A 50,801-nucleotide genomic window follows, 5' to 3' on the forward strand; every position below is an offset into this window, starting at 1 on the left:
TCACCGCCGTTCCCATTGGACGGCATGAGGCTCGACCCGCGGCAGGGAAGTTCGCGACAATGGTGTCCCGACCGGATCCAGGAAGGACCCGCCATGGCGCCGCTGCCCCCGTCCTCGCACCCGAGCCCGCTCTCACGCCTGCGCACCCGGACGCGGACCGTGCGCCTGACCGCGCTCGGGGCCGCCGTCGGCCTCGCCCTCAGCGCCTGCACCGCAGGGGACGACCCGAGCTCGGCGCCGGGCAGCTCGGCGTTCTCCCCGTCGCAGGCACCGAGTACTGAGACGGGGTCTCCCCCGCCGCTCACCGCCCCCGAGGTCGTCGCCGAGAACCTCGACGCACCGTGGTCGATCGCCTTCGCCGGCAGCTCCCCGCTCGTGTCCGAACGCGATACGGGGCGGATCCTCGAACTCTCCGGCGACCGTCCCGCGCAGGTCCGGGAGGTCGGCACCGTGCCCGACGTCGCCGCCGCCGGCGAGGGCGGCCTGCTCGGCCTCGCCGTCGCCGACGACGTCCTCTACTCCTACTTCACGGCCGCCGACGGCAACCGCATCGTCCGCTTCCCGCTCACCGGCGACCCCGGGGGCCTCGGCCTCGGGGAGCCCGAGGTGCTCCTCGACGGCATCCCGGCAGGGACCACCCACAACGGCGGCCGACTCGCCTTCGGACCCGACGGCATGCTCTACGCCACGGCCGGCGATGCCGGCAACAGCGCCTCGGCGCAGGACCGGGACGCCCTGTCGGGCAAGATCCTGCGGCTGACCCCTGACGGCGCGGTGCCCGAGGACAACCCGTTCGACGGGTCGTACGTCTACTCCTACGGTCACCGCAATCCGCAGGGTCTGAGCTGGGACGAGGACGGGACGATGTACGCCAGCGAATTCGGGCAGAACGCGTGGGACGAGCTCAACGTCATCGAACCCGGGGCGAACTACGGCTGGCCCGAGGTCGAGGGCATGTCCGATCCCGGGGAGGGCGGGGACTTCGTCGATCCGGTCCAGCAGTGGGCTCCGGCGGAGGCGAGTCCGAGCGGGATGACGATCACCGGCGACTCGATCCTCATCGCCAATCTCCGCGGTGCGACGCTGCGCGAGGTCCCGGTCACCGACCTCTCGCAGTCGCGGACGTCCTACGACGGCGAGTACGGTCGCCTCCGCGACGTCGTCACGACCCCGACCGGGGAGATCTGGATGCTGACGAACAACACCGACGGTCGCGGCGATCCGGGGCCCGGCGACGACCGGATCATCCGCATCCCGGCACCGGAGTGAGCGGCCGCCCCGCGGCACGGGGCGTGCCTCAGCGCTCGAAGTCGATGACCTGGCGGATGACGGTGCCGGCGGCCAGCGCGTCGAACGCTGCGTTGATGTCGTCCAGGGCGACGGTCTCGGAGATGAGCTCCTCGACGGGCAATCGGCCCTCGCGCCACAGCTGCGCGTAGATCGGGATGTCGCGGGCCGGCACGGCCGACCCGAGGTAGGACCCGATGACGGTGCGCGCCTCGGCGGTCAGCGTCACCGGGGTGATGCGGGCCTCGGCATCCGGGGCGGGCAGGCCGACGGTCACGGTGGTTCCGCCGACGGCGGTCGCGGTGAACGCGGTTTCGAAGGCGCGGGGATGGCCGACGCATTCGATGACGATCGGCGCCGTCCGGTCTCCGAGCTCCTCGGGGGTGTAGACCTCGACCGCCCCGAGCCTCCGCGCATGCTCGAGCTTGTCCGGGTTCGCGTCGACGCCGATGACCCCGGCGGTCTCGATCGACAGCGCCGTGATGAGCGCGGCCATCCCGACCCCGCCGAGGCCGACGATCATCACCTCGTCGTCAGGGCCCGGGGCGCCGGCGTTGAGGACCGCTCCCCCGCCGGTGAGCACCGCGCACCCGAGCACCGCGGCGATCGGGGCCGGCACATCGTGGCCGACGGGCACGACGGAGGCGCGGTTGACCACGGCGTGCGTGGCGAAGACCGACGCGCCGAGGTGGTGGAGCACCTCAGTACCGGAGACGTCGTGGAGCCGCACCCGGTGACCGTCGAAGGGCAGGGTGCCCGCGGCGTTCGTCGCGCTCCCGGGCAGACACGGCAGCTTCCCGTCGGTGAGGCAGTTGCGGCAGACCCCGCAGCGCGGCAGGAACACGGTGACGACCTGGTCGCCGATCTCGAGGTCGTCGACGCCGTCGCCGAGGGCCTCGACGATGCCCGCGCCCTCATGGCCGAGCAGCATCGGCAGCGGCCGGGGCCGGTTCCCGTCGACGACGGAGAGGTCGGAGTGGCACACTCCGGCCGCGGTCAGCCGGATGAGGATCTCCCCGGGGCCCGGCGCGTCGAGGTCGAGCTCCTCGACCGTGAGCGGGGACGACTCCGCATACGGCCGGGCATGCTCCATCTCGCGCAGCACCGCGCCCCGGATCCTCACAGTCCGGCCTGTCCCTCGGTCTCGTAGGCGGCCATGATCCCGATCCGGCGGGAATGGCGTTCATCACCGGAGAAGGGGGTGGTGAGGAACGCGTCGACGATGGCGATCGCATCGGCTTCGGAATGCTGGCGGGCGCCGACGGCGACGATCTGCGCATCGTTGTGCTCGCGGGCGAGCTGCGCGATCTCCGGGTTCCAGGCCAGAGCGGCCCTGGCGCCGGTGACGAGGTTGGCCGCCATCTGCTCCCCGTTGCCCGACCCGCCGATGACGACGCCGAGCGAGTCGAGGCCCGCGGCCCGGTCGTCGACGACGGCCTGAGCCGCGGCGATGCAGAACGCCGGATAGTCGTCGAGCGCGTCGTACTCGAGCGCGCCGTGGTCGACGACCTCGTAGCCCTCCTCGCCGAGGTGGTCCTTGAGGACCTCTTTGAACTCGTACCCGGCGTGGTCGGTGCCGAGGTGAACCTTCATCATGTGCCTTTCGTCAGGGTTGGTCAGCTCGTCGGTCTTGTAACGAGCGTCAGTCGAAGATCGGGCCCTGGTCGCGGGTGCGCTTGAGTTCGAAGAAGCCCGGCGTCGAGGCGACGGCGACGACGCCGTCGAAGAGGCGCCCGGCGTCCTCGCCCTTCGGGGCCGGGGTGACGACGGGACCGAAGAACGCGGTGCCGGCGACCCGGCAGATCGGGGTGCCGACGTCGTCGCCGACGAGGGCCATCGCCTCGTCGTGGGAGGCCTGCAGCGCCGCGTCGTAGTCGTCGCGCTCGGCGTAGTCGAGGAGTTCGGCGGGCAGGTCGAGCTCAGCGAGCGCCTCGGCGACGGCCTTGTCGAAGTCCTGCTCCCCACCGGGGTGGATGCGGGTGCCGATCGCGGTGTAGAGCGGTTCGGCGATCTCCTCGCCGTGCTCGGCGATCGCGGCGGTGACGACGCGCATCGGACCCAGGGTGCGGTCGATGAGCTCCCGGTAGTCCTCGGGCAGGTCCTTGTCGCGGTTGAGGATGTTGAGGCTCATCGGATGGAAGCGGACGTCGACGTCGCGGACTTTCGCGACCTCGAGTCCCCACCGGGACGTCATCCACGCCCACGGGCATGCCGTGTCGAACCACAGGTCAAGGGTCTCTCTGCTCATTCTCGCTCCTCATCGGCAGGGGGCGCGCAGCAGCGCCCCGGTCACTGTGCCAATCTACCAACTCCGCGCGCTCCCGGCCCACCGCGTCCTCGTCGCCTGGATCGCGCGGCGTCCATGACAGAATGACGACAGTACACATGACTTGATGCGGAGGTCGCCAGACAGTGCCCCAATACAACCTCACCCGCGACGAAGCACGTTCGCGGTCGTCTCACATTGACGTCACGAGCTACGAGCACACGCTCATCCTCACCGGTCGCGGGGACTCGTTCCGGGTGCGGTCCCGGATCCGCTTCACCGCCGATCCGGATGCGACGACCTTCATCGACGCGATCACCGCGAGCGTCGAGAGGATCGTGCTCAACGGCCTCGACCTCGAACTCGCCGAGGTCGTCGCCCCCTCCCGCATCACCCTGCCGCGACTCGCGGCGGAGAACGAGCTCGTCATCGACGCTCATTTCTCCTATATGAACACGGGTGAGGGCCTCCACCGCTTCGTCGACCCGATCGATGACGAGGTCTACCTCTACTCGCAGTTCGAGGTGCCCGACGCCCGCCGCGTCTTCCCCGTCTTCGAGCAGCCCGACCTCAAGGCCCCGTTCTCCTTCACCGTCGTCGCCCCCGAGCACTGGACCGTCGTCTCGAACTCCCCGACTCCGACCCCTGGCGATCCGGCGGAGACATTCGCCGACCTCGGCGAGGAGGCCGCCGAGGGCATGGCCGTGTGGCAGTTCGCCCCGACGACGCCGATCTCCTCCTACATCACCGCGATCATCGCCGGCCCCTACCGCAGCGTCCACTCCGAGCTCGTCTCCTCCGACGGCCAGCCGGTGCCGCTGGGCCTCTACTGCCGCGAGTCGCTCTTCGAGCACCTCGACTCCGACACCCTCTTCAGGATCACCCGCGCCGGCTTCGAGTTCTTCGAACGCGAGTTCGGGGTGCCCTACCCGTTCGAGAAGTACGATCAGCTCTTCGTCCCCGAGTTCAACGCCGGGGCGATGGAGAACGCCGGGGCCGTGACGATCCTCGAGAACTACATCTTCCGCTCCCGTCCCACCGAGGCCCTCGTCGAGCGCCGCACCGTCACCGTCCTCCACGAGCTCGCGCACATGTGGTTCGGCGATCTCGTGACGATGAAGTGGTGGAACGACCTGTGGCTCAACGAGTCCTTCGCCGAGTTCATGTCGACGCTCGCGACCGCCGAGGCGACGAAGTACACCGAGGCGTGGACGACGTTCGCGACGATCGAGAAGTCGTGGGCCTACCGGCAGGATCAGCTGCCGAGCACGCACCCGATCGTCGCCCCCATCGAGGACCTCGCCGACGTCGAGGTCAACTTCGACGGCATCACGTACGCCAAGGGCGCCTCCGTGCTCAAGCAGCTCGTCGCCTGGGTCGGCCGGGCCGAGTTCTTCGCCGGCCTCGCCCAGTACTTCGAGAAGCATGCGTGGGCGAACACGGAACTGTCCGACCTGCTGCGCGAGCTCGAGGCGACGAGCGGACGCGACCTCGCGACGTGGTCGAAGCTGTGGCTCGAGGAATCCGGCGTCAACCTCATCGAGGCGAGCGTCGAGACCGCGCCGGCCGACACCGCCCAGGAATCGGACTCCTCCCCCGCCGAGGTGGTCACGCGGCTGCGGGTGACGCAGAAGCCGTGGATCATCGAAGGGCAGCCGGTGCCGTCCCTGCGTCCCCATCGCCTGGCGATCGGGTTCTACTCCGAGAACGCGGAGGGTCGGCTCGTGCGCACACACGCCCTCCCGCTCGATCTCGACTCCGCCGAGGCGGACGTGCCCGAAGCCGTGGGACTGCCCAAGCCCGACGTCATCGTCGTCAACGACGCCGACCTCACCTATGCGAAGGTCCGCTTCGATCCCGAGAGCATGCGGGTCGCGGCGGCACGGCTGAGCGATTTCGACGATTCCCTCACCCAGCTGCTCGTGCTCAGCACCCTGTGGGACTCCGTGCGCGACGGCGAGCTGCCGGCCGGCGTCTACATCGAGACCCTGCTCGACCACCTCGGGGCGATCACCCACTCCTCCGGTCTGCTCACGCAGATGCGCCAGCTCGAGACGGCCGTCGGAGCCTACCTGCCCCCGGCCGAGCGGGCGGAGGCACACACCCGGGTCGCCGACCGCCTCGGCGAGCTCTTCGCATCGGCCCCGGCCGGATCGGATCAGGCGTTCCAGTTCCTCCGCGGAGTCATCCGGCATGCCGAATCACCGGCGCAGATCGACCAGCTGCGGCAGTGGCTCGACGCCGCCGAGGTCGGCGGCATCACGATCGACACGGACCTCAAATGGGAGCTGCTCATCGCCCTGTCGAACCACGATGCGATCGCCGAGTCCGCGATCGCGGACATGTCCGCCGAGGATCCCAGCGCCACCGGACAGCGGCAGGCCGCGACCGCACGGGCCGCCAGGGCGACCTCGGCGGCGAAGTCGCAGGCCTTCACCCGGATGATCGACGAGGTCGACCTGCCGAACTCGGAGCTCGGGGCCCTGGCCACCGGGTTCGCGATGGGACTGCAGACCGACACCGGTGAGCTCATCGCCGCCGAACCGCCCCTCCTCGACTTCGCCACCGAGTACTTCCAGCGGGTCTCGGGCTGGTGGGAGACCCGGACGCTCGAGATGGCGCAGACGATGACGCTCAAGCTCTTCCCGCCGGCCACCGCCCACACCGTGGCCCAGGCGGCGACGTGGCTGACCGATCATCCGGCGGCGCCGAAGGGACTGCTGCGGCTGATGCGGGAGAACCTCGCCGACGCGCAGCGGGCCCTGACGGCTCAGGAGACGTCCAGCATGGTTGAGGACCCGTCCAAGATCGCTCGCTAGGCTCGAGGGCATCATGACTTCTGATTCTCTCGAGACCACTCTGCTCGCCGCCTCGCAGATCGATTGGGCGTTCCTCCTCGACGTCCCGCTGCGGGTCACCATCATCATCGTCGGTGCGCTCATCATCAACTTCCTCATGCGCATCGTCATCCGCCGCTTCGCCGCAGGCGTGGCGAAGGGCACCGTCGGCAGCTCGAAGGCGACGTCGCGGTTCTCCACCTCGGCGATGGAGTCGCAGTTCACCGGTATCGACCAGGCGACGATCAGGGAGCGCCGCGCCCAGCGCGCACAGACCGTGGGACGGATGCTCTCCTCGGTGACCTCGATCGTCATCGCGGTCGTCGCGAGCCTCATCGTCCTCTCCGAGCTCAACTTCAACGTCGGCCCGATCCTCGCCTCGGCGGGTATCGCGGGTGTCGCGATCGGCTTCGGGGCGCAGGCGCTCGTCAAGGACTACCTGTCGGGCTTCTTCATGGTCATCGAGGACCAGTACGGGATCGGCGACTCCGTCGACCTCGGCGAGGCGATCGGCACCGTCGAGGACGTCGGCCTGCGCACCACCCAGGTCCGCGGACTCGACGGGACGCTGTGGCATGTGCGCAACGGCGAGATCCTCCGCGTCGGCAACCAGTCGCAGGGCTGGGCCCGCGCCGTCCTCGACATCCCCGTCGCCTACAACACCTCGGTGGCGACGTATTCGAAGGTCATCGCCGACACGACGAAGGTCATCGAGGAGGACCCGGAGATCGCCGATGCGATCCTCGAGCAGCCCGAGATCTGGGGTGTCGAGTCCCTGTCGGCGCAGTCGCAGGTCATCCGCACGGTGCTCAAGACGAAGCCGAACCAGCAGTGGAAGGTCGCGCGCGCCTTCCGTGCCGAGCTCAAGCGCCAGATGGACAAATACGGCATCCACATCCCGATCACGCAGGAGACGGTCTTCCGCACGCTGCCCGACCCCACCGAGGCGGCGAAGATCAAGTCGACGAACGAAGCCGAGGACGACTCCGAGGACCACGACCGCGAGTCCGCGTCGACCGGCGGCTCGGGCAAGTCCCCGGCGACCGGTCGGACCTCCGGCGGTCGCGCGCCGGGCGGTCGCTCGACGGGCAGCCGCGCAGGCGCCGGACACAAGGGCAGCGGGAATCCCGAGGGAAGGAAGCGATGAGCTCAGAGACGATCTTCGACGCGGTCGGCGGCCATCCGACGTTCACCCGGCTCGTCGACGCGTTCTACGCCAATGTCGCCGCCGACGAGCCGCTCATCAGCATGTACCCGGAGGGCCACGACCTCATCGGAGCCAAGCACCGGCTCCAGATGTTCCTCGAGCAGTACTTCGGCGGACCGACGACGTATCAGGAGGAGAGGGGCCACCCCCGTCTGCGGATGCGCCACTTCCCGTTCCCCGTCGACTTCGACGCTCGGGATCGGTGGCTGCGGGCGATGCGCGGGGCGCTTGACGAGGTCGACCTGCCGCCCCTCTACGACGAGGTGTTCTGGGACTACTTCCAGCGCGCCGCCACCGCGATGGTGAATACGAACAGCACCGGAGCCTGAGGCTGCCGCTCACCTCGGTATGCGTGATGCGTGCCGTGCACGCGGCTCGCGTCAGGTCTGCGTGCACCGCGCGCGACGCAGGTCAGGTGCGCGCTCTGTTCTGCGCATACCGGTGTCTGCGGCTCACCGTGGTATCCAGGGCTCAGGTCAGGACCAGAGCCGTGCGAAGCAGGGTGAGCCCTGGCGGGCTCGCGCCCCCTGCCGTCTGCCTCAGGCGGTCTTCCGGGTGAGGAGGTGGCCGCCGGGGGTGACGACGCGCAGCCAGCCGGCGGATTCCATGATCGGGCAGGCGGCGTTCGCCGATGGCGGGAGGAAGCGGAGGCCGGCGGCGGCGAAGGCGAGGCCCGCCGTCAGCGTCGTCCCGTGGTCGCCCGTCAGCGGGGCCGCCCACACCCGTGCCCGGAGCGCTTTGACCGCGTGCGAGCCCGCCCCGTCGGGAGTGCCGTCGGCGACCTCGGCGATCCCCGCCTCGGCGCCGGCGATAAGGGCGGACGGGGCGATCGTGTCCGTCTGCTCCCACGGTCCCCGAGGTGGGGCGATGCCGGCCCAGGAGACGAGCATCGACGTCGGCGGCAGCGGGAGGCTCGTGCCGTTCTCCGCGCGGGCGAAGCGGTCGGTCAGCGCGGCGAGCGGGACGACCTCGTCGAGGCCGTCGAGTTCGGGGGAATCGAGCCGCTGCATCCGCATCGCGAGCACGAGCGGGGTCGAATCGCCGATCCCGTGCGGGAAGAGCGGAGCGACGGTGAGGACGAGGACCTCCGAGGCGACCTGCAGGCGCATCGCCCCGTCGGGATCGAGTCGGTGCGCCAGCGAGGTGAACGCGGCAAGGTCGGACAGGGCCTTCTCATCGGCGATCTCGAGGGTCGTCATCGGCGCAGGCTCCGCATCCGCGCGGGGGCGCGCACGACCGACTCGAGGGCGACGATCTCCTCCTCGCTCAGGCGCCGCGGACGACCGCTGGCCTGGTCGACGAAGGCGATGACGGTCTCGGAGACCGTGTAGACGAGGGAGCCGTCGGGCTCGACGATGACGTAGCTGATCGTCACCGAGGCGGGCCGCACCTCGCTGATGACGAGATCGACGGCGATCGGTCCGGGACGGTAGCTGATCGGGGCGCGGTATTCGATGGCGTGCGAGGCGACGAGGAGTTCGGTCGTCGCCGAGGCGGCCCCGAAGACCTCGGGCATCGGAAGACCGGAGACCACCTCGGCGGCGCCGTACTCCCCCGGCCCGACGGCGGCGTCGCGGCTCTGCGTCGGGGATCCCAGCGCCCGGACGCGGGCCTCTTCGAGGAGCCGGAGCTGGACGACGTTGTTGACGTGTCCGTAGGCGTCCATGTCACCCCATCTCAGTTCGAGGAGGACTCGGGTGAATTCGTCGAGAAGGGGGTTCGTGGCGCCTGAGTGCATGATCCCATGATGCCATCCCGCAGACCCCGGCCTGTGCCCGGGCGACTCATCCCGCCGCAGGTGGCTCACCGGACCGGATCACCCGCGTGCCCGCTCGAACTGCCCTGTTGCCGGCGGTCGTGCGATGCGTCTCCTCGCAGGTCGCACGGTGCCCGGGTAGGATCGAGACGATGTCCGACCCTGTCCTTCCGGAGGCCCATGTGAGCGAAACCGAACCGACCCTCGCCGAGGCGAATGTCGCCCGTCTGCACGAACTCCTCGAGTTGAGGAAGGTCGCCGTGGACGAGTCGAGGCGGGAGTCGGATCATTTCGTCGGGCCGAGCCAGTACAAGCCCGACGGCCGCGTCTTCGGCGGTCAGGTGCTCGCGCAGTGCATCGTCGCGGCCGCCGCGACCCTGCCCGCCGACCGCCTCATCCACTCGCTGCACGGCTATTTCCTGCGGGCCGGCGACGTCGCCGAACCCATCGAGTTCGGGGTCGAACGCCTCCGCGACGGCCGGTCCTTCTCCGCTCGACGCGTCCACGCCTATCAGAAGGACGTGCCGATCCTCTCGCTCATCGCCTCGTTCCAGGACGAGCAGCCGGGATTCGAGCACTCCGAGCCGATGCCCACGGGAATCCCGGGCCCCGAGGACAGCCCCGATCTGCGGGAGCTGCTCGCCGCCGACGATTCCCTGCGCGTCACCGAATGGTTCAATCGGCGCCCCTTCGACATCCGTCCCGTCGAGCCCTTCGGGGTTCCCGGTGCCGGGGACATCGACACGGAGCTGCCCGAGCAGCACGTGTGGTTCCGCGCGAGCGCGCACTTCGGCGACGACCCCGTGCTCAATGCGGCGGCGCTGGCCTATGCCAGCGACTTCAACCTCCTCGAACCGGTGCTGCGCAAGCACGACCTCACTTGGGCCACCCCCGGCCTGCGGGTCGCGAGCCTCGACCATGCGATGTGGTGGCATCGGCGCGTCCACGTCGACGACTGGATGCTCTACGTCCAGGAATCGCCGGCGGCCCGCGGCGGTCGCGGTCTCGGCTACGGGCGGATCTTCTCCCGCGACGGCGAGCTCCTCGCCACCGTCGCGCAGGAGGGCATGGTCCGCGTCAAGGACATGCCGTGAGCGATGACAAGACCGCGATGATCGAGATCCTCGCCTCGATCCTCAGTCGCCTCGTCAACGTCGCCCTGTGCCTCGTGCTCACGTCGATCGCGCTGCTCATCCTCCGGGATCGCACGGATCTCCACATCGGACTCGTCGCGATCATCGCGCTCGTCCTCGGCATCCTCGCCACGTTCGTCGTCCGCTGGCTGCTCACGCTCTTCCACCGCCTGTGGCGGAAGCTCTTCGACCGCTTCGAACCCGGAGCCGGCCCGCGCTCATAGACCGCCGCCCGCGCACGAGGGCCCCGGCATGATGCCGGGGCCCTCGTGTTCTGAGTCCGTCAGTCGCGGGTGAGGCGACGATGGGTGACGCGGTGCGGGCGGGCCGCATCCTCGCCGAGGCGCTCGACCTTGTTCTTCTCGTACGCTTCGAAGTTGCCCTCGAACCAGTACCACTGAGCCGGGTCCTCGTCGTTGCCCTCCCACGCGAGGATGTGCGTGGCGACGCGGTCGAGGAACCAGCGGTCGTGGGAGACGACGACGGCGCAGCCGGGGAACTCGAGCAGGGCGTTCTCGAGCGATCCCAGGGTCTCGACGTCGAGGTCGTTCGTCGGCTCGTCGAGGAGGAGCAGGTTGCCGCCCTGCTTGAGCGTGAGCGCGAGGTTGAGGCGGTTGCGCTCACCACCGGAGAGCACTCCGGCCTTCTTCTGCTGGTCGGGGCCCTTGAAGCCGAACGCGGAGACGTAGGCGCGCGAGGGCATCTCGACGGCGCCGACCTGGATGAAGTCGAGTCCGTCGGAGACGACCTCCCACAGCGACTTCTCCGGATCGATGCCCCCGCGGGACTGGTCGACGTAGGAGATCTTCACGGTCTCGCCGACCTTGAGGTTGCCGTTGTCGAGCTCTTCGAGGCCGACGATCGTCTTGAACAGCGTCGACTTGCCGACGCCGTTGGGGCCGATGACGCCGACGATGCCGTTGCGCGGCAGCGAGAAGCTCAGTCCGTCGATGAGCAGGCGGCCGTCGAAGCCCTTCTCAAGATCCTTCGCTTCGATGACGATGTCGCCGAGGCGGGGGCCGGCCGGGATCTGGATCTCTTCGAAGTCGAGCTTCCGCGTCTTCTCGGCCTCAGCGGCCATCTCCTCGTAGCGGGCGAGGCGGGCCTTCGACTTCGTCTGCTTGGCCTTCGGGTTCGACCGCACCCATTCGAGTTCGTCCTTGAGGCGCTTGGCGAGCTTCGCGTCCTTCTTGCCCTGGACCTGCAGGCGCTCGCGCTTCTTCTCGAGGTAGGTCGAGTAGTTGCCCTCGTAGGGGTAGAGGTGACCGCGGTCGACCTCGGCGATCCATTCGGCGACGTGATCGAGGAAGTACCGGTCGTGGGTGATGGCGATGACGGCACCGGGGTAGGACTTGAGGTGCTGCTCGAGCCAGAGCACGGATTCGGCGTCGAGGTGGTTCGTCGGCTCGTCGAGGAGGAGCAGGTCGGGCTTCTCCAGCAGGAGCTTGCACAGCGCCACGCGGCGGCGCTCGCCGCCGGAGAGGACGCTGACGTCGGCGTCGGGCGGCGGGCAGCGCAACGCGTCCATGGCCTGTTCGAGCTGCGAGTCGAGGTCCCACGCATCGGCGGCGTCGATGGCCTCCTGCAGCTTGCCCATCTCCTCCATGAGGGCGTCGAAGTCCGCGTCGGGATTCGCCATCTCCTCGGAGATCTCGTTGTAGCGGTCGAGCTTCGCCTTGATCTCGGCGACGCCCTCTTCGACGTTGCCGAGCACGGTCTTGTTCTCGTTGAGCGGGGGCTCCTGCATGAGGATGCCCACCGTGTAGCCGGGGCTGAGCCGGGCTTCGCCGTTCGACGGCTGTTCGAGGCCGGCCATGATCTTGAGGATCGTCGACTTGCCGGCGCCGTTGGGGCCGACCATGCCGATCTTCGCCCCCGGGTAGAAGGACATCGACACGTCGTCGAGAATGACTTTGTCACCGTGCGCCTTGCGCGCCTTGTGCATGGTGTAAATGAATTCGGCCATAGTGGCCCCAGATTATCGGTTGGCGCGCCTCCGCGCCAAACGCATCAGCCTCCGCCCAGCGACGGTCCGTCCGAGCTCGACGAGCCCTCCGAACCGCTGCCGGAGCCCGACGACGACCCGCTCGAATCCGACGAGCCGCTCGAGGACGAACCGCTCGACGACGAGCCTCCGGAACCCGACGAACCCGAGGAGTCGCTCGAGCCCGACGAGCTGTCCGGGCTCGGGGTCTCCGCGTCGTCACCGGTGATGTTCTCACCCGGGAGGTGACCGGCACCGTTGTCGTCGCCGTCCTCATCGCGCATCTCCCCCTTGGGCGCCTCGACGCCTTCGGGTCGGTCGACCTCGCCGAGCAGGCACGCTCCGGTCGACTCCGAGGGGGGCATGAGCTCAGCGGTGGCCTTGCCGGCGCGGATCTCCCCGACGACGCAGCCCTTCTCCGTCTTCACCCCGAAGACCTTCGAGGGCACTTCGTTGCCCAACGGCGATTCGTCGAGGGTGGCCTCGAGCTGCTCGGGCTTGTATCCGGCGTCGATCATCGTGTCGAAGAACTTCTTCGTCGACGGCACGGTTTCGGAATCACCGGTCAGCGGTTCGACCGCCTTGATGACCTTGTCGACTTCGGCCTCGGGCTTCGCCGACGTCGTCGCCGGCGCCGGTTCCGCATTGTCGTCGAGTCCGAGCAGGGAGCAGCCGGACAGGGCGATGGTCAGGGCTGCGACACCCAGGAGGGGAACGACACGCATGGATCACCTTGGGGAGGACGACGACGAACGTTCTCACTCTAGCCGATGACGCTGTCAGACCGCGCAGACGACGCCAGCCCTGCTCTCCAGCCGGCCCCGGACGGTCAGAACGGTGCCGCGGCGGCCGCCGTCGCCTCGGCGATCGCGGGATCCCTCCCCTGCCCGTCGCCTGCGCCGGTGTCGGTGTCCTCGCCGGTCTCATTGGATGCGGTCTCATCGGGGTCGGTCTCATCGGGTTCGGTGTCCTCGCTTCCCGCGTACCCGTCGGTCTCCGCGGCCTGTCCGTGCGCCGTGTCGGACGGCACCGCGGCAGGCGACCAGCCGCCGGCCCCGGCGGGCAGCCCCGCGAAGTCGGGTCCCTCCCCCTCGGCGTCGGGTCCGGATCCCTCCCCGCCGGCACCGGGGCCGGACGGGTCGGCCGTCGCAGTGCGCGGGGCCTCGCCGGGTTCCGGGAGTCCACCCCATCCGGAAGTCGCCTGCGCGTCACCGGCCGGCTCGGCCGGCCGCGGTCGCGTCGTCGCCGACTTTCGATAGTGCGCCGTGCCGAAGCGCAGGTCGGGGCCGATGTGATCGGCGATGACCGTCGGTGCGATCCCGGACCGCTCTCCGCTGGCCCACTCGCGATTGCGCAGGTGTCCTTGGACGAGCACCGTCGTGCCCTGCTCCACCGACGTGCCGACGTTGCTGGCCAGGGTGCCGTAGCAGTCGACGCCGAACCAGGAGGTGCCGTCCTCGGCGAATTCGCCGGTCGACTTGTCGAGCTTCCAGTGGTTGACGGCGAGCCGGAACGACGCACAGGGGCGTCCGGTGGGCAGAGTCCTCAGATTCGGGACGGTCGCGACGGTGCCGCAGACGTTGATGGGGATGGTCGACATTGCTTCCTCGCTTCTCTTCGCACGGTCGGCGAGACGCGATCGGGGGTCTGCTGCCTCGTCGGCGCAGACACGCTCGATTCCCGCCGTGGGTGTTCCAGCGAAGCGCGCGCTGCCCCGTTCTGTCGAGAGTGCGACGATGCCCTGTGGACAGCGCGTGGCCGTCCACAGGGCATCTGCACGCGAGTCGTGCCGCCTGTGAGCTCGAGTCTCAGGCGAGTCTCTCGTACGCGTCGCGGTGCTCGGCGATGACCGCGTTCACCGGCTGCAGGTAGGAGCTCTGCGCGGCCTGGGCGACGGCGGTGCGCAGGTCCCGATCGACCGCTTCGGCGGCTTCGTCCGCCCCCTTGTTCCGCGCGTTGCGGGCGATCACCGAGGTGATGACCGAGCCGAGGATCCCGACGACGAGGAGACCGATGACGACGGCCCACGTCCACCCGGGAAGGGCTCCGGGAACGGCGAACGTCAGGGCCGCGACGACGATGAGGCCGAGGAGACCGATGACGGTGGCGACGAAGAAGACGATCTGGAGGAAGCCGGCGAACGACCACCAGCCGGGGGTGCGACGCTCGATGTCCACAGCCGTGACGGCCGAGTCGAGGGTGTCGGCGAGCTGGTTCGTGCTCTGCTTCTCCGCCTCGGCGGCGGCAGTCTGCCACGGACGCGGCAGCGTCGAGACGGATTCGGTGATGAGGTCGTGGGCCATGAGCCGGACCTGCGAGCTCTGCGTCTTGCTCGTCGCCGGCACCGAGGCGCGGATGAGCTCATCGCGGGTCAGCCCGTGCTTGGCCCCGAGCGGGTCGGGGGCGTTGCGCTGCATCCACGCGAGCAGCGGGTAACCGGTGCGCTTGTAGGCGCGGCGGATGTAGTCGTCGTGAACGGTCTGCGCGACGGCCTCGACACCGGCGGCCTCGGACATCGTCTCGACGAGATGGGAGGCACCCGGCAGCTCGTCCGGGGTGGCGACCGGGTCGCCGAGCTCCGCCTTGATCCGCCGGGCCATCGCCTGCATGTCGGCCAGCAGCCGTTCGGCCGCGGCCTGCTTCGAGTCGAGGGTGTCGGCGAGGATCGACCGCAGCTGCGGGATGCCCTCGCGGGTCACGGCCGAGGACAGCCGCACCTCGGTGTCGGTGAGCCCGTCCTCGGCGAGCAGCTGCCGGAGATGATCGGCGGCGGCCTTCTGCTCGTCGGGGCTGAGCTTGTCGACCTGGTTGAGCACGACGACCATGTTCGAACTGTTCTCCGCGAGCTTCGTCAGGTACTCCGAGTGGAGGGAGAAGTCCGCGTACTTCTGCGGGTCGACGACCCAGAACACGACGTCGACGAGCCCGACGAGGCGGTCGGATTCGACGCGGTGCTCGACGGCCGTCGAATCGTGGTCGGGCAGGTCGAGGAGGATGAGCCCGTGGAGGCGGCGCTGGTCGTCGCCGTCGAGCGCGGACTCACGCCACGTGCGGCTGCGCTCGGGCACCTTGAGCCAGTCGAGGATCTCCCGGCCGCCCTCTCCCCAGACGCACGCGGTGGGACGGGAGGTCGTGGGACGGCGGACGCCGACCCGGGCGATGTCGAGGCCGGCGACGGCGTTGAAGAGCGAGGACTTGCCCGACCCCGTCGAGCCGGCAAAGGCGACGACGGTGAAGTCCTCGCCGAGGTCGAGGCGATCGTCGGCGCGCTCGAGCAGGCTCTGGGCATCGGCGCGGACGTCGGGGCTGACCTTGTCGGGGTCGAGCGCGAGCGAGTGGCGGATGCCCTCGGCCAGCCGGCGGATCTCGGACTGTGCCGAATCGTTCACAATGCCTCCTCGAGGCGGGCACCGGCAGTTCGGAGGGCTCCGGACTGCCGCGTGGGCACCGCTGTCAGTCGTAGTGCGCTGTCGAATGGGACGCGGCAGTCGCCGACGATGCCGGCAGCCGCGGTGAGGAAGCGGTCCCTGATCGAGGCGATGAGGCTGACGGCCTCCTGTTCGCCGAAGATCGTTCCCGCAAGGTTGAGGGCGACCCCGGGACCGGCGGCCTGCGCGTCCGCGGCCCGGGCGTGCTGGGGGTCCCAGAAGGTCGCGTATTCGAGGACCGCGCACACGCCGTTGACGCCGAAGGAGAGGATCCTCGCCTTCGACTTCTTCCCCTGACCGATGTCGCGGACGAGGGTGTTGACCTCGTTCGACCAGCCGCTCACCGCCTCCTTGACCCGGTCCTCGAGTTCGCTCGTCGGGGCGCGCAGGCCCGGATCGGATTCGACGAGAGCGGCACCGGCCGGGGTGCGGCCCCAGTCGTCGACCACCCGGTCGACGACGTCGACGGCGGCTTCGCGCAGGGAGATCGCGGCACTGCGCAGGATCGCGATGTGCAGCGGCGAGGCGGCATCGTGCTTGCCCGTCACGGCGGCGGAGATCCGGTCGCGCATGCGGGCCATCGTCGGTTCGAGACCGCGGAAGAGCTGCCCGGTGCCGACGAAGTCCTGCCACCGGGCGTTGACCGCCCCCTGGAGGATCCGGCCGTCGGAGACGACCGTGGAAAGCCCGTCGTGGGCGGCGCGGAAGCGCTCGTCGACGATGCGGGCGAGCTCGGCGTGCGCCTCCTCCTGGGACTCGGCGCAGGAGGCGAGGGTGTCGACGCGGGCCGGGAGCGCGGCGATCGACCCGGTCAGGGTGCGCCGCCGGATCCGGTTCCGGGATTCGGCTTCGGAGCTCACCTCCTGGATCCACGAGCGGATCGGGTAGACGGCCGTGTGCGGGAGCAGCCCGTCCTCGAGCGGGAGCTCGGCGACGGAGAAGATCGGCGACTGGGCCAGTCCCGCCTCGGAGAGGAGATGGGAGAGGTGGTGGCGGACTTCGCGGTTGGCCTCCGGCGGCACCCGGTCGAGGACGATGGCCACCGAGGTGCTCCGCTGCGCGGCATCGCGCAGCAGGGTCCACGGCGCGGCGTCGGCGTAGCGGTTGGCGGTGGTGACGAAGAGCCAGAGGTCGGCGCACATGAGGATGCGGCGGGCGAGGTCCCGGTTCGCCTCGGCGATCGAGTCGATGTCGGGGCAGTCGAGGATCGCGGTGCCCGGCGCGATGTCGGCATCGGGGATGAGGACGAGCGCCGGGGTCGGCGAGGCCGGATCGGTGCTGCGCGGCAGGTCGGCGAGGAAGGTCTGGGCCTCGAAGTGCTTCGCGTCGGCGGGGTTGTGGATGACGATCGGGTTGGCCGTCGTCGGGCGTCGCACACCGGCGGGGCTGACCGCACGCCCGATGAGCGAGTTGACGAGTGTCGATTTGCCGGCCCCGGTGGACCCGCCGACGGCGATGAGGAACGGTGCGGGAGCGCGGTTGATCCGCGGGAGGATGAAGTCGGTCATCTCAGCCGAGAGCGATCCGAGCAGACGGCGGCCCTCGGCCGCGTCGTCGGTCTGCAGGGTGAAGCGGGTCTCGGAGATCCTCTTCGCGATATCGGCGAGAGCTCCGCCCACGGGTGGCGTCACGGCATTTCCGCTGTCTGTCATCACGCATCCACTTTCCACGTTTTCACAGCTGAGCTCCACCAGGCACGCCGTGACGAGCGACAATTGCCCTGGACTGTGCGCCCCCGGCGGGGCTCGAACCCGCGACCTACCGCTTAGAAGGCGGTTGCTCTATCCGACTGAGCTACGGAGGCCCACACATCGTAACCGATCGCCGCCGGGCAGACGAAAGCGGCCCCGCACTCCCCCGCCTGGTCAGATGACCGGGTGGAGGATGCGGGACCGCCGAGGTGTCGTCAGCTCAGTGGGTGCTGCCGGCCTTCTCGAGCGCCTTGCGCACCGTGACGAACGCCAGGATGACGACGCCGGTCAGGGCGAGGATGACGGCGAGGGCTTCGACGCCGAAGGCCACTTCGGCCGCGAGCGGAAAGAAGCCGGCGATCATGAACCCGAGCAGGGCGATCATGGTCAGAGCAGTGGCTGTGGTGAAATACGCGGATCCGTTTTTCATGGGTCATCCTCCTTCTTCCTGAATCCGACGATAGACCCGTTCGGCGCGCCTGTCACCGATTACTCGTCGGAAAGTTTCCTCCGCGCCTCGAGAGCGTCCTCAAGGCGGTCGACCTTGGCCTCGATCTCCCCGTCATGACCAGGGCGGATGTCGGCCTTGATGACCAGGGAGATGCGGGAGCCGAACGGTGCGACCGCCTCGGTGGCGCGCTTGACGACGTCGAAGACCTCGTCCCATTCGCCCTCGATCTCGGTGAACATGCTCGTCGTGCGGTTGGGCAGCCCGGAGGCGCGGACGACCTCGACGGCCGCCGCGACGGCCTCGTGGACGGAGCCGTCGCTGCGGCCGGTGCCCGAGGGGGCGACGGAGAATGCGAGAAGCATCGTGATGCCTTCCTGTTGTCGTGGCTGGTCTGCTGTCGTGTCAGGTGTCGTCAGTTCGGGGCCGAGGAAACGCTGCGGCGGTGCTCCGGTCAGCTCGCCGAGGTGGGTCAGACGGGCGCCAAGGCGTGGGGCTCGCCGTCCGGCAGCTCGACGGTCACCGCGTCCCCGGGTCGCACCGTGCCGCTGGTCGAGACGATGCCCATGACACCTGCCAGGCGCACGGTCTGGCCCTCGTCGTCGCGGAAGACGACCTGCCCCAGCAGTCCGGGGATCAGTCCGTCGATCTGCGCGCACGGATTGCGCAGACCGGTGAGCGTGACGACGGCGTCCCCGATGCCCAGGCGCGTGCCCACCGGCAGCGCGAGGAGATCGAGGCCGAGCGTCGTGATGTTCTCACCCAGCTGCCCGGGGCCGACGGCGAACCCGGCGGCGCCGAGGCGGTCGAAGAGCTCCGCGTGGAGAAGATGGACCTGACGGAGGTTCGGCGCCGAGGGCGTGCGGGTGAGGCGGGAGCGATGCTGGACGGTGACCCCNNNNATGCCCTCGACGAGGTCGATCGCGTCGCGGACAGGCTTCGAGAACGCATGCTCCGCGTCGCTGCTGACACTCACCACCCGCGCCGCCGCCATCGGACCTCAGCTCTGGGCGGGAACGGAGATGATGAGCGAATCGCCCTGGCCGCCGCCGCCGCACAGCGCCGCGACACCGGTGCCGCCGCCTCGGCGCTGGAGTTCGAGGGCGAGCGTGAGGACGATGCGGGCCCCGGAGGCCCCGATCGGGTGGCCGAGCGCGATCGCACCGCCGTTGACGTTGACCTTCTCGGGATCGATGCCGAGGTCCTGCGTGCTCGCGAGTCCGACGGCGGCGAACGCCTCGTTGATCTCGTAGAGGTCGAACGAGTCGGGGGCGACGCCCTCCTTCTCGGCGGCCGCGCGGATCGCCTGCGAGGGCTGGTGCTGGAGCGTCGAGTCCGGACCGGCGGTCCATCCGTGCGCGCGGATCTCGGCGAGGATCGGCGCCCCGAGCTCCTCGGCCTTCTCCTTCGACATGACGACGACGGCGGCCGCACCGTCGGAGATCTGCGAGGCGTTGCCCGCGGTGATCGCCCCGTCCTTGCGGAAGGCCGGACGCAGCTTCGCCATCGACTCGGGCGTCGTGTCCGGGCGCACGCCCTCGTCGTCGGTCACCGTCGTCTCGCCCTTGCGGCTGGTGATCGTCACGGGCACGACCTCGTTCTCGAAGACGCCGGACTCCCATCCGGCCGCGGCACGCTGGTGCGATTGCGCGGCGAACGCGTCCTGCTGCTCACGACTGAACTCGGAATCGCCCTTGTTCGCCTCCTCGGTCAGCCCGCCCATCGCCTGGTCGGTGAACGCGTCCCAGAGGCCGTCGTAGTCCATATGGTCCTTGGCGACGACATCGCCGTACTTGTACCCGGCCCGCGACTTCTCGAGCAGGTGCGGGGCCAGCGTCATCGACTCCTGGCCACCGGCGACGACGACGTCGTACTCCCCGGCGCGGACGAGCTGCGCGGCCTGCGTGATCGCGTTGATGCCCGAGAGGCAGAGCTTGTTGATCGTGATCGCGGGCACGCTCATCGGGATGCCCGCCTGGGCCGCGGCCTGACGTGCCGGACCCTGACCGAGGCCGGCCTGGAGGACCTGTCCCATGATGACGTACTCGACCTCATCACCGGAGATGCCCGCACGGTCGAGGGCCCCCTTGATCGCGGCCGCCCCGAGGTCGACCGCGGTCTGCGATCCCAGGGCTCCCGAGAGCTTGCCGAACGGTGTGCGCGCGCCTGAGACGATCACTGCTTCAGTCATGTTTCCTCCTTGATCAAGGATGTCCTCGCCCCGGGCAGGTGCTGCACGGCGGTGAGCTGCTTGCTCCCAGGGTAACCGAGCCCTCTGTGGCACTGATCACTGGGGTGCCGCGGGGGCGTGCGACCCCGGATATCGCGCCCACCGAGCATCGTTCCTGTTCGCCGAGGCGGCCCCGCGGTCCACTCGCTGCAGCTGTTGTGCGCGGGGTCACCGCACCGGTGCACAGTCCCGTTCCGACCGCCGGATTCGGACACAACACTCATCTTGAGTCCGATAGAGTGGGGAGCGCGCAGGCACGACAACATCCCCTTGAGACGACAGGAGTCAGCTTCAGTGACGCCCACCGAAGAATTCCGCACAGCGATGCGCGGGTACGAGAAGAGCGAAGTCGATTCCCGACTGCAGCAGCTGCGCACGGAGATCGAATCCGTGCGAAAGGCGCTGTCGGATGCCCGCAGTCAGGTCATCAACGCCGATCGAGCGAAGCTCCAGATCGCCGGTGAGCTGTCCGAGGCGAAGGCACAGCTGAAGAAGGCGGCCAATGAGAACGCCGAGGCGGCCGGTCCTCCCGGATCCCGCATCGACCATCTCCTCAAGATCGCCGAATCCCAGGCCCGCGAGACGCTGGCCCAGGCGAACTCCGATGCCGAGACGATCCGCAACAAGGCCCGCGCCGAGGCGGCATCCGCGCGCGCGCGGATGCACACCGAGAGCAACGACACCCTCAGCAGCGCCCGTTCCGAGGCCGACGCGATCATCAGCTCCGCGGAGCTGCGCGCCGAGGAGGCCGTCAAGGCCGCGGAGAATCGCGCCGCCGAGCTCAAGGCCACCGCCGAGCGCGAGTCCCTCCAGTCCAAGGAGGCCAACGACGCCGCGTCGAAGGAGGCCCGCGAGAGCCTCGAGCACGAGATCGCCGAGCTCCGCGCCGCCGCGGAGAAGGAGGCCACCGACCTCCGCGCCGAGGCCAAGACCCAGGCCGATGAGACCATCGCCGCCGCACAGGCCCAGGCCGATGAGCTCCTCGCCGCCGCGAAGTCCCGCGACGAGGCGTCGAAGAAGGCTGCGAACGACCTCGAGGTCGAACTCGCCGCCAAGCGCAAGGACGCCGAGGCCGAGCGGAAGAAGCGCTACGACACCGCGCAGACGGAGAACAAGAAGCTCATCGAGGAGGCCCAGTCCCGCGCGGCCAAGGCCGACGCCGATGCGAAGACGGCGGCCGAGCGCGCCGAGACGACGCGCGCCGATGCCGTGAAGAAGGCCGACGAGATCATCGCCGACGGCAAGGCCCGGGCGCAGACGCTCATCTCCGAGGCTCGCGCCACGGCCGAGGCGACGATCGAGGAGTCGGCGGCCGAGGCCAAGCGCAACGTCGCCTCGGCGCAGTCGCAGGTCGATCTGCTCACGAAGCAGCGCAAGACGATCACCGCGCAGCTCGACCAGCTCCGCTCGCTCTTCGCGATGCCCGGTGTGATGGGCGGCGACGCCGTCGATCCGGCGAAGGCCGAAGCCGCGACGCACGCGACCGAGCAGATCGCCGACGGGGAGACGCTCGCCGATCTCCTCGCCGCCGATGCCGCTGAGGAGCGGGACGCCGCGAAGAAGGGCGCCGACGCCAAGGCAGGCTCCGCCAAGGGAGCCGCTGCGGCAGGTTCGGCGGACAAGGGCACGGCCGACAAGAGCCCCGCGGACAAGGGCTCGGCTGACAAGACCGCTGCCGATCAGAGCGGTGCGACAGCTGCCCAGAAGACGACCGTCGACGAGGCGACGACTGAATCGGTCGAGTCCGATGTCGACACCTCGGAACTGCCCAACGGCGCCACCGATGCCGAGACGATCGCCATCGACGCCCAGGTCTCCGGCACCACGCCCGGGACGCAGGGTTCGGGCGGGGCCGCCTCGGCGAACGACGGCGCGGGGCGGTCGAAGGCCGCGCGCACGCGCAACTCTCTGCGCTGAGCCTCCTGCTCACGCGCCTGAGTGAGACGAGGACACGCGAAAGGGGACCCACTGCAGTGGGTCCCCTTTCGCGTGTCCGGCGTGCTGCTATCAGCGGAACTTCTCGAAGCAGCGGGTGTGCCAGTGCCGGCGCGCGTCGACGCCGATGTCGATACCGTGAGGGGCGCTCTGCCGCCACGCGACGATGTGCGCTGTCGCCGCGGACACGCTCTGACCGCACCCGGGACAGACGTAGACCTTGCCGCTGGCATTGCCTGCGACCTGCTGGACCGACCACGTGCCGTCGGGCAGATCGCGGCTGCGACGCAGCCCGCCGACGGACTCCGAGAGGTCCCGGCCGGGAGTGCTCCACTTGTTCCGGCGACGCGAGGAGTTCGATCGTGGCATAAGCCGATTCTCTCACGTAGTGTGTGACGGGTGCGCCTCGTGATAGCTGAATGCTCTGTTGACTATGCCGGTCGTCTGACCGCCCATCTGCCCATGGCCACCCGCCTCATCATGCTCAAGGCCGATGGTTCGATCCTCATCCACTCCGACGGCGGATCGTACAAGCCGCTCAACTGGATGACTCCCCCGTGCTCGGTCCAGATCGCACCGGCGACCGAGGAACAGGCCGAGGCAGGACTGCGCGAAGTGTGGACGGTCGCGCAGGCGAAGACCGGGGACCGCCTCGTCATCTCCGTCGCCGAGGTCCTCTCGGATTCCAACCACGACCTCGGCGTCGATCCCGGTCTCGTCAAGGACGGCGTCGAGGCCCACCTCCAGGAGCTCCTCGCCGAGCACATCCACACCCTCGGCTCGGGCTACAGCCTGGTCCGCCGCGAGTACATGACGGCCATCGGGCCGGTCGACATCCTCGCGCGCGACGAGGCGCAGAAGTCCGTCGCCGTCGAGATCAAGCGCCGCGGCGACATCGACGGCGTCGAACAGCTCACCCGCTACCTCGAGCTGATGAACCGCGACCCGCTGCTCTCGCCGGTCACCGGCGTCTTCGCCGCGCAGGAGATCAAGCCGCAGGCGCGCACCCTCGCCGAGGACCGCGGCATCCGCTGCGTCGTCCTCGACTACGACGCCCTGCGCGGGATGGACGACCCGGAGACGCGCCTCTTCTGACCGCCTCGGCGCCCATTACCTATCGATCAAGCGGGAGTGCGAATGGCGGGCCGTGCACGCCCCGCTATCCGCGCTGCGGCTTGACCGACGACTGGATCGCCCTCACTGCGCGCCGTGAATCGGGCCTGCGAGTCGGTCTCGCGCGGCGATCTCCGTCTCGCGGATCCGCACCGCCTCTTTGATCCTGAGGAAGAGGTCTGCGCTGAAGAGATCGGCCCATCGAATGCGGAAGACCAACCACCCCTCGTTCCGCAGGGCGTACTCCCGCTTCCGTTCGCGTTCGAAGGCTCGGTGCGGATCACCGTCATCGATATAGTACTTGCCGGCGCCATCGAACTCGGCAATGACTTTGACCGCTTCGTTGCCGAAGTCGGACCGAGCGAGGAAGCGACCATCGGCGTCGCAGACGACGAGTTGCGGCTCGAACCCCGGTATCGAATACTCGACGAATCGAACGGCGCAGATCGACTCGGCCACCGTTTCACGCCGCCCGTCGATGTTCTCCAGCACCGCTGAGATCCGCGACTGGCGGGTCCGCACAGGATGCGCCAACTGGTGCGCTCGGAACTCCTCGAGAGACACCCGCCCCAAGCGCACCGCGGCATCCGCAACAGCCACGGCGAACGCCAACGGACAATCCCTGGCGAGATCGAGGAGCGTCTGCACCACCGTCGTCACCGGAATCCCGTCGACGATCTCGATGGTGTCGGGCTGCAGGGACCGTCGGCGGACCACGAGATCCCTCTGGCGGACCGAGCTGCGAGGGCTCGCGACTTCGACGTACACCTCACCCCTATCGACATACGGCACGGACAGGCCGTGGACGAGCAGCGCACTGCGATGGGAGAACACTGCGTCATGCGGCAGGTCGGGGACGAATGACCGGACGAGAATCCTCAGATCCTCTCCGCGCTTGAGCATCCCCGTGGTCTCATGGGGCAACGCGGTCTCCTCCGCCTCCGCGATCGCTGCGACGAAAGCGTGCGACGGATTGTCGCACGCACGCGTGACGACGTATCGTCCCCGCCGGAGTCGCCGCAGGCAGCAATCGACGGCAGATCTGATCTGATGGGTGTTCCAGTTCGCCGCCACCAGATCCGAAGTCTCCAAGCACGCATACATGCAATCGAGCATGGAACAGAACGCATCCGAACCGCAAGAGCATCAAAATGCCCTGTGGATAACTAATGAGCGGCGAACGCGCCTGTGGACAGTCAACCGGCACGAGTACGCCGGAGGTATCGGTCACGGCGTGGCGCGGATAGCCAGGCGTGCAACACCGGCGATCCGCGGTCAGCCTGGAGTGAGCGCCCGGGTGGTGCCGGTCACGGCGTAGCGCGGATAGCCAGGCGTGCAACACCGGCGATCCGCGGTCAGCCTGGAGTGAGCTCGCGGATGTGCGGGAAGTCTCGAAACGTGCTGGCGGGCTTGACCGACGGGCGGCTTGAGCGACGACCGATGAGTCGCCGCACCGTGCGAGAGGGAGCTTAGTCGAAGCTGAGGCGGTCGGCGCGGCTGACGCGGACGATGTCGGCGCCGAGCGCCTGGAGCTTCTGCACGAAGCCCTCGTAGCCGCGGTCGATGTGATCGACTCCGGAGACCTCGGTGATCCCGGCCGCCCGCAGACCGGCGAGGACGAGACCGGCACCGGCGCGGATGTCGGAGGCCTCCACCTCGGCGCCGGAGAGCTCGTCGACCCCGGTGATGAGGGCATGATTGCCGTCGACGCGGACCTTCGCACCGAGGCGGGCGACCTCCTGGACGAAGCGCCAGCGCGCCTCGAAGAGGTTCTCCGAGAGCAGCCCGACGCCGTCGGAGACCGAGTTGAGCGCAATGACGAAGGGCTGGAGATCGGTCGGGAAGCCCGGGAACGGCATCGTCGCGACGCGGATCGCGTGGGGACGCTCGGGACCGATGACGCGGAAGCCCTTGCCCTGCGTGCCGTCACCCAGGGTGATGTCGCCGAGGTCGTCGACCGTCGCGCCGGTGTCGCGGAGTTTGATCGCGACGTTGGGCATGATGTCGAGGCCGACCCCGCGCACCGTGACGTCTCCCCCGCTCAGCGCCGCGGCGAACGCGTAGGTGCCGGCGACGATGCGGTCGCCGACGGTGCGGTGCACGACCGGATGCAGGGCGTCGACGCCGGTGATCGTGAGATCGGCGGTGCCGATCCCCTCGATCCGGGCGCCCATCTCGACGAGCATGAGGCAGATGTCGACGATCTCCGGCTCCTTCGCCGCGTTCGCGATCGTCGTCACGCCCGAGGCCAGGGTCGCTGCCATGACGAGGTTCTCCGTGGCTCCCACGGAGGGGAAATCGAGGGCGATGTCCGTGCCGGTCAGGCCGCCGGGGGCCTCGGCGACGAAGTAGCCGTGTTCGAGCCGCACATGGGCGCCGAGGGCTTCGAGTCCGGCCTGGTGCATGTCGAGGCCGCGGGAGCCGATCGCATCGCCGCCGGGCAGCGCCACATGCGCCGAATGCATCCGCGCCGTCAACGGTCCGAGGACGGAGATCGAGGCCCGCATCGCGCGGACGAGTTCGTAGTCGGCTTGGATCCCCACCTCGGCGGGGACGTCGATGCTGACGATTCCGGCTTCGGCATCGTAGTCGACGGTGCATCCGAGGCGGCTGAGGAGCTCGACCATGATCCGCACGTCGAGGATCGCGGGAACGTTCGTGATCGTCGTCTTGCCGACGGCGAGCAGACTCGCCGCCATGAGCTTGAGGACGCTGTTCTTCGCACCGCGCACGTCGACGGTGCCGCGCAGCTGCGTGGGGCCGGTGAGGCGGAAGACTTCCATCAGGTGAACCGTCCCATCGTCGGATTGAAGCCGGGGGGCGAGGACTCGAGCCACGAGGCCATCGTCGACAGCGACTCGGTGTCCATCGCCAGGGAGACATTGCGCGGGCGCCCGTCGGCCTTGCCGTACGAGCAGTCGACGACGACCGCGTCGGGGAGCACCGAGTACTGCTCCCCCGAGGTGGGCTTGCGCCGCACGAGGATGTCGAGGTCGGCGCGCGGCAGACGCACTGCCGCGCGCCGGTTGAGAGCGAACACGGGATACCAGTCGAGCGAGCTGACGGCGAACACCGCGACGCCCAAACGCCAACGTGGGCGGGAACTGGATTCCTCGCCCACGTTGATCGAACAGTCAAAGGCACCCGACAACTTCGAGATCGACCTGCGCCGGATCGTCACGACGACGATGAGGGCAAGAGCCAGTCCCACCAGCGAAAGCAGAACGATGAGCAGGACGGAAGGGTTCACGGTTGCCAAGTGTAATTGACTGATCAGAGAAGTTCGGCCTGATCAGCCGCAATGATGACGCGATTGTTCTCGACCGAGAGGAATCCCCCGTCGGCCTGCACTCGGACGGTCTCGTCCGAGGTCGTGAGAATCCTCGCCTCACCATCGGCCACGACACCGAGAACGGGTTCGTGACCGGGCAGGATGCCGATCTCGCCGTCCAGGGTGCGGGCGATGACGCGCTTGGCCTCACCGACCCACACCTCCTGGTCGGCTGCGACGACGTTGACATCGAGGACTGCCATGGCTTACTTCTTCTGCAGTTCTTCGTAGTTGCGCATGACATCGTCCATGCCGCCGACGTTGAAGAAGCACTGCTCCGGGATGTAGTCGACCTCACCGGAGACGATCTTCGCGAAGCCCGCGACGGTGTCGGCCACGGGAACGGTCGAACCCGGAACACCCGTGAACTTCTCAGCGGTGTACGTGTTCTGTGAGAGGAACTGCTCGATGCGGCGGGCACGGTGGACGACGAGCTTGTCCTCTTCCGAGAGCTCGTCGACGCCGAGGATCGCGATGATGTCCTGCAGCTCCTTGTTCTTCTGCAGGATCGCCTTGACCTCGTTGGCCACGCGGTAGTGCTCCTCGCCGACGACCAGCGGGTCGAGGATGCGCGAGGACGAGGTCAGCGGGTCGATAGCGGGGTAGAGACCACGCGAGGCGATGTCGCGGTTGAGCTCGGTCGTCGCATCGAGGTGCGCGAACGTCGTCGCCGGAGCCGGGTCGGTGTAGTCGTCGGCCGGCACGTAGATCGCCTGCATCGAGGTGATCGAGTGACCGCGCGTCGAGGTGATGCGCTCCTGGAGCACACCCATCTCATCGGCGAGGTTGGGCTGGTAGCCCACAGCCGAGGGCATGCGGCCGAGCAGCGTCGAGACCTCGGAACCGGCCTGGGTGAAGCGGAAGATGTTGTCGATGAACAGGAGGACGTCCTGGTTCGCGACATCGCGGAAGTACTCCGCCATCGTCAGCCCGGCCAGGGCCACGCGCAGACGCGTGCCCGGCGGCTCGTCCATCTGACCGAAGACGAGGGCGGTGTCGCCGAAGACTCCGGCTTCGTCCATCTCGAAGATGAGGTCGTTGCCCTCACGGGTGCGCTCACCCACACCGGCGAACACCGAGGTGCCGTTGTGGTTGTGCGCGATGCGGTAGATCATCTCCTGGATGAGGACGGTCTTGCCCACACCCGCGCCGCCGAAGAGGCCGATCTTTCCACCCTGGACGTACGGGGTGAGCAGGTCGATGCTCTTGATGCCGGTCTCGAGGACCTCCTGCTTCGACTCGAGTTCGTCGAAGGCCGGAGCGGGACGGTGGATCGGCCAGCGCTCGGTGATGTCGAGCTCTTCGCCGGGGGCGAGGTTGAGGCAGTCACCGGTGGTGTTCCACACGTGGCCCTTGGTGACGTCGCCGACGGGCACCGAGATCGGCGCGCCGGTGTCGACGACTTCCTGGCCGCGGACGAGGCCGTCGGTCGGCTGCAGGGACACGGCGCGGACGATGCCGTTGCCGAGGTGGAGGCTGGTCTCGAAGGTGAGCTTGCGCGTGCCCTCCGAGAGCTCAACCGTCGTGGTCAGTGCGTTGTAGATCTCCGGCACGGAATCGAGCGGGAACTCGACGTCGACGACCGGGCCGATGACCCGGGAAATGCGACCGAGGGCTGTGCCCTGTGCCGGGGAGTTATCCGTAACTGTGGCAGTCATGGTCTCTTTCTTCTCTGCTCGTACCGGTCAGTCGCCGGCTGCCGATGCCGCAAGGGCGTCGGCCCCACCGACGATCTCGGTGAGTTCCTGGGTGATTTCCGCCTGACGGGCCGAGTTGGCCAGCCGGGTGTAGGTCTTGATGAGGTCGTCGGCGTTGTCCGTCGCCGTCTTCATCGCCGCCTGACGCGAGGCCTGTTCGGACGCCGAGGCGGACAGCAGTGCCGAGAGGATGCGCGAGTCGATGTACCGCGGCAGGAGGGCGTCGAGGACGGCCTCCGCGCTCGGTTCGAACTCGTAGAGCGGCATCGTGCCGGCATCCGACCCGCCGCCTCCGGTGCTGCCCGAGGTCGTCGCCTCGTCGGCGTCGACGACTTCGAGCGGCAGCAGGCGCCGGTACTCGGGATCGTGCTTGACCGAGGAGACGAATCGCGTGAAGACCATGTAGATCTCCTGGACCCCGCCGTCGCCGGCGTCGGTCTCGAAGGCCTTGAGCAGCGCCTCGCCGATCTTCCGGGCATCTTCGGCGGTCGGGTTCTCCGAGAACCCGGTCCACGCCTCGACGATCGGACGATCGCGGAACGTGTAGTAGCTCTCGGCCTTGCCGCCGACCGTGTAGAGCGCGACCTCCTTGCCCTCCTGCTTGAGCAGGCGGACGAGTTCCTCGGACTCCCGGATGAGGTTGGCGGAGTAGGCTCCGGCGAAGCCCCGGTCCGGACCGATGACGAGCACCGCGGCGCGGGTGACATGGTCCGGCTCCGAGGTCAGCACATGGTCGACGTTCGATTCGCTCGCGACGGCGGAGACAGCGCGGGTCAGGGCGTTGGCATACGGGCTGGCCGCCTGCGAACGCGCGATCGCCTTCTGAATCCGGGACGCGGCGATGAGCTCCATGGCCTTGAAGATCTTCCTCAAGGACTGAGTCGAGCGGATCTTCTGTTTGAAGACCCTCTGCTGGGCTCCCATCAGTTCTTCCTTTCGCCGTTACAGATCAGGTTCAACGCTTCTGCCGAACGATCTGCTCCTGCTCGACGTCATCGGAGGAGGCGACGGACGAGTCCTCAGCGCCGGCCTTGCTGCCGTCGTTCTCGTCAGCGACCCAGTTCTTGTTGAACTCGTCAAGCGCCTTCTCGAGCTGCTCGCGGACGTCGTCCTCGAGCTTCTGCGTCTCGCGGATGACGGTGAGGATCTCGGTCTTGCGCTCGACGGTGTCGAGCATCTCGGCTTCCCAGCGCAGCACGTCGGAGACGGCGACATCGTCGAGGTAGCCGTTGGTGCCGGCGAAGATCGACACGGTCTGCTTCTCGAACGGCATCGGGTCGAACTGCGGCTGCTTGAGCATCTCCATGAGGCGAGCACCGCGGGCGAGGTCGCGCTTGGTCGCATCGTCGAGGTCCGAGGCGAACATCGCGAAGGCCTCGAGCGACCGGTACTGCGCGAGCGAGAGCTTGAGCGTACCGGAGACGCTCTTGAGCGCCTTCGTCTGCGCGGCACCGCCGACTCGGGAGACCGAGACGCCGACGTCGACGGCAGGACGCTGACCGGAGTTGAACAGATCCGACTGGAGGAAGATCTGTCCGTCGGTGATCGAGATGACGTTCGTCGGGATGAACGCGCCGACGTCGTTGGCCTTGGTCTCGATGATCGGCAGACCGGTCATCGAGCCGGCGCCGAGGGCGTCGGAGAGCTTCGCGCAGCGCTCGAGGAGGCGCGAGTGGAGGTAGAAGACGTCACCCGGGTAGGCTTCGCGGCCCGGCGGGCGGCGGAGCAGAAGGGAGACGGCGCGGTAGGCCTCGGCCTGCTTCGAGAGGTCATCGAAGACGATGAGGACGTGCTTGCCGTTGTACATCCAGTGCTGGCCGATGGCCGAACCGGAGTAGGGCGCGAGGTACTTGAAGCCCGCGGGGTCGGAAGCAGGGGCCGAGACGATCGTCGTGTACTCGAGCGCACCGTTCTCTTCGAGCGAACGGCGCACGTTCGCCACGGTCGAGCCCTTCTGACCGACGGCGACGTAGATGCAGCGGACCTGCTGCTCGGGGTCACCGGTCGCCCAGGCGTCGCGCTGGTTGATGATCGTGTCGATCGCGAGAGCCGTCTTGCCGGTCTTGCGGTCGCCGATGATGAGCTGACGCTGGCCGCGGCCGACGGGGATCATCGCGTCGACGGCCTTGTAGCCGGTCTGCAGCGGCTGGCGCACTTCCTGGCGGTCCATGACGCCGGGGGCCTGGAGCTCGAGCTCGCGACGGCCGTCGGTCTCGACCTCGCCGAGGCCGTCGAGCGGGCGACCGAGCGGGTCGACGACGCGACCGAGGTAGCCGTCGCCGACGGGGATCGAGAGGACCTCACCGGTGCGGTAGACGTCCTGCTCCTCCGCGATGCCCGCGAAGTCGCCGAGGACGACGACGCCGATCTCGCGCTCGTCGAGGTTCTGGGCCAGGCCCAGGGTGCCGTCTTCGAAACGGAGGAGCTCGTTGGCCATGGTGCCCGGCAGACCTGAGACGTGGGCGATGCCGTCACCTGCGGTGACGACCTTTCCGACCTCAGTCTTCTCCGAGCTCTCGGGGTTGTACGACTCAACGAACTTCCCCAGAGCGTCCCGGATCTCCTCCGGGCGAATTGTCAGTTCCGCCATTGTGGTTTCCCTGCTTCCTTTTACTCAGAACGTGTGTCCGACGACCGGTGGGCCGCCTGTGCCGCCGGATCTGCCGGCGAGCGTGATCAGCTTGCGAGTTTGCGGTGGACCTCTGCCAGACGGTCCGCGACGGTCGAGTTCATGACCTCGTCGCCGACCTGCACCCGGACTCCCCCGAGGACCTCGGGATCGACCTGGACGTTGAGCACGAGCTCACGACCGTAGTTGGCAGCCAGCGCCGCAGCGAGGCGTTCGGTCTGCGCGGGCGTCAGCGGCTTGGCCACCGTGACATCGGCGACGGACCGCTGCTGGCGCGCGGCGAGGATGTCGCTGAAGTGGTCGAGGGCGATCGCCACGCGCAGCCCGCGCGGATGGACCGCAGCGTGCTCGACGAGCGTGATCGTGTCCGGCGAGGCCTTGCCTGCGAGCAGGTTCTCCACGAGTGCGCGCTTGGCGTCTGCCCCGGCATCGGAGTCGAGCGCCCGCGAGAGCTCATGATCGCTCTCGAGCAGTCGGGCGAAGCGGAAGATCTCCTCCTCCACCTGACCGAGCTGGCCGAGCTCTTGAGCCGCGGCCGCGATCGCCGTGACTCCGGCGACCTCGAGACTCGTGACGAAGTCCTGCGTGCGCGCCCACCGCTGGCCGACCGCCACCGAGGCGATCGTGAGAGCGGATTCGGGCACCTGGGCGCCGAAGACGGCGCGCAGCAGGCCCTGCTTCTTCTCCGCGGACTCCGAGGAGTCCGCGAGTGCCTTGCGCAGGCCGAGGTTGTCGGCGAGCACGCCGACGACGCCGAGCAGCGACTCGCCGATCTCGCGGGCGTTGCCGGTGGCGATCTCAGCGTTCGCGGCCTCGAGGACGGCCTGCAGGGACAGCCTGCTCGACTGGAGCATCACGCCCCCTTGACCGGCTGGCCGGACGACTGCGTTTCGAGATCGGCGATGAAGCGATCGACGACGCCGGCGGACCGGGTGTCATCGGTGAGCGATTCGCCGACGATGCGGGAGGCGAGATCGGTGGCGAGCGTGCCCACCTCACTGCGCAGCTGCACCATGGCGGACTGGCGTTCCGCGTCGATCTGGACCTGCGCCTGCGCGATGATGCGATCAGCCTCGGAGTGAGCCTGTGCCTTCATCTCGGCGATGATCTGAGCGCCCTCTTCCTGAGCCTCGGCGCGCAGTCGTGCGGCTTCCGCACGACCGTCGGCGAGCTGCTTCTGATATTCGGCCAGAGCCTGATCGGCTTCGGCCTGCACCTTCTCGGCCTTCTCGATGCCACCCTGGATGCGCTCAGCACGCTCGTCGAGTGTCTTGTTGAAGGCGGGGAGGACGTACTTCCAGACAACCAGGAAGACGATCAGCAGACAGACGGCACTCCAGACGATGTCATACAGCGCCGGGAGAAGCGGGTTCTCAGACGCTGCAACAATTTGTACCGGAGTCATCGTTTAGTCCTCTTCGGATCTTTTGGATCAGGGCAGGAAGAACGGGGTCGCGATGCCGATGAGGGCCAGCGCCTCGATCAGAGCGATACCGAGGAACATGTTTCCGCGGAGTGCACCGGCCATCTCGGGCTGGCGAGCGGTTCCCTCGATGGTCTTGCCGATGACGATGCCGACGCCGATACCGGGGCCGATCGCGGCGAGGCCGTATCCGACGGTGGCGATACTGCCGTTGACTTCAGCGAGCATATCCATTGAATGCTTTCCTTTCATATGTCGGCCGGGGGGTTGGCCCGGCCTTGCAACACGTGGTTACAGACTGTGGGAACGACTCAGTGGTCGTCCGAGATCGCGGCGTTGATGTAGACGCACGAGAGCAGAGCGAAGATGTAGGCCTGGAGGACGACGATCAGCATCTCGAGGAGGAAGACGAAGAAGCCGCCGGCGAAGGTGAGGATCGAGAAGAACTGGAAGCCGTTGCTGGCGTCGAAGAGGAAGAAGCTCGTCGCGGAGAAGCAGAGGACGAGGAGGAGGTGGCCGACCATCATGTTCGCGAAGAGTCGGATCGCGAGCGTGAACGGCTGCGTGATGAACTTCGTGATGAACTCGATGGGGATGAGAAGGATGTGCATCGGCCACGGCACGTTCGGCAGGATGAGCGCCGACTTGAGGTACCCGCCGAGTCCCTTCTGCGCGATGCCCGCCCAGTGGTAGGTGACGTAGACGGTCAGGGTGAGGACGATCGGCAGTCCGATGACGCCGGTGGCCGGCATGTTGAAGAACGGGATGAGCTTCGTGACGTTCCAGAAGAGGACGCCGAAGAAGATCGCCACGATGAGCGGCATGAACTTCTTCGCCTTCTCCTTGCCCATGGTGTCCTCGGCGATGCCGACGGTGACGAACTCCATGGCGAGCTCCATGGCCGACTGGAACCGGCCGGGAATGAGCTTCATCCGCTTCGCCCAGATGGCGAGGACGACGACGACGGCGATCGTGGCGATGATGCGGATGAGCATCACGCGGTTCATCTCGAACGGCGTGCCGATGAAAGCGAACGGTGCGGGAAAGAACTCCGCCATCGACGGGGCGTGATATCCGCCTTCAGCGGCTTGGATCAGTGTTTGCGCGGCGTTGAGTTTACCCACGTTTACGTTTCTCTCCCATGGTCATCGGCCGGAAATGGCCTGGCCTTCGGCCGCGCGAGGAGCGCGGGGATCAAGATCAGGAGCGACTTGGAGCGACACGGCTCCAGCACCGGAACTACTCTACCAACGGTAGAGAGCTGCCGACAAATCCTTGCGGCTTGGCTGAGCGAATCCTGGCAGCGGTGGATGCTCGGCATATGGACGGATCAGCGGGACCGTCCCGCTTCGGGATCGACGTAGGGCACCCGCGCCTTGACGACGGTGATCGCCTCGACGAGTGAGGAGCCGATGACGGCTGCGACGATCGTGAAGAAGGCCACCGTGCCGTCGAGCCACACGGCGTCCTTGAGCCGCCAGATGACGATCATGAAGATGAACGCCTTGAAGAGGAAGCCGAGCCCGAGGAACCCCGCGATCGCGGTGAGCCCGAGATTGCGTCCGAGGTACATGATGACGAGTGTGACGACGATGAAGACGGCGGCCAGTCCCCCGCCGATCGCCCCGCCGATGAGCCCGGCGCTGCCCGAGACGAGCCAGCCGATGCCCATGCCGGCGGCGGCGACGACGAGGACGAGGATCGCCCCGCGAATGAGCATCGTCCTCCACACGCGGGTCCAGGCGGCCTGGACGGCGGTCTCCGAGGTCGGCTGAGGGTCGGTCACGAGATTTCCTCTCTGGCATGGCGGCGGGCGCGCAGCGGGTAGAAGGTGAAGACGAGGGTGACGGCGAAGAGCAGGCCGACGACGATGACGACGGAGACGGCCGGGACGAGCAGGAGCATGACGGAGCCGAAGGCGATGAGCGCCGTCCACGTGTAGAGGATGAGGACGGCCCGGGCGTGGGAGTGCCCGAGGCGGAGCATCCGGTGGTGGAGGTGCTTAGCATCGGCGGAGAACGGCGACTGCCCGGCCATGAGCCGGCGGACGACGGCGAGCCCGAGGTCGAGCAGCGGCAGGAACATCACGGCGATGGGCAGGATGATCGGCAGGTACGTCGCGAAGACGCGCTCCTGTCCGATGAGGGCGGGATCGACCTGACCGGTGACCCGGATCGTCGAGGCGGCGAGCAGCAGACCGATGAGCATCGAGCCGGAGTCGCCCATGAAGATGCGGGCCGGGTTGAAGTTGTGCGGCAGGAAGCCGAGGCACGCCCCGACGAGGATCGCGATGATGAGCGAGGCGAGGTTCGCATACGAGTCCGGGGAGGCGTCGCGGGCGAGCCAGTACGAGTACATGAAGAAGGCGCTGCCGCCGATCGCGACGACCCCGGCGGCCAGCCCGTCGAGTCCGTCGACGAAGTTCACGGCGTTGATCGTCACGAGGACGACGAGGATCGTGACGATGATCGACATCCGCGGGCTGCCGATGATCACCCCGCCGAAGGGGATCGAGAGCAGGGCGACGCCGTTGATCGCCATGAAGCCCGCCGCCAGTGCCTGGCCGGCGAGCTTCGTGATCCAGTGGAGGTCCCAGATGTCGTCGATGATCCCGAGCAGACAGAGCAGTCCGGCGGCCCCGGCGATGCCGATGATCGGGCCCATCTCGACGAAGATCCGCTGGAGGAACGGCGTCTGGGAGGCGAAGAGGAGGCCGACGATGACGGCCCCGAACATCGCGACTCCGCCCAGCCTCGGCGTGGGCACGGAGTGGACGTCGCGTTCGCGCAGCGGGGAGAAGATGAGCCCGCGCTCGGCGACCCGCTTGACCATGGGCGTGAGCAGGTACGCCACCAGCGCGGAGACGACGAGGATGAAGAGGTAGGCGCGCACTCAGCCGTCCAGGTCGCGAAGGTCGGGCACGATCTCCCGCAGCTGCTCTGCGGTGATCGGCCCGTTGCGGACGATGCGGGGGACGTCGCCGGAGAGGTCGATGATCGTCGAGGACTGACCGGAGTCGCGCCCGCCGCCGTCGAGGTAGATCTCGACATCGGATCCGAGCATGTCCTGGGCCGCATCCGCCGAGGTGGCCGCCGGCTCTCCCGTGGTGTTCGCACTCGAGACGGCGAGCGGTCCCGTCCGGCCGAGCAGCGCGAGCGCGTACTCGTCGTCGGGCATCCGCACGGCCACGGTGCCGTGGGTGTCCCCGAGGTCCCAATCGAGGGAGGGCTGGGCATTCGCGATGATCGTCAGCGGTCCAGGCCAGAACTTCGCGGTGAGCGCGAGCACCGTCTCGTCGACGCCGTCGACGAGCCCGAAGACCGTCTCCGCGCGCGGGACGAGCACCGGCGGCGGCATGTTCCTCCCCCGGCCCTTGGCCGTGAGCAGGGCCGCGACGGCTGACGCGTTGAAGGCGTCGGCCGCGATGCCGTAGACCGTGTCGGTGGGAATGACGAGGAGGTTGCCCGCCTCGACGACGCGCGCGCACTCGTCGAGGACGAGATCGCGGATGTCGGCCTGCGTGACGTCGAATCGTCGGGACACTGAATCTCTTTTCCTGCTGTCAGCTCGTCGGGTGGGTGCGCGGAGCGGTCGCCGCGGCCACCGTGTAGCGGTCGCGTCCAGTGTAGTCCGGGAACGTGGTCGCAGCTGCCAGACCCGCCACACCGGCGATGATCTCGCGGACCCCGGCGCCCTGATCCTCGGCGTGCTCCATGATGACGAGTCCGCCGGGACGGAGCAGGAGCGCCGCCTGAGCGAGGATGAGGGCGGGGATCTCGAGTCCGGAGACGCCGCCGTAGAGCGCGGCGGCGGGATCGTGGTCGCGCACCTCGGGGTCCTTCGGCACGGCCGCATCGGGCACGTACGGCGGGTTCGTCACGACGACGTCGACGGTGCCGACGAGCTCCGGATGGTCGCTGGCCGCGGTCGTCGCATCGCCGGCGATGAGGTCGACGTCGGAGGCGCCGAGGTCGAGGCGGGCGAGGTTCGTCCGTGACCACCGCAGGGCCGCGGCTTCGCGTTCGATGCCGATGACGCGGGTGCCCGGGCGCTCGAGGGCGACCGACAGGGCGATCGCCCCCGAGCCCGAGCAGAGATCGAGCACGAGCGGGGCGGTGTCGCCTTCCCGGTGCGCGAGGTGATCGAGGACCTCGGTGACGAGGAGTTCGGTCTCGGGTCGGGGCACGAACACGCCGGGACCGACCGCGAGATCGAGACGGCGGAAGTGCGCGACACCGGTGAGGTGCTGGAGCGGCATGCGGCGGCTGCGCTCGTCGAGGAGGCGGGCGAACCGGTCGGCGACGGCGGCCGGGACCGCCTCGGCGAAGAGCCGGCGACGGGCCAGGGTCGATGCATCGATGTCCCATGCATGGGCCAGCAGAGCGGAGACGTCGGTCTCGGGAGAGGGCACCCCCGCCTCGGTGAGCACACGGGCACCGGCCCGCAGCAGAGTGGGGACGTCCATGGTGGTCGGGTCCAGCTCAGTCCCCCAGTGCCTCGAGGCGCGCCGCGCGGTCGGCGTCGCGGTTCGAGCCGATGACGGCGTCGAGGTCGCCGGCAAGCACCTGATCGAGGTTGTAGGCCTTGAACCCCGTGCGGTGGTCGGTGATCCGGTTCTCCGGGAAGTTGTACGTGCGGATCCGCTCCGAGCGATCGACGGTGCGCACCTGCGAACGGCGGATGTCGGCGGCTTCGGCGGCGGCCTCCTCGGCCTGTTTGGCGAGGATGCGGGCGCGGAGCATGCGCAGCGCCGCTTCCTTGTTCTGCAGCTGCGACTTCTCGTTCTGGCAGCTCGCGGTGATCCCGGTGGGCAGGTGCGTGATCCGCACCGCCGAGTCCGTCGTGTTGACCGACTGTCCGCCGGGGCCCGAGGACCGGTAGACGTCGATGCGCAGATCCTTGTCCTCGAGGTGGATCTCCTCGGGTTCGTCGACCTCCGGGAAGACGAGGACGCCGGCGGCCGAGGTGTGGATGCGGCCCTGGGATTCGGTGACCGGGACGCGCTGGACCCGGTGGACGCCGCCTTCGAACTTCAGCCAGCCGTACGCGCCGTCGGCACCGGCCTTGACGGCGATCGTCACGTCCTTGAAGCCGCCGAGGTCGGAATGCGTGGCGGTGAGCACCTGGGACGACCACCCGTGGGAGGCGATCCAGCGCTCGTACATGCGCAGGAGGTCACCGGCGAAGAGCGCCGACTCGTCGCCGCCCTCCCCCGCCTTGATCTCGACGATCGCATCCCGGGCGTCATCGGGATCGCGCGGGATGAGGAGGTCGCGGAGTTCGGCGTCGGCCGCCTCGAGCTCGGCGCTCAGGCGCGTCGCCTCGGCGGCGAACTCGGGATCGTCGTCGCCGAGCTCCTCGGCCGCTGCGAGATCGTCGCGCAGCTCGTCGACGCGACGGGCCGCGACGACGATGCGGTCGAGCTCGGCATAGCGGCGCGACAGCTTCCGAGCCCGGCCGGTATCAGCGTGCACGGCCGGGTCGGAGAGCTCCTCGGACAGCCTCGTGTGCTCGTCGACGAGCACGGCGAGGCCGGCCGTGAGGCTGTCACTGCTCATCTCAGTGGTCGTCGGTCGAGGACTTCGGCAGCGGCGTCGTCTTCTGCACCTGCATGAGGAACTCCGCGTTCGAGCCGGTCTCCTTGAGCTTCGACATGAGGAGTTCGACGGCCTGCTGCTGCTCGAGACCCGAGAGCAGACGGCGCAGACGCCACATGACCTTCGTCTCCTCCGGCGTCATGAGCATCTCCTCACGACGTGTCGACGAGGCGTTGACGTCGACGGCCGGGAAGATGCGCTTGTCGGCGAGCTGGCGCGACAGGCGCAGCTCCATGTTGCCGGTGCCCTTGAACTCCTCGAAGATGACCTCGTCCATCTTCGACCCCGTCTCGACGAGGGCGGTGGCGAGGATCGTCAGGGAGCCGCCGCCTTCGATGTTGCGGGCGGCGCCGAAGAACTTCTTCGGCGGGTAGAGCGCGTTCGCGTCGACACCACCGGAGAGGATCCGGCCCGAGGCCGGCTGCGCGATGTTGTAGGCGCGGCCGAGGCGGGTGATGTTGTCGAGGAGGACGACGACATCGGAGCCCATCTCCACGAGGCGCTTGGCCCGCTCGATCGCGAGTTCGGCGATCGTCGTGTGATCGTCGGCGGGACGGTCGAAGGTCGAGGCGATGACCTCTCCGGCGACCGCGCGCTGCATGTCCGTGACCTCTTCGGGACGTTCGTCGACGAGGACGACCATGAGGTGGACTTCGGGGTTGTTCTCCGTGATGGCGTTGGCGACCTGCTGCATGATCGTCGTCTTGCCGGCCTTCGGGGGTGCGACGATGAGTCCGCGCTGGCCCTTGCCGATCGGGGTGACGAGGTCGATGAGGCGGGTCGACTGCAGCTTCGAGGTGGTCTCGAGGCGCAGGCGCTCCTGCGGGTAGAGCGGGGTGAGCTTCGAGAACTCGACGCGGTTCTTCGCGTCGTCGACGCTCAGTCCGTTGACGGAGTCGAGGCGGACGAGCGCGTCGAACTTCTCGCGCTTGCCGCCACGCTCGCCCTCACGCGGCTGACGGATCGCGCCGGCGACGGCGTCGCCCTTGCGCAGACCGTTCTTGCGCACCATCGACGCCGAGACGTAGACGTCGTTGGGCCCGGGCAGGTAGCCCGAGGTGCGGAGGAACGCGTAGTTGTCGTGGACATCGAGGATGCCGCCGACGGGGATGAGGACGTCGTCGCTGCGCAGCTCCGGCTCGTCTCCCCCGCGTCCGCGACGCTTGCGGTCACGGCCGCGACCGCGGCGGCCGCCGCGCTCGTCGTCGTCGGAGCCGTTGCGGTTCCGGCGGTCGTTGTCCCGACGGTTGTCGTTGTCGCGACGGTTGTCGTTGTCGCGACGGTTGTCGTCGCCGTCGCCTTGGCGGTTGCGGCGATCGGACCGGCGGTCGTCGCGGTCGGACTTGCGGTCGTTGCCACGCTCGTCACGGTCGGACTTGCGATCGTCGCGGCGGTCGTTGCCGCGATCCTCGCGGTCGGACTTGCGCTCCTCGCGGTCCTTGCGGTCGGACCGGCGCTCCTCGGCGTCGCCCTGACGGCTGCGACGGTTCGCGGCCTCGTCGCCGCCCTGATCGGTGTCGGCGTCACCGCCGCGCGAACGCGAGCGGCCGCGGCGGTTGCGCTGGCGCTCCTGGCCGGCCTGCTCGTCACCGGCGGTCTCGGCGGCGGGTGCCGCAGCAGCCTCGGGAGCGGGAGTCTCGGCGGCGGTGGTCTCAGGCGCGCTGGTCTCGGCGTCCTCGCGGGCCGCGGAGTCCTCACGGGCGGTCGCAGCCGCGCTGCGACGGGCGGGCCGGCGGCCGCGCTTGCCCTCGGAGGCCGAGGAGTCAGCGGTGTCGGCCGGCGCCGCGGTGGTGGGGGCGGGAGCCGTGCCGGCGCCCGATCCGCCCTGGTTGTTGATGGCGTCGATGAGTTCGCCCTTGCGAAGTCGACGGTATCCTTTGATTCCCATTCCCGCTGCCATTTCCTGCAGCTGGGGAAGGCGCAGAGCGGTCAGACTGCCGGTGCGCGGTGTGGAATCCGGGGTTGTGGTTTCAGACACGAAGGTCCTTCTCCCTCATTCGGCCGTGCGGCAAAGAGCCGTAATCCCACGGCGACGGAAACACCCTTGACGGTGCATTGTGAAAGACATCCTGCTTGAAGAGTGCAGGAGATGTTCCAGGATTCGTGAAGTTGAGATGGGGTTCGCGGTGACACCGCCAAGCCCGTTCACTGGTGGAACATGCACCAGTTTACTTCCTCCGGCCCGATCACGCGAATTCGAGCCGGAATCCCTCCTCATCGATCCCCACGGGCACGGCGCGCACCCCCGCGGGCACCGCCTCGGCGGGGACATCCCCGGTGAGAGCGAGCACGGTCGGTCCCGCGCCGGAGATCACCGCGGGAATCCCCCGGGCCCGGAGATCGTCGACGAGCGCCATCGACTCAGGGTACGCGCTGCGGCGGAACTCCTGGTGGAGGCGGTCGTCGGTGGCCTCGAGCAGCGCGGTCGCGTCCGTGCTCAGGGCGTGGACGAGCAGTCCCGTGCGCGCGGAGTTCTCCGCCGCGACCGCGTGGGCGATCGTTGCCGGAATGAGGCCGCGCGCGGTGAGTGTGTCGAGTCTCACAGCGGGGATGAGGACCGTGACCGTCTCAACGGTGCGGACGGGAACCGTCCAGGCGCGGGCCGGTTCCGGCAGCGCGATCGTCAGTCCGCCGAAGATCGCCGGCGCCGCATTGTCGGGGTGGCCCTCGAGGTCTGCGGCGAGCTCGAGCATCCGCTCCCGGGTCAGCCCCGGCCCGCCGAGGGACTCGGAGACGGCACCGGCCAGGGCGATGCCGGCGACGACTGCGGCCGCCGACGATCCGAGGCCCCGCGAATGGGGGATCCGGTTCGTGCAGTCGAGGCTGAGCCGGGTCATGATCGCCGCAGCGCTCTCGCCCTGCAGCTGCGCGAGCACGTCCGACAGCACGCGCATGATGAGGTGGGAATGGTCGGTGGGCACATCCTCAGCGCCCTCCCCGCGCACGGTCACCGCGGCATCCGGGTCGACCGGCTCGTCCCCGAGGGTGAGGACGAGCGTGTCGACGAGGCGCAGCGCCAGGCCCAGCGAATCGTAACCGGGTCCGATGTTCGCCGAGGTGGCCGGCACCTCGAGCCGAAAGACCCGGCTCACCGGTCCTCGAGTCCGAGCTCGCGGGCGGCGGAGACGGCATCGACGGGCACCCGGACGGGTTCGAGGTCGGCGCCGTCGGCGGTGTGCAGGGCCCACTGCGGATCCTTGAGCCCGTGCCCGGTCACGGTCACCGCGATCGTCGCGCCGGCCGGCACGCGACCGGCCTCGGACATCTTCAGCAGACCTGCCACCGAGGCGGCCGATCCGGGTTCGACGAAGATGCCCTCTTCGCGCGAGAGCACCTTGTGCGCGGCGAGGATCTCGTCGTCGGTCACCGAGTCGATGAGGCCTCCGGAATCGTCGCGGGCGGCGATCGCCCGCTCCCAGCTGGCGGGGTTGCCGATGCGGATCGCGGTGGCGATCGTGTCCGGGTCGGTGACCGGGTGGCCGAGGACGAGCGGCGCGGCGCCGGCGGCCTGGAAGCCCCACATCTGCGGCAGCCGCGTCGAGACGCCGGCGGCCCGGTAGTCGTTGTAGCCCTTCCAGTACGCGGTGATGTTGCCGGCGTTGCCGACGGGCAGCACGTGGATGTCGGGGGCGTCGCCGAGGACGTCGACGACCTCGAACGACGCCGTCTTCTGACCTTCGATGCGGTCGGGGTTGACGGAGTTGACGAGATGGACGGGGTAGGACTCGGCGAGCTTCCGGCACAGGGTGAGGCAGTCGTCGAAGTTGCCGTCGACCTCGAGCAGGGTCGCACCGTGGGCGACGGCCTGGCTCATCTTCCCCGGGGAGATCTTGCCGGCGGGCACGAGCACGGCGCAGGTGAGTCCGGCCTTCGTCGCGTAGGCCGCGGCCGAGGCCGAGGTGTTGCCCGTCGACGCGCAGATCACGGCCTTCGCGCCCTGCGCCTTGGCCTGGGTGATCGCCATCGTCATCCCCCGGTCCTTGAAGGAGCCGGTCGGGTTGAGGCCTTCGTACTTCACCCACACCTCGGCGCCGGTGCGCTCACTGAGGCGCTCGGCGCGGATGAGCGGCGTTCCGCCCTCGCCGAGGCTGACCGACGGAGTGGTCTCCCCGATGTCGATGAGGCTGCGGTATTCGTCGATGACGCCCTGCCACTGGTGCCTGGGGTAAGTGCTCACGCGATGTTCGTCCTTCTCTTGTGTCGCATGCGGGTTGGTCGGGTCACTGGCCTTCGGCGCGGATGACGGAGACGACGGAGCGGACGACGGGCAGTTCGCCGAGGCGCTCGACCGTCCGCGACAGCGCGGCGTCGGTGTTCTCGTGGGTCGCGAGCACGAGCTTGGCGTGCTGGACGCCGTCGTCGTCGATCTCGCCGATCGTCTGGCGCATGAGCTCGATCGAGGCGCCCTCGGCGGCGAAGACCTCGGAGACCGCGGCGAGCACGCCGGGACGGTCGACGACGTCGAGGGTGATGTGATAGCGCGTGGTGATCGCCGAGATCGGCAGCAGCGTCGTCTCGGGGTGGAAGGGACGCTCGTACTGTCCGCGACCGCCGAGCACGCGGCGCCGGGCCACGGAGACGACGTCGCCGAGGACCGCCGAGGCCGTCGGCGCTCCCCCGGCGCCCTGACCGTAGAACATCAGGGAGCCGGCTGCTTCGGCCTCGACGAAGACGGCGTTGAACGCCCCGTGGACCGAGGCCAGCGGATGCGTGCGCGGCAGCAGCGCGGGGTAGACGCGGGCCGAGAGGCCGGGTCCGGCCGGCGAGTCGGCGACGCGTTCGCACACCGCGAGCAGCTTGATGACGAAGCCCTGCTCCTTGGCCGTGGCGACCATGTCGGCGGTGATGCCGGTGATCCCCTCGACGTGGACGTCGGCGATCGTCATCGGGGCGTGGAAGGCGAGCGAGGAGAGGATCGCGGCCTTCGCGGCGGCGTCGTGTCCGCCGATGTCGGCCGTCGGGTCCGCCTCGGCGTATCCGAGCTCCTGGGCCGAGGCCAGCGCGTCGGCGAAGTCCCAGCCCTCGGTGTCCATCTGGTCGAGGATGTAGTTCGTCGTCCCGTTGACGATGCCCATGATCCGGTCGATGCGGTCACCGGCGAGCGAGTCGCCGACGGGCCGGATGATCGGGATGGCACCGGCCACCGCGGCTTCGTGCTCGAGGCGGACCTCGGTGTCGTCGGCGGCGGCCATGAGCTCGCCGTAGGACGCCGCGAGCAGCGCCTTGTTCGCGGTGACGACCGAGGATCCCTGCGCGAGCGCCTGCATGATGAGCGTCTTCGCCGGTTCGATCCCGCCCATCAGCTCGATGACGATGTCGGCCCCGGTGATCGCCGCCTCAGCGTCGGTGGTGAGCAGGCCGGGATCGATCCCGGGCCGGTCCTTGCCCAGGTCACGGACGACGACGGCGGTGAGCTCGAGGGGGGCGCCGATCCGCTCCGCCAGCGCCTCGGAGCGGGACTGGATGCGTGCGGCGACCTCGGTGCCGACGACTCCGCTTCCGAGCATCGCGACTTTCAATGGCTGCATGGCTCACTCTCTGTTCTTCGGTCTCTGCACAGGTGGGGGCTGCGTCATCGTCACTGCCGGGTGGCGTCGGCCATCCCGGGGTCGTTCGCAAAGAGCTGCGAGTACGTCTCGGGAGTGACGATCCAGTCCACCCTATCCGGTGTCACGGCCAGCACCCCCGGTCGGGCGACATGATTGTAGTTGCTCGACAGGGCGCGGCAGTAGGCTCCGGTGCCGGGGACGGCGACGAGGTCGCCGGGGGCGACGTCGGCGCCCATGTACTCGTCGCGGACGATGATGTCGCCGGACTCGCAGTGCTTCCCGACGACGCGGACGACGGCGGGGGCGGCATCGGAGTTCCGATTGGCCAAGGTACACGAATAGTCGGCGTCGTAGAGAGCTGTCCGAATGTTGTCGCTCATGCCGCCGTCGACGGCGACGTACGTGCGCACACCGGAGTCGGTGACGACCTCCTTGACGGTGCCGACCGCGTAGAGGGTGAACACCGCCGGGGAGACGATCGCGCGGCCGGGCTCGATGGAGATCCGCGGCACGTTCGTCCCGAGCCCGCGGCACTCCTTGGCCACCACCTCGGCGAGGGAGGTGGCCATCTCCGCGACGGGGATGGGCGTGTCCTGCGAGGTGTAGCGGATGCCGAAGCCGCCGCCGAGGTCGACGTCGGGCAGGTCGACGCCGTGGTCGGACATGATCTGGGCCCGCAGCGCGAGCACCCGCGCGGCCGCGACCTGGAATCCGGAGATGTCGAAGATCTGGGAGCCGATGTGCGAGTGGAGGCCGTCGAGGCGCAGGTGCGCGGAGTCGACGACGCGGGCGGCGGCCTCGGCGGCCTTGCCGGCGGCGACGGAGAGACCGAACTTCTGGTCTTCGTGCGCCGTGGCGATGAAGTCGTGGGTGTGGGCTTCGACGCCGACGGTGACGCGGAGCATGACGGGGGCGATGACGCCCTTGGCGGCGGCCACGGCCTCGAGCCGATCGACCTCGTCGAGGCTGTCGACGATGATCCGTCCGACGCCGTAGTCGAGGGCGTACTCGAGTTCGGCAAGCGACTTGTTGTTCCCGTGCAGACCGATGCTCTCCCCCGGCACGCCGGCGGCGTGGGCGATCATCATCTCCCCGAGCGAGCAGGTGTCGAGCCCGAGACCGGCCTCGTGCACCCACTTGGCGACGGCGGTGCAGAGGAACGCCTTGCCGGCGTAGAAGACGTCGACGCCGGACAGGCCCTTCTCCGGGGCGAACGCCGCCGCGTAGGCATCGCGGTAGAGCCCGGCGCGGGAGCGGAAGTCATCGACGTCGAAGACGAAGGTCGGGGTGCCGAAGCGCTCGGCGAGCTCGGTCACCGGGTGCCCGGCGATCGTGAGCACGCCGTCGTCGCCCTTGGCCACGTTGTCCGACCAGAGGCTCGGCATGACGGCATTGACGTCGTCGGGGTAGGGCAGCCACACGGGGGCGGGGGTCGCATGGAGCTGACCGGCGATGTGGGCGGGCATTCATATCCTCTCCGGGGCGGTGACGCCCAGCAGTCGCAGTCCTGTGGCGAGGACCGTGGTCGCACCGGCCGCGAGCACGCAGCGAGCTGCGTGGACGGCGGTGATGTCGGCATCGAGTGTCGGAACGATGGCGCGCTCGGCCGCCGACCATGCGGTGAGGGCCGCGGCGAGGTCCTCGAGGACGGCGGTCACCGAGCGCAGGGACTCCCCCGGCCGCCTCCCGGTGTCGGCGTGCCTGCCGGTGCCGGCCTGTCTGCCGGTGCCGGCCTGTCTGCCGGTCGGCTGCGGGCCGTCCGGCTGGGATCCGGTCGCCGCTGATGTGATCGGCGCAGTTCCGGTCTCCGCTGATCCGGTCGCCCGGGCGAGGACTCCTGCAGCCTCGGTGATCCGCAGCGCGAGCTGGCGGTCGGCGGGAGCGAGGGTGACGTCCGGCGTGCGATGCTCTGCCTCGTCCGCAACGACGCGGATTCCCGCCGCAGCGGCGCGGCGGAGCAGGCGACGCCCGGTCGCATGGGCGTGCTGGACGCGGTGGAGCGGGTTGGCTGGAGCGGCCGTGCGGAGCAGCTCGACGTCGCGGGCGAGGGCGGTCGCGGTGCGCGAGCGGGCCGACCCGTAGCGGAGGGCATCGGCGTCGAGGACTCCAAGACCGTCCGGCTCCGTCGGCCGGTCGGACGAGGCGAGGGTCGCTCCGGGCCCGGGATCGCCGAGGTGGCGGCCCGCGGCGACCTGCGCGACAGTGCCGAGCAGGGCGGGGGTCTCCAGCACGATGCGGAGGAATCCCGGACCGGTGACCGTGACCGACGCGATGTCCGGGTGGGAGGCGACCGCCTCGGCGATGGACTCCGCCGTCGACTGCGGCTCCCGCGTGCCCAGGCGCAGGGGCAGATTGGACTGCCAGTCCCCCGCGGCGACGTCACCGCCGCGTCGCAGCACAGTGCCGGTGGGGGCCGGATCCTCCGCGGGGCGCAGCGTCGACAGAGCCGCCTCGGCGAGGACGACGTGCAGCTGTTCCGGGGTCACGTGCCCAGCGTACTCGGGGCGGCAGACCCCGACCGAATCGTCCGCATGCTCAGATGTGCCCGGGCCGGCTCGCCGGGATGGTGACGCCGAGCTTGAGGACGACGGAGGCGAGGACGAGGACGATCGCCGGGGTGAGGGTGTCGGAGCTCTCGACGAGGAGGGCGAAGAGCAGCGGCCCGGTGGCGGCCATGAGGTAGCCGCCGCCCTGGACGAAGCCGGCGAGGGCCGCCGAGGCCTCCGGGGTCGCCGAGCGCAGGGTGATGAGGGTGAGGGCGAGCGGGAACGTCGAGATGCCGATGCCGAGGAGCACCGTCCACAGCTCCGGGGCCGCCTGCGGGGCGAGCCAGAGACCGATGTAGCCCGCCGCGAGGCTGAAGCAGAAGGCGATGACGATCGGGGCGGCGCTGCGCAGGCGCGCCGTGAGCGCCGGGAGGACGAAGCCGAGGACGAGGGGCACGGCGGTGACGAGGGCGAGCATGGCCCCGGCGAAGGCGGAATCGAATCCCGCGCGGGTGAGCAGCGGGGGCAGCCAGGTGAAGAGGATGAAGTTGTTGAACGACGTCATCCCCGTCATCGTCATCAGCGCCCATGCCCGCGGGGTCCGCAGCAGGCGGCGCAGCTCGGCGCCGCCGACGACGGTCGCGGTCACGGTCACCCGGGCCGGGGGCCTGCGCACGGCGATGACCGCCCACACGGCGACGGCGACGAGCGCACACGCGACCCACACGAGCAGCGAGCCCCGCCAGTCGAACTGTCGGGCCAACGGGACGGCGACGAGCGGCGGGAGGAATGTGCCGAGCTGGAGCAGACCGACGTGGACGGTCGACATGAGCGCGACCCGGTCGGGGAAGTGCGACTTGACGATCGGGGGCACGACGACGTTGCCGAATCCCATGCCGAGGAGCGCGACGACGCTGAGGAGGAGGAAGAGCGTCGGGGAGGACACGAGCGCGCGGGCACCGAGGCCGAGGGCGATCATGATCATCGCGACGAGGCTGACGGTGATCGCCGAATACCGGGAGACGAGCCGCGGGGCGAGGAACCCGCCGACCCCGTAGAGGAGCGGCGGCAGCATCCCGATGATCGCGAGGAACGCGGCGCTCAGCGGGATCTCGGCGCCCATGAGATCGAGCAGCGGCGAGAGCCCCGTGACGCCGGGACGGAGGTTGAAGGCGGCGACGACGATGCCGAGCAGGATGATCGCGGTCGTCCAGGCAGCCCTCATAGAGGCCTTTCTACCACTGTCCCTGCCGCCGACCGCCCAGCGGGGTCACGTCGTGCCGGCCGTCCAGCGGGCTCAGTTCTCCTGCTTGAGGCCCTCGACGGGAGAGAGCCGGGCCGCGCGTCGGGCCGGAGCGAGGGCGGAGAGGATGCCGGCGAGCATGGCGACGACGAGGATGCCCGCCGACGCCAGCAGCGACCAGTCGACGACGAAGGCGTTCGAGAAGTCGGCGGTGATGAGCCGGGTGGCGACGATGCCGAGGGTCCCGCCGAGGGCGAGGCCGATGAGTGCGGCGACGACGGAGATGAGCACGGCCTCGAACGCGAGCAGGGCGCGCAGCTGGGCGAGGCTCAATCCGAGCGCCCGCAGCAGCGAGTTCTCCCGCCGCCGTTCGATGACCGAGAGGCTGATCGTGTTCGACACCCCGATGAGGGCGATGAGGACGGCGACGAAGAGGACGCCGACGGCCATGAGGAGGAGCACGTCGATGACCTGGGAGAAGAGTCCGCGGTCGACGGCTGAGCCGATGACCTCGTCGGTGGGGACATCGAGCGCTTCGGCGACGTCCTGCCGGATCCGCAGGATGTCGGTGACGCTCTGGTCGGGGGTGAGCGTGATGAGCACAGCGGTCGCGGCCGGGGAGATCCCGATGGCGTTGCCGACGTCGGCGGTCGTGAAGTACGCCCGGGTCGACTCGCCGGCGCGTTCGACGGGAAATGCGGTGTCGGTGAGGCCGCGGACGACGACGGTGTCGCGCGGATAGTCGGCGGGCACGGTGACCCGGCCGGGCACGAGCGGCGGGGCGGCGTCGCCGAGGAGCGCCTCGGCGGACCCGGGATCGAGGATGTAGAGCTCGGCCTCGTCGTCGACGACCTGCCCGTGATAGGCGAGCACCGCCGTGTCGACGCCGTCGATGTCCCTGATGTCGCTCAGCGTCGTCGCATCGGTGCCGTTGCCCAGCGACACGGCGACATCGATCGGGAAGTGCTGTTCGAGTCCCGCACTCAGCGTCGCCTTCGTCGACATGCCGCCGACGACGAGGGTGGACACGAGGGTGACGCCGATGACGAGGGCCGCGGCGGTCGAGCCGGTGCGACGGCGGTTGCGCAGCGTGTTGAGCGTCGCGAGCTGGCCCGGCAGCCCCCACGGGGTGACGGCGAGATCGCCGATCCACGAGACGACGGGCGGGATGATCTGACCCGAGCAGAGGACGATCCCGACGACGACGAGGGCGCCGCCCACGGCGCCGACGACGATCCAGGCGCTCGACCCGGCGGCGAAGACCAGCGCGGCGACGATGCTCACCGCCCCGATCGCGATGCTCCCCCAGCCGGCCGCCCCGCGGACCCGTGACTGGCGGGTCGGGGCGCCCGTGACGTCGAAGGGCTGAAGCGCCTCGAGAGGCGTCACGGCGATCGCGCTGCGGGCCGGCCGGATGGTCGCGGCCAGGGTGAGGATGACGCCGACCACGACGCCGAGGACGAGCGCCCAGCCGGGCACCGAGAGCGAGACGTAGGCGAACTCGCTCTCCCAGAAGCGCCGCGCCACGGCGATGAGAGCGGCACTGACCCCGATCCCGGCGATGACGCCGACGACCGACCCGGCGAGGCCGACGACGAGGCCCTCGACGAGCACCGACCCGTAGAGCTGCCGCCGGGAGGCGCCGAGGCAGCGGAGCAGGGCGAGCTCGCGGCGGCGGCCGGCGACGATGACGGAGAACGTGTTGGAGACGACGAGGACGGCGACGACGACGGAGATCCCCGCGCAGCCGAGCAGCATCCACGCGATGAAGCTGCTGCCCTGGGAGAACTCCGCGACCTGCCGGTCGATCGCCTCGTCGACGCTGAGCGTCTGCAGCTGCCCGCGCAGGGCGGAGTCGGCGAGGAACGCGTCGACCCCGGCGCGCACCGCCGCGGGGTCGACGGAATCCGCGTCGAGGTCGATCTGGATCGCCGAGACCCGGCCGATCTGGGCGAAGTGCTCGCGGTAGCTCGCCGCCGTCGTCAGGGCCCGGGGCAGGCCGGCGAGCGTCGGGTCCTCCCCCATCTCGGCGATGCCGACGACCGTGAAGTCGGTCACGGCGCTGCGCGGGGCGCGGTAGATCGGCATCTCCTCGGCGTCGGTGTCGATGCGCGCCGAGGCGGTGGAGAAGCGCACGACGTCGCCGACGCCCAGTCCGAGGTCGGCGGCCGTCCCAGTGTCGACGACGAGGTCGGTGGGTGCCTGCGGCCGGGTTCCCTCGCGCACGGCGAAGGTGTCGAGACCCGGATCGACGGGGGTCGGAGAGATCGCGAAGTCCGTGTCGGCGAAGGCGTCGCTGCGGCCCGAGGCGATCGCGCTCGCCGCGACGTCGACGGCGCCGATCCCCGGCTGCGCGGCGAGGTCGTCGCTGAAGGCGGCGACCGCGGAAGGATCGAGGTCGGCTCCCGTCTCGGGCATGAGCACGAGATCGGCGTTGGCGTACGACTGGCTGATGCCGTCGCGCACGCTGGCATCGAGCGAGGCGCTGATGATGAGGGTCGCGGAGACGAAGCCCGCCGCCAACGCGATGCCGAGCCCGATCGCGGTGAACCGCGCGAAGTGGACTCGGATCTGCGCGAAGGCGACGGCGATCACTGTCCGCTCAGCTCGCTCAGTCCGGTGGCGACCGCCTGCGGGGTCGGCGAGGTGATCTCTCCCCCGACGCGTCCGTCCTTGAGGAGGACGACCCGGTCGGCATGCGCGGCAGCGGCAGGATCATGGGTGACGAGGATGATCGTCTGCCCGTACTGGGAGGCGGCGGCATGGAGGAGATCGAGCACCTCGGCGCCGGAGAGGGAGTCGAGATTGCCCGTCGGTTCGTCGGCGAAGACGACGTCGGGGCGGGTGAGCAGCGCACGGGCGACGGCGACGCGCTGCTGCTGACCGCCGGAGAGCTCATGCGGACGGTGCTTGAGCCGGTCGCCGATGCCGAGGCGCTCGACGATCTCCGCCTTCCAGGCGGTGTCGATGGTGCCGCGGGCCAGTGACACGGGCAGATCGATGTTCTGCTCGGCATTGAGCGTGGGCACGAGGTTGAAGGCCTGGAAGATGAAGCCGACCCTGTCCCGGCGCAGCTGGGTGAGTTCGCGGTCGTTGAGCGCGGTGATGTCCTCACCGCGCATGAGGATCTCGCCCGAGTCGACGCGGTCGAGTCCGGCGAGGACGTGCATGAACGTCGACTTGCCCGACCCGGAGGGACCCATGATCGCGGTGAGCCGACCGGAGTCGAAGTCGACGCTGATGTCGTCGAGCGCGGTCACCGCGGTGTCGTCGCGGCCGAAGCTCTTGCGCAGGCCGCGGGCCCGCAGCACCACCTCGGTGTCGGTTGTCGTCGTCATCACTGTCCTCATCGTCTGGCTGACCGGAGGGGAGAACGAGAAACCGCCCACCTCAGCGACTGAGATGGGCGGATCGCTGTGCCCGCGACAGGATTCGAACCTACGACCTTCTGCTCCGGAGGCAGACGCTCTATCCACTGAGCTACGCGGGCAACGCATGTCATGCTATCACCGACTGCGAGGTGAACCCAAA

At 69.1% G+C, this 50,801-nt stretch carries 48 protein-coding genes and 2 tRNA genes; 8 read left to right on the plus strand and 42 right to left on the minus strand.

Annotated elements, in window-relative coordinates; translation table 11 throughout:
- Nucleotides 1-93: 93 nt before the first annotated feature.
- Nucleotides 94-1,269 carry a PQQ-dependent sugar dehydrogenase gene (locus tag ABD154_RS01860; RefSeq protein ID WP_198498618.1) on the plus strand — a complete coding sequence of 392 codons (1,176 nt, stop codon included), beginning with the start codon at nucleotides 94-96 and terminating at the stop codon, nucleotides 1,267-1,269.
- Nucleotides 1,270-1,297: 28 nt separating this feature from the next.
- On the opposite strand, the gene ABD154_RS01865 is transcribed toward ABD154_RS01860, so the two are convergent.
- The 3 genes from ABD154_RS01865 to ABD154_RS01875 are packed head-to-tail and all read right to left on the minus strand — an operon-like array spanning nucleotide 1,298 to nucleotide 3,535.
- Nucleotides 1,298-2,410 (minus strand): alcohol dehydrogenase catalytic domain-containing protein, encoded by a 1,113-nt coding sequence (locus ABD154_RS01865; RefSeq protein WP_198498617.1) that lies wholly within the window; start codon nucleotides 2,408-2,410, stop codon nucleotides 1,298-1,300.
- Nucleotides 2,407-2,880, minus strand: coding sequence for a ribose-5-phosphate isomerase (locus tag ABD154_RS01870; protein WP_198500951.1), 474 nt, complete (start codon nucleotides 2,878-2,880; stop codon nucleotides 2,407-2,409). The genes ABD154_RS01865 and ABD154_RS01870 overlap by 4 nt, the downstream gene beginning before the upstream one ends.
- Before the next feature lie 49 nt (nucleotides 2,881-2,929).
- Nucleotides 2,930-3,535 (minus strand): mycothiol-dependent nitroreductase Rv2466c family protein, encoded by a 606-nt coding sequence (locus ABD154_RS01875; protein ID WP_198498616.1) that lies wholly within the window; start codon nucleotides 3,533-3,535, stop codon nucleotides 2,930-2,932.
- 164 nt (nucleotides 3,536-3,699) lie between these two features.
- On the opposite strand from ABD154_RS01875, the gene pepN reads away from it, so the two are divergent.
- From pepN to ABD154_RS01890, 3 genes are read left to right on the plus strand one after another with little or no spacing between them, the layout of a single operon-like run.
- Nucleotides 3,700-6,372 carry an aminopeptidase N gene (gene pepN / locus ABD154_RS01880; RefSeq protein ID WP_198498615.1) on the plus strand — a complete coding sequence of 891 codons (2,673 nt, stop codon included), beginning with the start codon at nucleotides 3,700-3,702 and terminating at the stop codon, nucleotides 6,370-6,372.
- Between the two features lie 13 nt (nucleotides 6,373-6,385).
- A complete protein-coding gene (locus tag ABD154_RS01885; protein ID WP_198498614.1) occupies nucleotides 6,386-7,537 on the plus strand; it encodes a mechanosensitive ion channel family protein in 1,152 nt (383 codons plus the stop codon).
- Nucleotides 7,534-7,926, plus strand: coding sequence for a globin (locus ABD154_RS01890; RefSeq protein ID WP_198498613.1), 393 nt, complete (start codon nucleotides 7,534-7,536; stop codon nucleotides 7,924-7,926). Before ABD154_RS01885 ends, ABD154_RS01890 begins: the two co-directional genes overlap by 4 nt.
- A gap of 210 nt (nucleotides 7,927-8,136) precedes the next feature.
- On the opposite strand, the gene ABD154_RS01895 is transcribed toward ABD154_RS01890, so the two are convergent.
- Both ABD154_RS01895 and ABD154_RS01900 read right to left on the minus strand, forming a co-directional pair.
- A complete protein-coding gene (locus ABD154_RS01895; RefSeq protein ID WP_198498612.1) occupies nucleotides 8,137-8,796 on the minus strand; it encodes a DUF8185 domain-containing protein in 660 nt (219 codons plus the stop codon).
- Complete coding sequence (locus ABD154_RS01900) at nucleotides 8,793-9,335, minus strand: acyl-CoA thioesterase (protein WP_198498611.1); 543 nt, start codon at nucleotides 9,333-9,335, stop codon at nucleotides 8,793-8,795. Before ABD154_RS01900 ends, ABD154_RS01895 begins: the two co-directional genes overlap by 4 nt.
- Before the next feature lie 170 nt (nucleotides 9,336-9,505).
- On the opposite strand from ABD154_RS01900, the gene ABD154_RS01905 reads away from it, so the two are divergent.
- On the plus strand, nucleotides 9,506-10,447 hold the full coding sequence (locus ABD154_RS01905; protein ID WP_198498610.1) for an acyl-CoA thioesterase: 942 nt from the start codon (nucleotides 9,506-9,508) through the stop codon (nucleotides 10,445-10,447).
- Nucleotides 10,444-10,710 carry a hypothetical protein gene (locus ABD154_RS01910; protein WP_198498609.1) on the plus strand — a complete coding sequence of 89 codons (267 nt, stop codon included), beginning with the start codon at nucleotides 10,444-10,446 and terminating at the stop codon, nucleotides 10,708-10,710. Before ABD154_RS01905 ends, ABD154_RS01910 begins: the two co-directional genes overlap by 4 nt.
- 59 nt (nucleotides 10,711-10,769) lie before the next feature.
- Here ABD154_RS01910 and ettA read toward each other — a convergent pair whose 3' ends face one another.
- The 10 genes from ettA to ABD154_RS01960 form a co-directional block, all read right to left on the minus strand.
- Complete coding sequence (gene ettA, locus ABD154_RS01915; protein ID WP_137826330.1) at nucleotides 10,770-12,452, minus strand: energy-dependent translational throttle protein EttA; 1,683 nt, start codon at nucleotides 12,450-12,452, stop codon at nucleotides 10,770-10,772.
- Nucleotides 12,453-12,496: 44 nt separating this feature from the next.
- Nucleotides 12,497-13,195 carry a DUF6993 domain-containing protein gene (locus tag ABD154_RS01920; RefSeq protein ID WP_198498608.1) on the minus strand — a complete coding sequence of 233 codons (699 nt, stop codon included), beginning with the start codon at nucleotides 13,193-13,195 and terminating at the stop codon, nucleotides 12,497-12,499.
- Nucleotides 13,196-13,299: 104 nt separating this feature from the next.
- Complete coding sequence (locus ABD154_RS01925; RefSeq protein WP_198498607.1) at nucleotides 13,300-14,070, minus strand: single-stranded DNA-binding protein; 771 nt, start codon at nucleotides 14,068-14,070, stop codon at nucleotides 13,300-13,302.
- Between the two features lie 208 nt (nucleotides 14,071-14,278).
- Nucleotides 14,279-15,859: a GTPase gene (locus ABD154_RS01930; protein ID WP_198498606.1), complete on the minus strand. Its 1,581-nt coding sequence runs from the start codon at nucleotides 15,857-15,859 to the stop codon at nucleotides 14,279-14,281.
- On the minus strand, nucleotides 15,856-17,550 hold the full coding sequence (locus ABD154_RS01935; protein WP_344249728.1) for a dynamin family protein: 1,695 nt from the start codon (nucleotides 17,548-17,550) through the stop codon (nucleotides 15,856-15,858). The genes ABD154_RS01930 and ABD154_RS01935 overlap by 4 nt, the downstream gene beginning before the upstream one ends.
- A 78-nt stretch (nucleotides 17,551-17,628) precedes the next feature.
- A tRNA-Arg gene (locus tag ABD154_RS01940) sits at nucleotides 17,629-17,702 on the minus strand.
- A 107-nt stretch (nucleotides 17,703-17,809) separates the two neighbouring features.
- On the minus strand, nucleotides 17,810-18,019 hold the full coding sequence (locus ABD154_RS01945; protein WP_198498605.1) for a hypothetical protein: 210 nt from the start codon (nucleotides 18,017-18,019) through the stop codon (nucleotides 17,810-17,812).
- 59 nt (nucleotides 18,020-18,078) lie between these two features.
- On the minus strand, nucleotides 18,079-18,402 hold the full coding sequence (locus tag ABD154_RS01950; RefSeq protein ID WP_137825943.1) for a thiamine-binding protein: 324 nt from the start codon (nucleotides 18,400-18,402) through the stop codon (nucleotides 18,079-18,081).
- Between the two features lie 107 nt (nucleotides 18,403-18,509).
- Nucleotides 18,510-19,031: an MOSC domain-containing protein gene (locus tag ABD154_RS01955; RefSeq protein WP_344249733.1), complete on the minus strand. Its 522-nt coding sequence runs from the start codon at nucleotides 19,029-19,031 to the stop codon at nucleotides 18,510-18,512.
- 6 nt (nucleotides 19,032-19,037) lie between these two features.
- The gene (locus ABD154_RS01960; protein WP_198498603.1) at nucleotides 19,038-20,228 is read right to left on the minus strand and encodes an acetyl-CoA C-acetyltransferase; all 1,191 of its coding nucleotides are present in this window, start codon (nucleotides 20,226-20,228) and stop codon (nucleotides 19,038-19,040) included.
- Between the two features lie 333 nt (nucleotides 20,229-20,561).
- On the opposite strand from ABD154_RS01960, the gene ABD154_RS01965 reads away from it, so the two are divergent.
- Nucleotides 20,562-22,184, plus strand: coding sequence for a coiled-coil domain-containing protein (locus ABD154_RS01965; protein WP_198498602.1), 1,623 nt, complete (start codon nucleotides 20,562-20,564; stop codon nucleotides 22,182-22,184).
- A gap of 90 nt (nucleotides 22,185-22,274) precedes the next feature.
- Here the strand turns inward: ABD154_RS01965 and ABD154_RS01970 are convergent, their stop codons facing one another.
- Nucleotides 22,275-22,571, minus strand: a complete 297-nt coding sequence (locus tag ABD154_RS01970; protein ID WP_232623572.1) for a hypothetical protein — start codon at nucleotides 22,569-22,571, stop codon at nucleotides 22,275-22,277.
- A gap of 30 nt (nucleotides 22,572-22,601) precedes the next feature.
- Between ABD154_RS01970 and nucS the strand changes: the two genes are divergently transcribed.
- Nucleotides 22,602-23,297: an endonuclease NucS gene (gene nucS / locus ABD154_RS01975; protein ID WP_198498601.1), complete on the plus strand. Its 696-nt coding sequence runs from the start codon at nucleotides 22,602-22,604 to the stop codon at nucleotides 23,295-23,297.
- 102 nt (nucleotides 23,298-23,399) lie between these two features.
- Here nucS and ABD154_RS01980 read toward each other — a convergent pair whose 3' ends face one another.
- The 26 genes from ABD154_RS01980 to ABD154_RS02105 form a co-directional block, all read right to left on the minus strand.
- Entirely contained in the window at nucleotides 23,400-24,407 is a 1,008-nt protein-coding gene (locus tag ABD154_RS01980; protein WP_344249737.1) for a hypothetical protein, read from the minus strand.
- Between the two features lie 377 nt (nucleotides 24,408-24,784).
- A complete protein-coding gene (gene murA / locus ABD154_RS01985) occupies nucleotides 24,785-26,098 on the minus strand; it encodes a UDP-N-acetylglucosamine 1-carboxyvinyltransferase (protein WP_198498599.1) in 1,314 nt (437 codons plus the stop codon).
- Nucleotides 26,098-26,565: a DUF2550 domain-containing protein gene (locus ABD154_RS01990; RefSeq protein WP_137825948.1), complete on the minus strand. Its 468-nt coding sequence runs from the start codon at nucleotides 26,563-26,565 to the stop codon at nucleotides 26,098-26,100. Before ABD154_RS01990 ends, murA begins: the two co-directional genes overlap by 1 nt.
- Before the next feature lie 23 nt (nucleotides 26,566-26,588).
- On the minus strand, nucleotides 26,589-26,849 hold the full coding sequence (locus ABD154_RS01995; protein WP_137825936.1) for a F0F1 ATP synthase subunit epsilon: 261 nt from the start codon (nucleotides 26,847-26,849) through the stop codon (nucleotides 26,589-26,591).
- A 3-nt stretch (nucleotides 26,850-26,852) separates the two neighbouring features.
- Nucleotides 26,853-28,304, minus strand: coding sequence for a F0F1 ATP synthase subunit beta (gene atpD, locus ABD154_RS02000; protein ID WP_140955140.1), 1,452 nt, complete (start codon nucleotides 28,302-28,304; stop codon nucleotides 26,853-26,855).
- Between the two features lie 27 nt (nucleotides 28,305-28,331).
- A complete protein-coding gene (locus ABD154_RS02005; protein ID WP_140955141.1) occupies nucleotides 28,332-29,267 on the minus strand; it encodes a F0F1 ATP synthase subunit gamma in 936 nt (311 codons plus the stop codon).
- A gap of 31 nt (nucleotides 29,268-29,298) precedes the next feature.
- A complete protein-coding gene (atpA, locus tag ABD154_RS02010; protein ID WP_198498598.1) occupies nucleotides 29,299-30,933 on the minus strand; it encodes a F0F1 ATP synthase subunit alpha in 1,635 nt (544 codons plus the stop codon).
- A gap of 86 nt (nucleotides 30,934-31,019) precedes the next feature.
- On the minus strand, nucleotides 31,020-31,826 hold the full coding sequence (locus ABD154_RS02015) for a F0F1 ATP synthase subunit delta (protein ID WP_198498597.1): 807 nt from the start codon (nucleotides 31,824-31,826) through the stop codon (nucleotides 31,020-31,022).
- Nucleotides 31,826-32,377 carry a F0F1 ATP synthase subunit B gene (locus ABD154_RS02020; RefSeq protein WP_137825931.1) on the minus strand — a complete coding sequence of 184 codons (552 nt, stop codon included), beginning with the start codon at nucleotides 32,375-32,377 and terminating at the stop codon, nucleotides 31,826-31,828. Before ABD154_RS02020 ends, ABD154_RS02015 begins: the two co-directional genes overlap by 1 nt.
- Before the next feature lie 27 nt (nucleotides 32,378-32,404).
- Nucleotides 32,405-32,629: a F0F1 ATP synthase subunit C gene (gene atpE / locus ABD154_RS02025; RefSeq protein ID WP_198498596.1), complete on the minus strand. Its 225-nt coding sequence runs from the start codon at nucleotides 32,627-32,629 to the stop codon at nucleotides 32,405-32,407.
- 77 nt (nucleotides 32,630-32,706) lie between these two features.
- Nucleotides 32,707-33,519 (minus strand): F0F1 ATP synthase subunit A, encoded by an 813-nt coding sequence (gene atpB, locus ABD154_RS02030; protein ID WP_344249745.1) that lies wholly within the window; start codon nucleotides 33,517-33,519, stop codon nucleotides 32,707-32,709.
- A gap of 206 nt (nucleotides 33,520-33,725) precedes the next feature.
- The gene (locus ABD154_RS02035; RefSeq protein ID WP_198498594.1) at nucleotides 33,726-34,181 is read right to left on the minus strand and encodes a Cg1360 family ATP-synthase-associated protein; all 456 of its coding nucleotides are present in this window, start codon (nucleotides 34,179-34,181) and stop codon (nucleotides 33,726-33,728) included.
- Entirely contained in the window at nucleotides 34,178-35,287 is a 1,110-nt protein-coding gene (locus ABD154_RS02040; protein ID WP_198498593.1) for an MraY family glycosyltransferase, read from the minus strand. The genes ABD154_RS02035 and ABD154_RS02040 overlap by 4 nt, the downstream gene beginning before the upstream one ends.
- A complete protein-coding gene (locus ABD154_RS02045) occupies nucleotides 35,288-35,938 on the minus strand; it encodes an L-threonylcarbamoyladenylate synthase (protein ID WP_140955146.1) in 651 nt (216 codons plus the stop codon).
- 19 nt (nucleotides 35,939-35,957) lie between these two features.
- On the minus strand, nucleotides 35,958-36,860 hold the full coding sequence (gene prmC / locus ABD154_RS02050; RefSeq protein WP_198498592.1) for a peptide chain release factor N(5)-glutamine methyltransferase: 903 nt from the start codon (nucleotides 36,858-36,860) through the stop codon (nucleotides 35,958-35,960).
- A gap of 16 nt (nucleotides 36,861-36,876) precedes the next feature.
- Nucleotides 36,877-37,953, minus strand: a complete 1,077-nt coding sequence (prfA, locus tag ABD154_RS02055; protein ID WP_198498591.1) for a peptide chain release factor 1 — start codon at nucleotides 37,951-37,953, stop codon at nucleotides 36,877-36,879.
- A 1-nt stretch (nucleotide 37,954) separates the two neighbouring features.
- A complete protein-coding gene (gene rho / locus ABD154_RS02060) occupies nucleotides 37,955-39,970 on the minus strand; it encodes a transcription termination factor Rho (RefSeq protein WP_198498590.1) in 2,016 nt (671 codons plus the stop codon).
- Nucleotides 39,971-40,178: 208 nt separating this feature from the next.
- On the minus strand, nucleotides 40,179-41,084 hold the full coding sequence (gene thrB, locus ABD154_RS02065) for a homoserine kinase (protein WP_198498589.1): 906 nt from the start codon (nucleotides 41,082-41,084) through the stop codon (nucleotides 40,179-40,181).
- A complete protein-coding gene (gene thrC, locus ABD154_RS02070; protein ID WP_137825922.1) occupies nucleotides 41,081-42,169 on the minus strand; it encodes a threonine synthase in 1,089 nt (362 codons plus the stop codon). The genes thrB and thrC overlap by 4 nt, the downstream gene beginning before the upstream one ends.
- Nucleotides 42,170-42,212: 43 nt before the next feature.
- Nucleotides 42,213-43,520: a homoserine dehydrogenase gene (locus tag ABD154_RS02075; RefSeq protein ID WP_198498588.1), complete on the minus strand. Its 1,308-nt coding sequence runs from the start codon at nucleotides 43,518-43,520 to the stop codon at nucleotides 42,213-42,215.
- Nucleotides 43,521-43,570: 50 nt separating this feature from the next.
- Entirely contained in the window at nucleotides 43,571-45,007 is a 1,437-nt protein-coding gene (lysA, locus tag ABD154_RS02080; protein WP_198498587.1) for a diaminopimelate decarboxylase, read from the minus strand.
- Nucleotides 45,008-46,027, minus strand: coding sequence for a DALR anticodon-binding domain-containing protein (locus ABD154_RS02085; protein ID WP_198498586.1), 1,020 nt, complete (start codon nucleotides 46,025-46,027; stop codon nucleotides 45,008-45,010).
- A 49-nt stretch (nucleotides 46,028-46,076) separates the two neighbouring features.
- Complete coding sequence (locus ABD154_RS02090; RefSeq protein ID WP_198498585.1) at nucleotides 46,077-47,252, minus strand: MFS transporter; 1,176 nt, start codon at nucleotides 47,250-47,252, stop codon at nucleotides 46,077-46,079.
- Between the two features lie 72 nt (nucleotides 47,253-47,324).
- Nucleotides 47,325-49,865 carry an ABC transporter permease gene (locus ABD154_RS02095; RefSeq protein WP_198498584.1) on the minus strand — a complete coding sequence of 847 codons (2,541 nt, stop codon included), beginning with the start codon at nucleotides 49,863-49,865 and terminating at the stop codon, nucleotides 47,325-47,327.
- Nucleotides 49,862-50,608, minus strand: coding sequence for an ABC transporter ATP-binding protein (locus ABD154_RS02100; protein ID WP_198498583.1), 747 nt, complete (start codon nucleotides 50,606-50,608; stop codon nucleotides 49,862-49,864). Before ABD154_RS02100 ends, ABD154_RS02095 begins: the two co-directional genes overlap by 4 nt.
- 79 nt (nucleotides 50,609-50,687) lie before the next feature.
- Nucleotides 50,688-50,760: transfer RNA gene (locus ABD154_RS02105), tRNA-Arg, on the minus strand.
- Nucleotides 50,761-50,801 lie beyond the last annotated feature (41 nt).

This window comes from Brevibacterium sanguinis (assembly GCF_039528855.1).
Lineage (GTDB): Bacteria > Actinomycetota > Actinomycetes > Actinomycetales > Brevibacteriaceae > Brevibacterium > Brevibacterium sanguinis.

What these genes read in the sequence shown, in the direction of transcription:
- ABD154_RS01860 (WP_198498618.1), top strand. Translation starts at nt 94, where the DNA reads ATGGCGCCGCTGCCCCCGTCCTCGCACCCGAGCCCGCTCTCACGCCTG.
- ABD154_RS01870 (WP_198500951.1), bottom strand. Translation starts at nt 2,880, where the DNA reads ATGAAGGTTCACCTCGGCACCGACCACGCCGGGTACGAGTTCAAAGAG.
- ABD154_RS01875 (WP_198498616.1), bottom strand. Translation starts at nt 3,535, where the DNA reads ATGAGCAGAGAGACCCTTGACCTGTGGTTCGACACGGCATGCCCGTGG.
- ABD154_RS01885 (WP_198498614.1), top strand. Translation starts at nt 6,386, where the DNA reads ATGACTTCTGATTCTCTCGAGACCACTCTGCTCGCCGCCTCGCAGATC.
- ABD154_RS01890 (WP_198498613.1), top strand. Translation starts at nt 7,534, where the DNA reads ATGAGCTCAGAGACGATCTTCGACGCGGTCGGCGGCCATCCGACGTTC.
- ABD154_RS01895 (WP_198498612.1), bottom strand. Translation starts at nt 8,796, where the DNA reads ATGACGACCCTCGAGATCGCCGATGAGAAGGCCCTGTCCGACCTTGCC.
- ABD154_RS01900 (WP_198498611.1), bottom strand. Translation starts at nt 9,335, where the DNA reads ATGCACTCAGGCGCCACGAACCCCCTTCTCGACGAATTCACCCGAGTC.
- ABD154_RS01905 (WP_198498610.1), top strand. Translation starts at nt 9,506, where the DNA reads ATGTCCGACCCTGTCCTTCCGGAGGCCCATGTGAGCGAAACCGAACCG.
- ettA (WP_137826330.1), bottom strand. Translation starts at nt 12,452, where the DNA reads ATGGCCGAATTCATTTACACCATGCACAAGGCGCGCAAGGCGCACGGT.
- ABD154_RS01920 (WP_198498608.1), bottom strand. Translation starts at nt 13,195, where the DNA reads ATGCGTGTCGTTCCCCTCCTGGGTGTCGCAGCCCTGACCATCGCCCTG.
- ABD154_RS01925 (WP_198498607.1), bottom strand. Translation starts at nt 14,070, where the DNA reads ATGTCGACCATCCCCATCAACGTCTGCGGCACCGTCGCGACCGTCCCG.
- ABD154_RS01935 (WP_344249728.1), bottom strand. Translation starts at nt 17,550, where the DNA reads ATGACAGACAGCGGAAATGCCGTGACGCCACCCGTGGGCGGAGCTCTC.
- ABD154_RS01945 (WP_198498605.1), bottom strand. Translation starts at nt 18,019, where the DNA reads ATGAAAAACGGATCCGCGTATTTCACCACAGCCACTGCTCTGACCATG.
- ABD154_RS01950 (WP_137825943.1), bottom strand. Translation starts at nt 18,402, where the DNA reads ATGCTTCTCGCATTCTCCGTCGCCCCCTCGGGCACCGGCCGCAGCGAC.
- ABD154_RS01960 (WP_198498603.1), bottom strand. Translation starts at nt 20,228, where the DNA reads ATGACTGAAGCAGTGATCGTCTCAGGCGCGCGCACACCGTTCGGCAAG.
- ABD154_RS01970 (WP_232623572.1), bottom strand. Translation starts at nt 22,571, where the DNA reads ATGCCACGATCGAACTCCTCGCGTCGCCGGAACAAGTGGAGCACTCCC.
- murA (WP_198498599.1), bottom strand. Translation starts at nt 26,098, where the DNA reads ATGGAAGTCTTCCGCCTCACCGGCCCCACGCAGCTGCGCGGCACCGTC.
- ABD154_RS01995 (WP_137825936.1), bottom strand. Translation starts at nt 26,849, where the DNA reads ATGGCAGTCCTCGATGTCAACGTCGTCGCAGCCGACCAGGAGGTGTGG.
- atpD (WP_140955140.1), bottom strand. Translation starts at nt 28,304, where the DNA reads ATGACTGCCACAGTTACGGATAACTCCCCGGCACAGGGCACAGCCCTC.
- ABD154_RS02005 (WP_140955141.1), bottom strand. Translation starts at nt 29,267, where the DNA reads ATGGGAGCCCAGCAGAGGGTCTTCAAACAGAAGATCCGCTCGACTCAG.
- atpA (WP_198498598.1), bottom strand. Translation starts at nt 30,933, where the DNA reads ATGGCGGAACTGACAATTCGCCCGGAGGAGATCCGGGACGCTCTGGGG.
- ABD154_RS02015 (WP_198498597.1), bottom strand. Translation starts at nt 31,826, where the DNA reads ATGCTCCAGTCGAGCAGGCTGTCCCTGCAGGCCGTCCTCGAGGCCGCG.
- ABD154_RS02020 (WP_137825931.1), bottom strand. Translation starts at nt 32,377, where the DNA reads ATGACTCCGGTACAAATTGTTGCAGCGTCTGAGAACCCGCTTCTCCCG.
- atpE (WP_198498596.1), bottom strand. Translation starts at nt 32,629, where the DNA reads ATGGATATGCTCGCTGAAGTCAACGGCAGTATCGCCACCGTCGGATAC.
- prmC (WP_198498592.1), bottom strand. Translation starts at nt 36,860, where the DNA reads ATGGACGTCCCCACTCTGCTGCGGGCCGGTGCCCGTGTGCTCACCGAG.
- prfA (WP_198498591.1), bottom strand. Translation starts at nt 37,953, where the DNA reads ATGAGCAGTGACAGCCTCACGGCCGGCCTCGCCGTGCTCGTCGACGAG.
- ABD154_RS02075 (WP_198498588.1), bottom strand. Translation starts at nt 43,520, where the DNA reads ATGCAGCCATTGAAAGTCGCGATGCTCGGAAGCGGAGTCGTCGGCACC.
- lysA (WP_198498587.1), bottom strand. Translation starts at nt 45,007, where the DNA reads ATGCCCGCCCACATCGCCGGTCAGCTCCATGCGACCCCCGCCCCCGTG.
- ABD154_RS02090 (WP_198498585.1), bottom strand. Translation starts at nt 47,252, where the DNA reads ATGAGGGCTGCCTGGACGACCGCGATCATCCTGCTCGGCATCGTCGTC.
- ABD154_RS02100 (WP_198498583.1), bottom strand. Translation starts at nt 50,608, where the DNA reads ATGACGACGACAACCGACACCGAGGTGGTGCTGCGGGCCCGCGGCCTG.